Source organism: Nocardiopsis nanhaiensis, from assembly GCF_054778635.1.
Map to the genome: position 1 here is coordinate 57,672 of NZ_BAAGZJ010000014.1, position 54,954 is coordinate 112,625.

Consider the following 54,954-nt stretch of genomic DNA (forward strand, 5'->3'; position numbering starts at 1 on the left):
TCCTCCTCGATGTCGCCGGTGAGCAGCACCGACATCTCCGGGCCGTCGGCACGGATCACGACCGAAGTGTCGTTCAGCGAGCCGACGAACCCCGCGTCCGGCCAGAGCACGCGAAGCAGCCACGGTCCGACCCGGAACTCCTGGCCGCGTTCGGCGACCACCAGCCCCACACCCTCTGCGGCGAGCAGCCGACCCACCGAGCTCGTGTCGAACCCGGCCGGGGCCAGCGCGGCGGACACTGTCCGGTGCCGCAGGACCCCGGGGGTGCCGTCGACGTGGTCGGCGTGGTCGTGGCTCAGCACCAGCAGCGGGACCTCGGTGACTCCCAGCCGGTCCAGGCAGCTGTCCACCGGCCCGGGCTCGATCCCGGTGTCGAAGACCACGGCCTCACCGCGGTCCGAGGAGAGCACGAACGCGTCGCCCTGCCCCACGTCACAGGCGACCAGCGTCCAGCCGGACGGTGGCCAGCCGCCCGGTACACACCGTGCGGCCAGCCCCAGGACGAGCACCGCCACGGCCGCGGCGGCGATCACCCCGCGGGTCAGCCCACGGGTCAGGAGGAACACCACCACGAGACCGGCCAGCAGCAGCCCGCCCGCCACGTCCGACCGCCAGGGCACCGCCCCGTACGGCACCCGCGCCCCGGTCTCGGCGACCACCGCGAGCCAGGACACCCCGAGCCCGGGCAGGTGCACCAGGACCGCCGCCGCCCCCGGCCAGAGCGAGGCCAGCGCGGTCAGGACCGACCCCGCGACGGTCACCACGGCCACCACCGGTGCCGCCAGCACGTTGGCGGGGATCGCCACCCAGGACACCTCCCCGGACAGCAGCACCAGGACCGGCGAGACCGCCACGTGCGCCGCCACCGCCACCGCGAACGCCTCCGCCACCGGCCGGGGCCACCGCCGCGACCACGCCCGCGTCCAGCCGGGCACCAGCAGCAGGATCCCCGCGGTCGCCAGCACCGACAGCGCGAAACCGTAGGAGGCGGCCAGTCCCGGGGCCACGAACAGCACACCGACCACGGTCACGCACAGGGCGCCCATCCCCGCTTGCGGCCGCCCGGTCGCCAACGCCAGCAGCCCCACCGACCCCATGAACGCCGCCCGCACCACGCTCGGCTCCGGACGGCACACCAGGACGAACACCCAGATCATCAGCCCGCCGCCGAGTACCGTGCACCAGGTCGGTGCGCGCGTCCACCGCGCCACCCCCAGTACGAACCCGGTCAGAATCGCCAGGTTGGCCCCGGAGACCGTCAGCAGGTGCGTCATTCCGGTGGTCCGGAAGTCCTCGGCGGTCTCCTCGGGAATCCTCGACACGTCACCGACGATCAGCGCGGGCAGCAGCCCCCGCTCGGGCTGGGACAGCTCTGACGCCGCCTCGCGCAGACCGGTCCGCACGCCCCCGGCGAAGTCCTGCAGCCGACTGGGCTCGGCGACCTCTTCCGGCGGGCCCCGCACCGGTACCAGGGCCGCTGTCAACGGGTCGTCGTCGGTCTCCAGGAAGGCGCCGCGCCCCTGGAAGGACTGCCCTGGCAGCAGGTCGCCCCAGCCCTCTCCCGAGGCCAGCACCACCACCGGGACCTGCGAGACGTGCCGGTCGCCGTCCAACCGGACCCAGGCCGTCTGTGCGGGCACCACCCACTCGGCCCGTCCGGGGCGCGGCATCCCGGCCCTGGAGAGCGCGTCGGTGGACACCTCGGCCCGGAACTCCACCTCGCCACCGCGCTCCACAGCCGAGGCGGCCGCGCTCGACTCGGCCCGGTGCACGTGGGCGCCGGACACCGCCGCAACGGTTGCGCCGCAGACCAGCGTGGCCACCAGCGCCAAGGCGGGCGGCTCCAACGGCGGCCGCGCGGCCGCGAACACCGCCAGGGCCGCACATCCGGCAACCCCCGCGCCCAGCCACGCCAGCCACGGCGGGACCGCGAGCGCCCCCAGGGCGGCCAGCCAGGCAGCCGCGGCGGGGAGGAACAGCCGCAGGTCCGGTGGCCTTTCCATACCGTGCGCGTCGGTGCCCAACCAGGTCGTCACGGGCTCTCACCCCACCGTCACGTGCGGTTCGAGCGTCTGCAGCGACTTCTCCGCGATCCCGTCCACGCCCAGGAGGTCGTCCACATCGGCGAAGGAACCGCCGAGTGACTCCCTGTGGCTGAGGATCGCCTGGGCCTTGGCCTCCCCGATCCCGGGCAGGGTCTCCAGCTCGGCCTGGTCGGCCAGGTTGATGTTGACCGGCTGCCCTTCGCCACCGGCCCCGCCCCCGGCACCCGAAGGGCCGCCCCCCGAGCCCTCCGGTTGGGGCAGGCCCACGAGGAGGTGCTCGCCGTCGGTCAGCGGCCGGGCCAGGTTGAGCAGGTCCAGGTCCGCTTCCGGTAGGGGGCCGCCCGCCTCCTCCACGGCGTCGGCCACCCGTGAGCCGGCGGGCATCGTGTACAGCCCGGGATCGGACACCTCGCCTCCGACGTGCACCACCACGTCCGCGTCCGGCTCCGGATCTGCCTCCGCTGAGCCCCCGTCTGCGTCGCCCGCGCCGTCCCCGCCGTCCGCGGGAGCGCCGTCACCCTCCTCGTCGGCCGGGGCGGCCTGGGTGACCAGTTCGGGGTCGACCACGTCGTTGGGCCGTTCGCGGAGCAGCAGGACCGCGGCGGCTATCGCGAGCAGGCCCAGTACCGCCAGGGTCACCACCGACCGCCGGGACAGGGAGGTGTTGGCGCCCCACGAGTGCGCCACCCGGTCCAGGGCCGAAACGGGTTCCTCGGGGTCCAACTCCGTGTATCCGGAGGGCGGCCGGGCGGGGCGGCGCCGGTGCCGCCCGGCCGTGTCCACTTCTCCGCCCCCGTCCCCTTCCGCCGACGGGGACGCGTCCGAGGTCTTCGCTGGCTCTTCCGAAGCCTCCCAGGGCTCTTCCGGTGGCTGACGGTGGGACGAGCCGTCCCCCGGGCCGGCCGCCGGGCCGGTCGGGGAAGCGGAGCCCGTCGAACCCGTGCTCCGGGTAACCCGTTCCCGCCACGGTCCGCTCTCCGGGGCGCCGGTGGTCGTGGTGGGAAACCTGCTTGGCGAGGCTGTTGTACCCGGAGGGGGTTCGGCTCGGGGCGGTTCGGCCGGGCGCCGTCGTGCCGCGGGCGGGGTGAGGGTGTCTTCGGGGTCCCGCTCGGGCCAGGCCACGGTCCCGGACACGCGCCCCGCCACCCGCGTCCGGCCCTCGGTGTGCTCCTCCGGGCGCACGGTGCCCGACCAGAGTGCTCCAGGTCGACCTGCACGGCCCCGGCGTGCGGGTCCGGCAACCCGGGGCCGCTCGGGCCGGTAGGGGGTGGTGGCCTCTTCGACCGCGTAGGGGGCGCTGGGGACGGCCGCCCCGGGGTGCGGTTCGGCGCTCGGCCGCGGTTCGGTCGCGGTGAGAGCGCCGACGGCGGGGCGTGGGATCCGGGCGCGCAGTCGACGGGCTGCGGGGGAGCGGTCCAGGCCGAGCGCGCGGAGTCGTTCTTCGGGGGCAGACACGGGAGGGTGGCGCCGTGACCGGCGCGGAGCGGTCATGACATCAACGCTAGAGAGCGAGCAACGCTCTGTCACCGGGCGGTTGCGCGCCTGTGGATAACGTGCCGACGGGGTTGCCATCGCGGGCGCCGGTGGGGCCGGACCGGGGACAGCAAGAGGGCCCGGTCCCGAAACGGGAACGGACCCTCGAAAGCCCTTCCGCTTCCGGCCTCAGCCGGAGCGGGGTGCCGCCGCGCTCTGGTCTCAGGCGCTCTGCAGCTGGTCCAGGCGCTTGGCGATCGCGCTCTTGCGGTTCGCGGCCTGGTTCTTGTGGATGACGCCCTTGCTGCTGGCCTTGTCCAGGGCGCGAGCGGCCTCACGCTGTGCCACGGTGGCCTGCTCGACGTTCCCGGCGTCAGCGGCCACGCGGAAATTCCGGATGGCCGTCTTCAGCGAAGAGCGCACCGCCTGGTTGCGGACACGAGCCTTCTCGTTCTGCAGAATGCGCTTCTTCTGCGACTTGATGTTCGCCATGCGAAAACGTGCTCCAGTTACTTTGATCATCGCGCCGGTCGAACAGGCGGCTCAACTCATGGGCAGCCGATCCATGAGCGGCCTGCGTGGGCGCCGACGCAGGGTGTGTGTGAGTCCACAGGGCTCAAATTCGAACGTGGAAGTCCGAGACACGGACTCCCCAGTATGCCGTACCCAACGGACCACTCGGGACCCCGGCCCCGTGTTCCGCCGAGGAGTCGCACACCCGCGCCCCTACGGGGCCTGCCAGGCCGTCCGGTAGGCGGCCAGGTCGCCCTGCTCGGCCTCGTCCACGAGGTACAGGGACACACCCAGCGCCATCGTCTCCGGGGCCTCCGCCTGGGACATCCCCAGCCGTACGGCGGCGATCGCGGTCAGCGAGGTCTCGTTGCCCCGGTCCGGCCCCCACCGCTCACTGCTGTAGGCCGGGATCCCGAACCGGACCGTGACGTCGTCGCGGGTGCGCAGCGCCGACACTGACTCGGTCACCTGCCGCACCATGAAACCGCCGTACATCCCTGTAACGGGCATACCCGCGTCCACACCCGGAAGGACGACCTCGTCCGCGTTCTCGGTGACCCGCTCCAAGTATCCCTTGGACCAGTACTTCTCCTCGCCTCCGGCCACGAACGACGGCACCCGGCCGCCCGGCATCAGCTCCACGTGGTGCGCCTGCACCGACAGCACCGGGTCCTCGCCCAGCTCCTCCCGGAGCTCATCCACCAGCGCGGGCATCGACGGATCGTTCACCGTCACCGGGCGGACCTCCAGGTGCACCCCGTCGAAGCCGTCCGTGCCCACCTCCGCGACCTGCGGCACCAAGGTCGCACGCTCCTCGGACTCGAAACGGTCCCGGATCAGTGACGAACCCGACTCCTCGTGCCGCAGCCACGCGAGTGCGCGCACCTCGGGGAAGTCGGCCGCCAGCCACGACAGGAGCGCGTCGGTGTCCGGCTCCCGGTCCACGTTCCCGGCCGGGTCCACCTCGCCGGCGTACACGTACAGCGTGTCCACACCGCCGGTGCCCAGCAGCTCCTCCAGCGCGTCCGTGTCGTCCCACGAACCCACCCAGGCGGCGTCCGCCCCCTGCGAGGCCGCCCACTCCTCGGGGGTCCCCGAGTACTGGTAGGCCAGCAGGGCGCTCGCGCCCGCGAACACGAGCAGGACCGCAGCCACCCCGGCCAGCAAACGCTTCAGAAACCACTTCACCCGTACGCCACCCGTTCTCCGTCCGCTCCACGCACCGGCCGTTCCCGGTACCGGGTCGCATAATCTGGACACAAGTCCTACGCGTTGGCGCCCATACTGCCGTATCCGTACCGGCCTCAGCCGGTGAGGGCGGCGCTGGCGGCATGGGATGATGGACGATGCCGTGGGCCACGCCCCGGCGGGGCAGCGCCACCACAGGCGCACACGACCCGGACCCAACCCTGTGAACGGAGCACGGTGGCACAGCCGAACTGGACCGATCCCGCGCTGATCCGCAACTTCTGCATCATCGCGCACATCGACCATGGCAAGTCGACGCTGGCCGACCGGATGCTCCAGATCACCGGGGTCGTCGAGGACCGTCAGATGCGCGCCCAGTACCTGGACCGCATGGACATCGAGCGCGAGCGCGGCATCACGATCAAGTCGCAGGCGGTGCGGATCCCGTTCACCGCTCTGGACGACCGGTCGTACACGCTCGACCTCATCGACACCCCCGGCCACGTCGACTTCACGTACGAAGTCTCGCGGTCCCTGGCGGCCTGTGAGGGCGCGATCCTGCTGGTCGACGCGGCACAGGGCATCGAGGCCCAGACCCTCGCCAACCTGTACATGGCGCTGGAGAACGACCTCCACATCATCCCGGTGCTCAACAAGATCGACCTTCCCGCTGCCCAGCCCGAGAAGTACGCCGAGGAGCTCGCCGGGATCATCGGCTGTGAGCCCTCCGACGTGCTCAAGGTGAGCGCCAAGACCGGCGAGGGCGTAGAGGAGCTCCTCAACGAGATCGTCAACCAGATCCCGCCGCCGGTCGGCGAGGAGAACGCCCCGGCCCGCGCGATGATCTTCGACTCGGTCTACGACACCTACCGCGGCGTGGTCACCTACGTGCGGGTCGTGGACGGCAAGCTCAGCCCCCGCGAGCGCATCCAGATGATGTCCACCAAGGCCTCACACGAGATCCTGGAGATCGGGGTCAGCTCGCCGGAGCCGACCAAGAGCAAGGGTCTTGCCGTGGGCGAGGTCGGCTACATCATCACCGGTGTGAAGGACGTGCGCCAGTCCAAGGTCGGTGACACCATCACCACCCTGAACAAGTCCGCCAAGGAGATGCTCCCCGGGTACCAGGAACCCAAGCCCATGGTGTTCTCGGGCCTGTACCCGATCGACGGCACCGACTACCCGGTGCTCCGCGACGCCCTGGAGAAGCTCCAGCTCAACGACGCCTCCCTGGCGTTCGAGCCGGAGACCTCCGCGGCCCTGGGCTTCGGTTTCCGCTGCGGTTTCCTCGGCCTGCTCCACCTGGAGATCACCAGGGCACGCCTCGAGCGCGAATTCAACCTCGAGCTCATCTCGACCGCGCCCAACGTGATCTACCGCGTGGACATGGAGGACGGCGCCGAGCACGTGGTGACCAACCCCAGCGAGTTCCCCACCGGGAAGATCGACTCGATCCACGAACCGATGGTCAAGGCCACCCTGCTCAGCCCCGCCGACTACATCGGCCAGATCATGGAGCTGTGCCAGGACCGCCGCGGCGAGCTCCAGGGCATGGACTACCTGTCCGAGGACCGCGTGGAGATGCGGTACACGCTCCCCATGGCCGAGATCGTCTTCGACTTCTTCGACGCGCTCAAGTCCCGCACCAAGGGCTTCGCGTCCCTGGACTACGAGCCCATCGGTGAGCAGGAGGCGGACCTGGTCAAGGTCGACATCCTCCTGCAGGGCGAGCCCGTCGACGCCTTCTCCGCGATCGTCCACAAGGAGAAGGCGTACGCGTACGGCGTCGAGATGACCAAGAAGCTGCGTGAGCTCATCCCCAGGCAGCAGTTCGAGGTGCCGGTCCAGGCCGCCATCGGAGCCCGGATCATCGCCCGTGAGAACATCCGCGCGATCCGCAAGGACGTGCTCTCCAAGTGCTACGGCGGCGACATCAGCCGTAAGCGCAAGCTGCTCGAGAAGCAGAAGGAGGGCAAGAAGCGCATGAAGATGGTCGGCCGCGTCGAGGTGCCCCAGGAAGCCTTCATCTCCGCCCTGTCCACCGACGGCGGCAGCGCCGAGGACAAGAAGAAGAAGTAGTTCCGAGCCGGACCCCGGAACGGCCGAAGGAGGGGCGCTCCCGCACGGGAGCGCCCCTCCTTTGTTCCTCGGGCCCTGTCAGCCGCTAGCCCTTGACCGCCCCGGCGGTCAGGCCCTCGCTGATGTAGCGCTGGAGGAACCAGAACACGATCAGCGTGGGTAGGGAGAGCATCAGCGCACCCACCGCGAACATCCCGAAGTTGGCGTTGCGCTGCGAGTCCACCAGTTGGTACAGGCCCAGGCCCAGGGTCTGGGAACCGGTGTCCCGCAGGAACACGCTGGCCATCAGGAACTCGTTGATCGTGCTGATGAACACCAGCAGCGCCACGATCGCCAGCACCGGGGTGACCAGCGGCAGCATGATGCGGAAGAACACCTGCGCGTGCGTGGCCCCGTCCATCTGGGCCGACTCGTCGAGCTCCTTCGGCACCGTGTCGAAGAAGCCCTTCATCAACCAGGTGTTGATGCTCAGGGCCCCGCCGAGGTAGACGAGCAGAAGCCCCCACCGGGTGTCGAAACCGAGCGCCGGGTAGACGTCCCCGATGTTGGAGAACATCAGATAGATGGCGACGATCGCCAGGAACTGCGGGAACATCTGGATGACCAGGAGCCCGATCAGGCCCACCCTGCGCCCCTTGAAGCGCATCCGGCTGAACGCGTACGCCGCCAGTGCCGAGAGCAGCACGGTGACGGCCGCGTTGGTCAGGGCGAAGAACAGCGAGTTCGCGTACCAGGTGGTGAACGGGGTGTTCTGGAACAGGTTCCGGGCGTTGTCGAGGCTGGCCCCGGTGGGTATCAGCTGGGAACTGCTGAGCGTACCGACGGGGTTGATCGCCGCGGAGACGACGAACAGCACGGGGAAGACCGCGAAGGCCACGACGACCCACATGACCGCGTGCCGCCACCCCAGGCGGGTGAGCCACAGACTGGCCCTGAGCCCGCTGGAACGCTGGTAGACGGGCCTCACGGCGACGTCAGTACCGGTCATCGGTCCACCTCCTGCAGGGCTTTGGTCCGGCTCAGACTGACCACCGAGAGGACCGAGACGATGAGGAAGATCATCACGGACAGCGCCGCCGCGTACCCGTACTGGGCCGTGGCCTCACTGAACGCCAGCCGGTAGGTGTAGGTGATGAGCAGGTCGGTGGCGCCGCCGGCGCCGGTGCCCTCCGCACCGAACGGCCCGCCTCGGGTGAGGAGCCACACCGCGTTGAAGTTGTTGAAGTTGAACGCGAACGTGGCGATGAGGATCGGCGCCATCGCGACCATGAGCAGGGGCAGTGTGACGTACCGGAACGCCTGCCACGGTCCCGCGCCGTCCAGCTGCGCGGCCTGTCCGAGTTCGCGCGGGATGGCTTGGAGGGCACCCGTGGCGACCAGGAACATGTACGGATAGCCCAACCACACGTTGGCGAGGATCACCGCGGCGCGGGCCGCCCACACGTCCCCCAGCCAGTCGACCTGCAAGCCGAGCATCCGGTTGAACAGGCCGAAGTCCGCGTTGAACATGTCCCGCCACAACAGGTACATGGCCAGTGAGCTCATGGCGTACGGCAGGACCACCAGGATCCGGTACACCACCTTGCCGCGCATCTTCGGTACGTGCAGGGTGAGCGCGATCGCGAGGCCGAGCACGAACACCAGGAACGTGACCGAGGCGGCGAAGGCGATGTTCCAGACCAGGGTGCCGAAGAACGAGGCGGCGAAAGCCGGGTCGATCAGGAACCGCATGAAGTTGTCGAAGCCGACCCCGACCTGCCAGCCCTGGGGAAGGCGCTCGCCGTCCTCGTTGTAGAAGGCGCCGCGATCGTCGTCCGCGTAGTAGACCTCGCCGGTCTCGATGTCCTCCACACAGTCGCAGGCCTCGTCGTAGACGCGCTGCGCGTTGCCCTCGAAGGCGCTGGAGAGGCCGCTGGAGCGGATCCCCGCCCCGTCGTCCGTGGGCACGGCGAAGGCCTGGAGGTCATCGCTGCGGGCGTTGACCTCGTTGGGCGTGAGGATGGTGTAGCCGAAGGCGTCGGTGACCTTGCCCGCCTGGTCGACGTCGGCACCGGGGAGCTCGCTCACCCCGTCCTCGGTGCCCGCGTAGGCGTTGTCCTCGGAGTCGGTGAGCAGGAAGACCAGGTCGCCGGTCTCGGGGTCTCCGGTGGTGGCCACGGTGAGCACGTACTCGGGGGAGTCGTCGTCCCGGACCACCGAGTACGCCTCGATGGAGGCGATGGCCTGTTCCTTGGCGCCCCGGTGACCGTCGCTCATGTTGGTCATCGACGTGCTCATCGTGTAGAGCACCGGGAAGATCTGGAAGGCCATCAGGAACAGCACGCCGGGGACCAGGTACTTGGCCGGGACCGTGCGTTTCGACAGGTAGACCCAGTAGACGAGGGCCATCACGGCCACCGCCAGGCCGATTCCCCACCAGTTGCCCGCCATGTACAGGGGCAGGATCGCCCAGATGCCCAAACCGGTGAACAGCCCGAGGAGGCCGATCTTGACCAGCTGGCCGAGGAGGGAGCCGTTGCCGGAGAAACGTCCTCCCGGCAGTGATGGACGGGCGGACGCCCCCTTCTCGGGGGCGCCCGCGCCGTTTCGGTTGACTGCCACTACTCGGAGCCGATCCGCTCGGCGATGGTCTCGTGCGCGGTCTCCAGCGACTCGCGGGCGTCCGCGCCGCCGATGATCTGGGCCTGGGCCACGCCCAGCGGCTCCCAGGTCTCACCCATCTCGGGGATGTTCGGCATGGCGACGCCGGCCTCGGCGGTCTCGGCCATCACGGCGATGTTGGGGTCGTCTTCGGAGACGCTCTCCAGGGCCTCGACCTGAACGGGCGTGCGGGGGTCGGCCTCGTAGAGGTCCAGGACGAAGTCGGTGTCGGTGACGTGGTTGACCACGAACTCCTCGGCGAGGGCGCTGTTGGCGCTGCCCTCGGTGACGAAGAAGGACTGGTAGCCGATGTAGGGAGAGGCCGGGTCCATGCCTTCGAAGCCGGGGATGGCGCTGATCTCGTAGTCGATGTCGGAGGCGTTGATGTCACCGACGTTCCACGGTCCGGCCACGAAGAAGGGGGCCTCGCCGTCGGTGAAGAGCGCGGCCTCGTTCTCGACGGTGATGGTGCGGCGGAGTACGCCCTCGCCCTCCTCGCCGTACTCGGCGATCGTCTCCATCGCCTCGATAGTTTCGTCGCTGCCGACCCCGAGGTCCTCCGGGTCCCAGTCGCCTTCCCCGTCCTGTCCGAACAGGTAACCGCCGGCGGAGCTCATGAGGGCGTTCATCCGGAACGGGTCGCCCTCCTGGTCCACGGCCATGGCCAGGACCTCGTCGACCTCGCCGTCGTCCTGGAGCTCGGTGCCGACCTCGACGAGCTCCTCGAACGTCTCGGGGGCGTCGGGCGCCATCTCGGTGTTGCGCATCAGGAAGATGTTCTCCTGGGCGTAGGGCACACCCAGCAGCTGGCCCTCCAGCGACATCGCGTCGATGGCGGTCTCGTCCAGCGCTTCCGCGCGGTCGGCCGGGAGCTCTACGGGCTGGACGGCGCCGTTGCGCATGAGGTTGCCGGTCCAGTCGTGCGCACCGATGAAGATGTCGGGGGCGTTACCCGCCTGGTGGGCGTTGACCAGGTCGCCCTGGATGTCGTCGAAGGAGACGTTCTGTACGTCGACCTCGATGCCGTTGGCCTCTGCGAACTCGGTGGCCGAACCCTCGATGGCGTCGGCCCGTTCGGGGTCGGACCAGATGACGAGCGTGCCCTCGGCCGAGCCCTCGTCGCCTCCGTTGTCGCTGTCGCCGTTGCAGGCGGTCGCCATAAGCGCGATCGCGGCGATACCGGCGACCGCTGAAGCGCTGCGGGATCTCATGGTGTCTTCCTTCCGGGAGGCCTGTCGAAGGTCGTGCATGCGGTTCACCGGAGGACCCGGGTCCGTTGCGGGCATGCTTGGTGATGTGACGTTAGCAATAACTTGCAGCCTTTGAAAGGCTTTGCAGTCCCTGGGGATAAAGATGTGGAAACACCCTGGAAACGGATGGGTGATGCCTGCCCCAGGGTTCCAGGGCGACTACCCAACGCGAGAAAACCGTGTTCGTTCGGCCCTTGGCCCGGCCTTTGCCCTGGCGGCCGCCCTCGGCCTTGGTTCGGGCCTTGCCCGCCTCCCGGACGTACTGCCTGGGAGGCGGGGCCGGGGAACACCCGCTCCAGCGAGGCGGGCGGAGTTCAGTCGTCGAAGCCGTCGATGATCTGCCGCTCCGCCTCAGCCAGCGCTTGGGAGGGGTCGGTGCCGCCGACGATGTCCGCGGCGGCCTGGGAGAACGGGCTCCACACCGACTCCATCTCCGGGATCGCGGGCATCGGCAGACCACCCTCACCCGCCTGCTGGAACGCGTCCATGTCGGGGTCGTGATCGGCGACCACCTCCAGGGCGTCCGTCAGGGCGGGCACGCGGGGGTCGGCCTCGTGCAGGATCACCGACAGCTCGGGGTCGGAGACGAAGGACTCCGCGAAGTCCGCGGCGAGGTCCGGGTCCTCGGTGCCCGAGGCGATGAAGAAGGTCTGCACACCGAGCAGGGACCGCGCGGCGTCACCGTCGGCGAACGCCGGGATCGAGCTGACCTCGTACGACAGTTCCGCGTCCTGCGCCGCCGGTACGCTCCAAGGCCCGCTGACCAGGAACGGTGCCGCGCCGGAGGCGAACAGGTCGGTCGCGTTGTCGGGGTCCGTGCTGCGGGTGAGTACTCCCGAACCGTCCTCCCCGAGTTCGGCCAAGAGCTCGAAGGCCTCCACCGACTCCGCTGCCGCCACCCCGAGGTCCGTGGGGTCGGGGTCGCCGGAGGAGTCCTCGCCGAACAGGTATCCGCCGGCCGAGGTGAAGAACGGGTGGATGTGGTAGGCGTCGCCCTCGTCGCCCATCTGCAGGCTCAGGGCCTGGTCGACGGTGCCGGAGTCCACCAGGTCGGTACCGGCCTCCACGAGTTCCTCCACGGAGCCGGGCTCGTCCGCTACGAGGTCGGTGTTGCGGAACAGCGCCAGGTTCTCGGTGGCGTAGGGGACGCCGTACACCTCGCCGTCGTAGGTGACCGCCTCCAGGGCACCGGCGGCGAAGGCGTCGGCGTCGCCGTCGGACAGGCCGACCGGGGAGACGGCCTCGGCCAGCGCCAGCTCTCCGGTCCAGTCGTGCGGGCCCACGAGGATGTCCGGGCCGATGCCGCTGGCGTGCGTGGTCAGGAAGCTGGCGCGCAGCTCTTCGTGCTCCACCACGATCACCTCCACCTCGCGGTCGGAACCGCGGGTGAAGGCCTCGGCGAAGGTCTGCATAGCCAGGGCGCGGTCCTCGTCGGCCCAGATGGTGAGCGGTTCGGTGAAGCGCTTGTCCACGGGTTCGTCGGCGGTCGAGCAGGCGGTCAGGACGAGCACCAGCCCACCCGCGCACAGGGGAAGAAGGGACCTCACTAGGGTCTCCAAACGTGACTGGCGGGGCCCGAGAGCGGGGTGTGCCCCGCGGATGGCAGAGAGGTTCGGGGTCGGTGGGGGGCGGGGGTGGTGCACGGGCGCCGGGAATCGAGTCAGCCCGACGCCCGCGTCAGGGATGCGCGTTACGCCCGCAGCCACACCGCGGTCTCGGCGGGCAGGGACAGCGTGTCCGTGGTGAGCTCGGCTCCGGGGCCGCTCGCGACCAGAACCTCGCCGGAGGCGTTCGGTCCGGCGGCCAACTCCACCGGTGCCTCGGTCGTGTTCACCGCGACCCGCACACCCGGCTCACGCTCGAAGTACAGAACGCCTTCGGGCGAGTCGAGCCAGGTCATGGAGCCGTCGCCAAGGGCGTCGAGGTCACGGCGCAGGCCGAGCGCGGTGGTGTAGAGATCCAGGGTCGAACCCGCCACCCCGCGCTGAGCGGCGCGGGACAGGCCCGCCCACTCGTCGGGTACCGGAAGCCACGGCGTGCTGCCCTCGGGGCCGAACCCGAACGGGGCGGTCCGGCCCTCCCAGGGAAGCGGGACACGGCAGCCGTCGCGGCCGCGGTCGGTGTGGCCCGAGCGCTCCCAGGTGGGGTCCTGGAGTGTGTCCTCCGGCAGGTCGGTGACCTCGGGAAGGCCCAGCTCCTCGCCCTGGTAGAGGTAGACCGAACCGGGCAGGCCGAGCATGAGCAGCGTGGCGGCCCGCGCCCTGCGCAGCCCCTGCTCTCCGCCGCCGAAGCGGGTGACGTGCCGGGTGACGTCGTGGTTGGAGAGCACCCAGGTGGTGGCGGCGCCCACCGCACCGTTGGCCGCCAGGGAGCCGTCGATCACCGTGCGCAGGCGCGCCGCGTCCCATGGAGCGGTGAGGTACTCGAAGTTGAACGCCTGGTGCAGCTCGTCCGGGCGCAGGTAGCGCGCCACCCGCTCGGCGTCCTCCACCCAGGCCTCGGCCACCAGTGTCCGGTTGCCGGGGTAGCTCGCGGCAATGCCCGACCAGCGGCGGTAGATGTCGTGGACGCCGTCCTGGTCGAAGTAGGGCAGGGACGTGCTGCCGTCGAGCAGGTCGGCCTTGGCGCCGTCGTCGATGTCCGGCAGGGCCGGGTCCTTGACCATGCCGTGGGCGACGTCGATCCGGAACCCGTCGACGCCCCGGTCCAGCCAGAAGCGCAGGACGTCGTCGAACTCGTCGTGCACCTCCTGGTTGGTCCAGTCGAAGTCGGGCTGCTCGGGGTCGAACAGGTGCAGGTACCACTGCTCGGGTGTGCCTTCGGCGGTCTTGAGGCGGGTCCAGGCCGGGCCGCCGAAGATGGACTTCCAGTTGTTGGGCGGCTCGTCGCCGCCCGGGCCCTTGCCGTCCCGGAAGATGTAGCGGGAGCGGGCGTCGCTGCCCGGCTCGGCCGCCACGGCCTCGCGGAACCAGCGGTGCGCGGAGGAGGAGTGGTTGGGGACCACGTCGATGATCACGCGGATGCCCAGATCGTGGGCGGCGGCCAGGAGGGCGTCGAAGTCCTCGAGCGTGCCGAATCGCGGGTCCACGTCCCGGTAGTCGGCGACGTCGTAACCGCCGTCGGCAAGGGGCGAGACGTAGAAGGGCGTGAGCCAGATCGCGTCCACACCGAGTTCGGCGAGGTGGGGGAGGCGCTCGCGGATCCCCGTCAGGTCGCCCTCCCCGTCCCCGTTGGAGTCGGCGAAGCTACGCACGTAGATCTGGTAGATAGCGGCCTCACGCCACCAGTGCGACTCGTGCTTCATCAGCGGGGGTCCTTCCCTGTCGCGTCTGCAAGTTCTTGCGCAAGATTACCGCCAACTTTCGTCCGTGTGACGACGATCTCGACTAGAGTTGCCCTTATGGGTCCACGACTTGCCGATATCGCGCGGCACGCAGGCGTCAGCGAGGCGACCGTCTCGCGGGTGCTCAACGACAAACCCGGAGTCGGCAGCGACACCCGCAAAGCCGTCCTGACCGCCCTCGACGTGCTGGGATACGAACGCCCCGCCCGGTTGCGACAGCGCTCAGCGGGCCTGGTCGGCATGGTGATCCCCGAGCTGGACAACCCGGTCTTCCCGATGTTCGCCCAGGCCGCCGAGGGTGCGCTCGCCCAGCGCGGCTACACGCCGGTGCTCTGCACCCAGACCCCGGGCGGGATATCGGAGGACGAGTACGTCGAACTGCTGCTGGAGCGCAACGTCTCCGGCATCCTCTTCATCTCGGGCAAGCACGCCGACACCTCCGCCTCGCACGAGCGCTACCAGGCCCTGGTCTCCCGGCGCCTGCCGATCGTGCTGGTCAACGGCTACACGGAGTCGATCCCGGCCGCGTTCATCTCCGCAGACGACCGCGAGGCCGGGCGCCTGGCCGTCAACCACCTGGCGGCGCTCGGCCACACCCGCATCGGCTTCACCAGCGGGCCCGAGCGCTACGTCCCGGTCCGCCGCAAGCTCGACGGCTTCCACCAGGCCCTCACCGAGCACGGACTCGACGCCGACGGCCTCGTCGAACTCTCCCTGTTCGGTGTGGAGGGCGGACACGCCGCCGCCACGCGCCTCATCGAGCGCGGCGTCACCGCCATGGTCTGCGGGTCCGACATCATGGCCCTCGGCGCCATCCGAGCGGCCCGCCAGCGCGGCCTGCGCGTACCCCAGGACTTCTCCGTGGTCGGCTACGACGACTCCCAGCTCATCGCCTTCACCGATCCGCCGCTCACCACCGTCCGCCAGCCCATCACCCCGATGGCCATGGCCGCCGTGCGGGCCCTGTGCGATGAGATCGCCGGGCACCCCGTCTCGCACGCCGAGTACGTCTTCGACCCCGAGCTGGTCGTCCGGGGCTCGACCGCGGCTGTCCCGTCCGCAGCGGTGCCCGAGGCCCGACTCGACGCACCCTCCCCGCTGCGCCGAGACACGGAGAACGCCGCCCACGGGCTCTGACCCCGGCCCACCGGCTCTGATCCCCACCCATCGGCCAGACTCCCGAACACGGCCCTGCCCCCACCCTCTGCCCCCGCACACGCGAAGGGGGCGCGTGCCGCGCGCACGCGCCCCCGTTCCCCCTGCGGCCTCAGCGCAGGAAGGGGAACCTCTTCACCGGCGCCGTCGAGCCCCACCAGTGGCCCAGGCCCAGGGTGTCGCCGGAGCGCACCAGCGCCAGGCCCACCAAGACCAGGGCGTAGACGATGTGGTCGTCCATGAACGGGTTGTTGTCCAGGGGCAGCACCGCAGCCCACATCAGGATCATCATCAGCGCACCCGAGGCAGCGGCGATCCGTTCGCCGACACCGAGCATCAGGGCCGCGCCGATGGCCAGCAGTCCCACCATGAACAGCGGGTCCGCCCAGAACGTCCCGGCGATGGAGCCGAACGCCCCGGCGAAGGGTCCGGAGGCGTTGGCCAGGAAACCCTCCGTCGGGCTTGCGCCGTTGAGCCAGGAGGCCTCCGTCGGGGTGGCGAAGCCCAGCCCCAGCAGCTTGTCGAAGAAGGCCCACAGGAAGACCCAGCCGATGGAGAGGCGGGTGGCGGCGAAGACGTAGCGGGCCGCGGGCGAACCGATGAGCGTTCGGTTCTCGGCCGACGCGGCTCGGTGGGTGGTCGTATTGCCGGACATCGTGTGTCCTTTCGCCGGTGTGTAGTGGCCACATCCAGACAATCCTGGTGAGAGACCGGGAACGAGGTCCCGTGGTACCGCTCCCAGGAGGCCGAAAGACCCTTCCTCCAGGGAACTTCGGCGAAGGGCCAGCTCAGCGCCGCACTCCGCGGTCCTGGCCCGGGCACGTGTGTCGCAACTCTCGGGGGCGGGAGCCCCGGGACACACTGGCTCCTCCTCAGCCGCTCCCACCCAGCTCCCAGGCTCACCGCCGTGCCGGGCACGCCGCCGTGTCGGCGACACTGGAGGTATGCCATCCGTAGCCCTCGACGGCGAACCCGTGCCCCGGACCGGGGACCTTCCCGCAGCCTCGCTCACCCAGCTCGGTGAGCGCCCGCTCGGGTTCTACGTACACGTGCCCTTCTGCGTCACCCGGTGCGGCTACTGCGACTTCAACACCTACACCGCCGACGAGCTCGTCTCCCGGGACGGCACCGCCACGGCCTCCCGCCAGACCTACGCGGGCCAGGCGGCCGCCGAGGTCGAGCTGGCCGACCGGGTGCTGGCCGGGGACCGGCCGCCCGTCAGTACCGTGTTCGTCGGCGGCGGCACACCCACCCTCCTGTCGGCGGAGGACCTCGGCCGACTCATCACCGCGATCCGCGAGCGCTTCGGCTTCACCGACGACGCCGAGATCACCACGGAGGCCAACCCCGAGACGGTCGACCCCGACTACCTGCGCCGTCTGCGCGCGGCCGGGTTCACCCGGGTGTCCTTCGGCATGCAGAGCGCGCAGCCCCACGTCCTGCGGATCTTGGAGCGAGGGCACACCCCGGGCCGCCCCGAACAGTGCGTGGCCTGGGCCCGAGACGCGGGTTTCGAGCACGTCAACCTCGACCTCATCTACGGCACCCCCGGGGAGAGCGACGAGGACTGGGCGGCCTCCCTCGAGGCCGCGATCGGGGCAGGCCCGGACCACCTGTCCGCCTACTCACTGATCGTCGAGGAGGGAACCCGGCTGGCCGCCCGGGTCCGGCGGGGCGAACTCACCGAGCCGGACGACGACGCCATGGCCGACCGCTACCTCATGGCCGACGAGGCCTTGGCCAAGGCCGGTTACACGCCGTATGAGGTGTCCAACTGGGCGCGCACCGCGGAGGGCCGCAGCGCGCACAACTCTCTCTACTGGACCGGCGGCCACTGGTGGGGCATCGGACCGGGCGCGCACAGCCACGTCGGCGGAACCCGCTGGTGGAACGTCAAGCACCCCGCCGCGTACGCGGCTCGCCTGGCCGGCGGCGACAGCCCGGCCCAGGCCCGCGAGGTCCTCACCGGCGCCGAGCGCAGGTTCGAACGGATCCTGCTCGAAGTGCGCGTGGAAGAGGGCTGCCCCCTGGAGTTGCTGGACGCTCAGGGACTGGCGGCCGCCCGGCGCCTGGTGGGGGAGGGTCTTCTGGACCAGCGGGCGCACGCCGAGGGGCGCGCCGCGCTGACCCGGCGGGGCCGCCTGCTCGCGGACGCGGTGGTCCGCGACCTCACCTGAGGGCGGAACGGCCGGGCCCCGAACACGGAGTGGGGCCCGGCGCTGCCGGGCCCCAGAGGTGGTACAGACGGGTCTACTTGACCCAGCCGACATTCACCGGGTAGCGGTACCACTCGCCGCGGTTGCTGGCCATGCCGGCCAAGATGCCGAACACGATCGCGCACACCCACAGCGCGAAGCTCAGGATCGAGCCGATGAAGATGAGCGTCAGCGGGATCGCGATGACGTAGCCGATCAGCAGCAGGAGCTGGAAGTTCAGCGCCTGGGCCGCCTGGTCCCGGAGGAAGGGCGACTCGTCCTTCTTGATCAGGTACATGACCAGCGGGACGACGAAGCCCAGGATGATGCCGCTCAGGTGGGTGAGCAGCGCGAAGGTCCGCTCCTCCTGGTTGGCCTGGCCGGTGACGGCCGAGGAGTCGCCGTAGCCCGGGGGCGGCGCGTACCCGCCCTGCTGGCCGGGGTAGCCACCCGGGCCGGGCGGAGGGTAGCCGCCGGGCGGCGGGTAACCGCCCTGGTGCGGGCCTCCTTGGGGCGGGTATCCGCCTTGCTGGGGGTACCCCTGTGGCGGGTAACCGCCCTGCTGCGGGTCACCGGGCGGCGGGTAACCGCCGGTACCGGGCGGCGGATAGCCGGGCTGCTGCCCCCCGTCGTACGGGCCGGGCTGGGACGGGTAACCGCCGGAGCCGCCCTGGCCGGGGTACTGGCCGCCCTGGCCGTAGGGGTCCTCCGGAGGCGGGGTGTTCGGATAGGACATGAGAGTTCCTTGGTGTGCGGGAGCTTGTTCTACTTCAGGAGTCGGATGCTCACCGGGTAGCGGTACCAAGCACCCTTGTTGGCGCCGGAGGCTCCCATGACCCCGAAGACGATCGCGACGATCCACACTAGTGCGATGAGCAGGTATCCGATCCAGATCAGGTTCGGGAAGACGATACCCAGACCGACGAAGGTGATGCCAGCCAGAACGTACGGGATCAGCAGCGTGATCTGGAAGTTGGCCGCTTCGGAGGCGTGGTGGCGGATGAACGGCGACTGGTTGCGCTTGGCGAAGTAGACCGCCAGCGGCGGGAGCCACCCCAGGAAAGCGATGACGAACCCGGACAGGTGGGCGAGCATCGCGACGAGGATGTCGTTGGCACCGTCCTGAGCGGGCTGCTGGGCCTGCGGCTGCCCGTAGGCGCCGGGCTGGGCGTAGCCGGGGGGCTGCTGCTCCGCGACCTGGTAATGGGGCTGCTGAGGCTGTCCGTAGGGCTGCTGCGGCGGTGCCTGCTGCGGGGGCTGTTGCGGGTAGCCGGGCTGACCGCCGGAAGGCTGGGCGTAACCGGGCTGACCGTACTGCTGTCCGTAGGGCTGCTGTGGCGCCTGGCCACCGGACGGCTGCCCCCATCCGGGCTGACCGCCGGAGGGCTGCCCATAGGGTTGTTGGGGTTGTCCCTGCGGTGCCTGCTGCGGGGGCTGTTGCGGGGGCTGCTGCGGCGGCGCCTGGTACGGGGGCTGCTGCGGGTGCCCCTGTTGGCCACCGGACGGCTGGGCGTAGCCGGGCTGACCGTATCCCTGCTGCTCGTACTGCTGGCCGTAGGGCGGCTGGCCGTACTGCTGCTGTTCGGGCGGCGGAGACTGCGGCGGCTGCTGCTCGGGGTGGGGCGGCGGGCTCGGCGGCTGGTGCCCCTGCGGGTCGTCCGGGGACGGAGGGTTCGACGGGGTCTCGCTCATGCTCTTCCTAAGCTCCGCTGTTGAGGGACGCTTGTTCTGTTTCCCGGGCTACCAGGCTGTACCGATGACCACGAATGCCCGAAGCGTCGTCAGACGACGTGGTGGGGTAATCCTAGTCTTCCGCGGGGTGCGGTCCCGTGACGAAGTCGATGAGCTCCTCGACGCGCCCCAGCAGCGAGGGTTCGAGGTCCCCGTAGCCGCGGACCGAACCCAGGATCCGGCGCCAGGCCTCACCCGTCTCCAGCCGCCACCCCAGGGCGTCGACGACCCCCTCCTTCCACGGGAGGCCCCGCGGGACCTCGGGCCACGCCCGGATCCCCACCGCGTCCGGCCGCACGGCCTGCCACACGTCCACATAGGGGTGTCCGACCACGAGTACGTCGTCGCCCCGGACCCGCTCCGCGATCCTGCTCTCCTTGGAACCGGGCACCAGGTGGTCCACCAGCACCCCCAGTCTGCGCCCCGGGCCGGGGGAGAACTCCGCCACCACCGATGGAAGGTCGTCGATCCCCTCCAGGAACTCGACGGCCACCCCTTCCACCCGCAGGTCGTGGCCCCAGACCTTCTCGACCAGTTCGGCGTCGTGGGCGCCCTCCACGTAGATCCGGCTCTCCCGGGCGGTGCGCGCCCGCGCGTCGGCCACGGCGATCGATCCGGAGGCGCTGCGCATCGGGCCTTGGGGAACGGCGGTCGGGCGCACCAGCGTCACCGGCTTCCCGTCCTCCAGGAACGCGGCGGGGCCGAGGTCGAACACCCTCTTGCGGCCGCTCCGGTCCTCCAGGGTCACAGTGGCCTTGTCCCAGGACACCACGGCACCGCAGAAGGTCTCGTCGGCGTCCTCGACGACGAGGTCGCGACTGAGGGGTATCTCGCGTACAGCGCCCTTCTTCGGTCGTCGCCAGTCTCCAGCCAGAACGTCGCGGCCGTAGCGGCCGGTTCCCTTGGTAGCCACGGTGGTGCAGTCTACTGGTGGTGTGTCCGGGAGCGCCGCCGGCAGGTGGCGCACGTCGCCGATCGCGCGGGAAGAAACCGGAGCCCAGGGCTTGTTACTACCCGCGGGTAGCCGTGTGGGTTTGCGGCCGGGCATAGAATTAGCACCAAGGACCATGGAGCGCCAGGAGGTGGCGAGTTGCTGGATGAGCGCAAGCTCGCGGTCCTGCGTGCCGTCGTCGAGGACTTCGTCAACACCAACGAACCGGTCGGTTCCAGGGCCTTGGCGGACCGGCACCCCCTCGGTGTCTCCTCAGCGACCATCCGCAACGAGATGGTCGCCTTGGAGGAGGACGGGTACATCGCCCAGCCGCACACCAGTGCGGGGCGGGTGCCCACCGACAAGGGCTACCGGCTCTTCGTCGACCGGCTCTCCTCGGTCAAGCCCCTCTCCGCCGCTGAACGGCGCGCCATCGAGTCCTTCCTCGGCGGTGCGGTGGACCTCGACGAGATCGTCGCCCGCACGGTGCGGCTGCTCGCGCAGCTCACCCGGCAGGTAGCGATCGTTCAGTACCCGTCGCTCACCCGGTCTTCTGTCCAGCACGTGGAACTCGTTCCGCTTGGCGGCCAGCGCATCATGATGGTCGTCATCACCAACACCGGACGGGTCGAACAGCGCGTCATCGACGGGCTGGGCTCCGTCAGCGAAACCGTGGTCAACGACCTGCGCACCATGCTCAATCGGGCCATAGCCGGACGGCACCTCGGCGACGTGCCGGACGCGGTGGAAGACCTGCCCGCCCACGTCGCGCCGGAGGACCGCCCGGTCGCAGTCGCGGTCCTCTCGGTTCTGCTGGAGAGCCTCGTCGAACGGCACGAGGAGAAGATCGTCCTGGCGGGCACCGCCAACCTCGCGGCCGTCGACTTCGCAGCCAGCCTGCGCGAGGTGCTAGAAGCACTGGAAGAGAACATGGTCCTCATCCGTTTGCTCGGTGAGGCGAAGGACCCCTCGATGCTCACCGTGCGCATCGGCGCGGAGAACTTCCACGAGGGCCTTCGGTCCACTTCCATCGTGTCGGCCGACTACGGTGTGGGAAACCAGTCGCTGGCCAAGATCGGTGTGGTGGGACCCACCCGTATGGACTACCCAGGGACAATGGGCGCCGTCCGTGCGGTGGCTCGGTATGTCGGACAGATTTTGGCAGGACAGTAACTCAGTGGCCAGAGACTATTACCAGGTTCTCGGGGTGCGTCGCGACGCGTCCAAGGACGAGATCAAGAAGGCGTACCGGCGGCTCGCGCGCGAGCTGCATCCGGACATCAACCCGGACCCCGCCACCCAGGATCGCTTCAAGGAAGTGACCCAGGCTTACGAGGTCCTCTCCGACGAGAACAAGCGTCGGATGTTCGATATGGGCCACGACCCCTTCGCCCCTGGCGGAGGCGGTGGCGGCGCCGGTGGGTTCGGCGGCGCGGGCGGGTTCGCCTTCGACGACATCATGAACGCCTTCTTCGGCGGGGGCCAGCCCGGCGGCCGCGGGCCGCGGGAGCGGGTTCGGCGCGGACGCAGCATCAAGATCCGCATCGAGCTCGACCTCGTCGAGACCGCGTTCGGTGTGAGCAAGGAGATCACCTTCCCCACGGCTGTCCTGTGCGACACCTGTCAGGGCGAGGGCACGGCGGCCGGTTCGCACCGCAGCACCTGTGACATGTGCCACGGCCAGGGAGAGGTCTCCCAGGTCACGCGCTCCTTCCTCGGCCAGGTCATGACCTCGCGCCCCTGCCCGCAGTGCTCGGGGCAGGGTGCGGTCATCACCAACCCCTGCGGCGACTGCGCGGGCGAGGGCCGGGTGCGGGAGAAGGTGACCCGGACCGTCAAGATCCCCGCCGGTGTCGACGACGGCACCCGCATCCAGCTCGCGGGCGAGGGCGAGGTCGGACCCAACGGCGGGCCGCGCGGCGACATCATCCTCGAGGTCGTGCAGAAGGCACACCCGACGTTCGAGCGCCGCGGTGACGACCTGCACTGCACCATCACCGTCCCGATGACGGCGGCGGCCCTGGGCGCTTCCTTCGCCTTCGACACACTCGACGGCACCGAGAACATCGACCTGCGTCCGGGCACCAACTCGGGCCACGTCATCAACCTGCCGGGCAAGGGCGTTACCCACCTGGACGGCGGCGGCCGCGGCGACCTGCGCATCCGCGTCGACGTGGAGACCCCGGGCAAGCTGGACGAGGAGCAGGAGGCCCTGCTGCGCAAGTTCGCGGAGCTGCGCGGGGAGGACCAGAACCCGGGCCGTTTCAGTCCCGGGCACGGCGGGTTCTTCTCCAAGATCCGTGACGCCTTCGGCGCCAAGTGACCCCACCGGTCTTCCTGGTCGAGACCGCCGTCCTGGCGGGTGACCCGATCCGACTCGACGGGCCGGAAGGGCGGCACGCCGCCGCGGTCCGTCGAGTCCGGGTCGGCGAGACCGTCGACCTCTGCGACGGTCTCGGCCAGCGTGTGCGCTGCGGGGTAGCCGAGGTCGTCGGCAAGGACACCCTGGTCTGCCGGGTGGTGGAGCGCTGGACCGAGCCGGAGCCGAATCCCCGGATCACCGTCGTTCAGGCTCTGCCCAAGCGGGACCGGGGAGAACTCGCGGTGGAGATGATGACCGAGGCGGGGGTCGATGTCCTCGTCCCCTGGTCCGCCGAGCGCTGCGTCACCCAGTGGCGCGGCGACCGCGGGGCCAAGGCGCTGCTCAAGTGGCGGTCCGGTGCCCGGGAAGCGGCCAAGCAGGCCCGCCGTGCGCGGATTCCCGAAGTCACCGAGCCGCTCGGCCGCAAGGGTGTGGCGGCACTGCTCGCCGAGGCGGACCTGGCCGTGGTGCTCCACGAGCAGGGGGCCCAGCGTCTGTCAGAGGTGCCCCTGCCCTCGGCCGACGGCGCGGACATCGTCCTGGTGGTGGGCCCCGAGGGCGGCGTCTCCGACGCCGAGTTGGCGGCCTTCGACGGTGCCGGGGCGGTCAGGGGCCTGCTGGGGCCGTCGGTCCTGCGCACCTCCACCGCCGGGATGGCCGCTCTGTCGGTGCTCCAGTCCAGAACCGGGCGCTGGTAGGGACAGGCCACCCGGCTAAGCCGCTTGGGCTGACAGGATGGAACGTCGAAAGGGGCCCGCGCCGGAGATCGCGCAGGCCCCTCTTCACGTTCCTCGGAGCAGGATCACTCGGTGCTGGCGCCGTTCTCATCGCCGCCGTTGCCGCCCGAACCGCCGCCGTTGCCGTCACCGGGATCGTCATTGCCGTCACCGGGGTCATCATTGCCGTTACCGGGATCGTCACCGTTTCCGGGGTCGTCGCCGTTGCCGTCGGTGGGCTCGTCGGTCGGTTCCTCTGCGGGGTCGCAGTCCGCGGCCTCGGTGTCGGTGGACTCCCGCTCGTCCTCGTCGTTCTCGTTCGGCCCTCGGGTCCCCGTGGGCGTGACGTCGTCCTCGGGCGGGCACGAGCCGGCGGATTCGACACCCTCGTCCTCTGAGGCGTCGTCCTCGTCGTAGGTGGGTGAGCTCTCAGGGTCCGGCTCTGCGTGCTCTTCCTCCGGCACGGAGGTGCCGCTGGCCGAGTCGGTGGTGGGGGTGGGGGCCGCCACGTCGCTGTCCGCGCCCTGGTCTGCCTGCGGAGGTGCTTCCTCGCGGTCAGCGCCAGCCGGGACGATGTCCATCACCTGGTCGCGTACCTGCGGGCTCGACATGATCACTGAGGCGGCGATCAGGACCGCTGCCGCCACGGCTGTCGCGGGACGTAGCCACGGCAACCCGAACCAGGCCGAGCCGCGATGGCGCTCGGTACGCTCCCGGATGAGGTTGAGTCCCTCAGCGGAAGGCGACACATCGTCGGCCTCCGTCTTGAGTATCTGGCGGAGCTGGCTCTCGAACTCGAGATCGTTTCGGTCGTTGGGGCTGCTCATGACTTGTGCTCCAGTACAGAGCGGAGGGCGGTGATGCCACGCGATGTGTGGCTCTTGACTGCGCCTCGGCTAATGCCCATGGCGTCCGCGATCTGTGCTTCGGACAGGTCGCCGTAGTACCGGAGCACGATGGCCTCTCGCTGACGGGTGGGTAGCTTACGCAGGGCCCCGATGACGGCCTCGCGTTCCAGAAGGTTCATGGCGCCGTGTTCGGCGCTGGGCGCGTCGGGCAGGGCCTTCGGCGCGTGCTTCTCCACGACCGCGCGGTGGCGCAGCACCGACCTGGCCTTGTTCACTACCGCCTGCCGGAGGTAGGACAGTGCCTTGTTCGGATCCCTGAGTCGGCGCCAGGCCCCGTGCATGGCCACGAAGGCGTCCTGGACGACTTCCTCCGCGGTCGCGTGGTCCCGGACGAGCAGGGCGGCAAGCCGAACGAGCGGACGGTAGTGCTCCCGATAGAGCTCCGTCACGGCGTGGTCAGCGTCCCACTCGACCGAGAGTGGCGCCGTGGTGGCCCCGGCCACCAAGGTTTCTGTCGTCACATCAGTTCGACGCACACCCTTGTCGCGGGGTTTACGAAAGGGCATACCTCTTCTTTTCCAGGTAGACGTGTCTTTCAATCCGAACACGCCGGATCTGGCCAAGCAGCGGACGCCGCCGATGGTCTGACGCGCACGGATGAAAAGCCTATCGTGCCTGGCCTTCCAGGCGGTGGGGAACCCGGATCGGATCCGTTGCGGAAAAGTTGAGGATTCATATCTTCTCTCTGCGCCCTCTGGGGACACCCGCGGCACCACGGTCCCCGTCTCCCTCTGCGGCCACCTGCGGCATCATGGTCCCCGACATGCCCAGAGCGGTTCCGCTGCGCCGCGAGACGGAAGGTGAGCGATGGTCGATCCCGACTGCCTTTTCTGCAAGATCGTCAAGCGGGAGGTGCCCGCGGAGATCGTCCGCGAGGGGGAGCGCACGGTCGCCTTCCGCGATATTAATCCCCAGGCGCCCACGCACGTCCTGGTCATCCCGCGCGACCACCACCCCGACGCCGCGTCGGCGGCCGCCGACGACAGCGGGCTCATGGACACCGTGGTCAGGGAGGCCCACGAGGTGGCCAAGTCCGAGGGCCTGGCGGACTCCGGGTACCGGTTGGTCTTCAACACCGGCGCCAGCGCCGGACAGACCGTCTTCCACCTCCACGCGCACGTGCTCGGCGGACGCGGGCTGAACTGGCCCCCCGGCTGACAGCGGCTCCCGTACTCCGGCTGTCGCTTGGAGGACGGTCGGCGGACAGCGGCTGCCGCCCCGAGCCGGTGAAGGCCCGGCGAATAACGAATCGAGTTCGCCGGGCCCGCGTTGGTAGACTCGCTGACGGGCCCCACCGGCAACTTCGAGTGCCCCACGCACCCGTGGAGACCCGCCGGGCACGGTGTGCGGCCCGTCCGCGAGGAGCCCCGCGCACCGGAGCCGGGGACGTGACCGAAGGGTAGGGACAGCGGCCGCAAGGCCACACCATGGCCGAGTCAACTCACACGCACCCGGACCCGGACAGCCAGGTCAAGGTCGTGGTGCCGGACGACCACACGATGATCAGCCTGCTGGGCTCGGGGGACGAGCTCCTCAGGGCGCTGGAGCGGTCCTTCAAGAGCGACATCCACGTCCGAGGCAACGAGTTCACCATCAGCGGCACCCCTGAGGAGACGGCCGTCGTGGTCCGCCTCGTGGAGGAGCTGATCGAACTCGCCAAGAGCGGCACTCACGTCACCCCGGACACCATCGAACGCATGGTCCACATGCTGAGCGCGCCCGAGGGCGAACGCCCCGCCGACGTGCTGACCACCAACATCCTGTCCAACCGGGGCAGGACGATCCGCCCCAAGACGGTGAACCAGAAGCGGTACGTCGACATCATCGACCGGCGCACCGTGGTCTTCGGCATCGGCCCGGCCGGTACCGGCAAGACGTACCTGGCCATGGCCAAGGCGGTCAAGGCACTGCAGGACAAGGAAGTCAACCGGATCATCCTCACCCGCCCCGCGGTCGAGGCCGGTGAGCGGCTGGGCTTCCTTCCCGGCAGCCTCTACGACAAGATCGACCCCTACCTGCGCCCCCTCTACGACGCCCTGCACGACATGCTCGACCCGGACTCCATCCCCAAGCTGATGGCCGCCGGGACCATCGAGGTGGCGCCCCTGGCGTATATGCGGGGCCGGACCATTAATGACTCCTTTATCATCCTGGACGAGGCGCAGAACACCTCGCCCGAGCAGATGAAGATGTTCCTCACCAGGCTCGGCTTCGGGTCGAAGATCGTGGTCACCGGGGACGTCACCCAGGTGGACCTGCCCGGAGGGACGACCAGCGGACTCCGCACGATCGAGAGCATCCTGGGTGATATCGACGACATCGCCTTCTGCCGGCTGACCAGTGACGACGTGGTCCGGCACAAGCTGGTGGGGCAGATCGTCGACGCCTACGGCCGCTACGACGCCGCTCAGGGCGATCGGAGCAACGGGGACGGCGTGCGCCCGCGGCCCCGGAAGGGACGCCGCCGCGGCGACGACACCCCGAAGGGCGGCGGTGGCGGCGCCGACGGCCCCGAACAGCGGGCAGACTGAGAAGCAGTACGTAGTGACACCGACAGCGGTGGGTCCGCCTCGTGCGGGCCCACCGCTGTCGGTACGGCCATCCGGCCCCGTTCGGGTGCCCGGCGCCGGCGACACCGCCGACCACCACCGATCCAAGTGAGGCATCCGCAACCGATGAGTATCGACGTCGCCAACGAGTCCGGCGTCTCCACCGTGGACGAAGAGCGGCTCTCCCGACTGGCCCGGCACGTGCTCGACGCCATGCGCGTGCACCCGTTGGCCGAGCTGTCCGTCGTGTTGGTGGACGAAGGACCCATGACCGACCTCCACGTGCGCTGGATGGACGAACCCGGACCCACTGACGTGCTGTCGTTTCCCATGGACGAGCTTCGCCCGGGAGGTCCCGGCCGCACCAGCGACCCGGGTGTGCTCGGCGACGTGATCATCTGCCCGCAGGTGGCCGAGCGCCAGGGCGACAAGGCCGGTCACGGGACCGAGGCCGAGATCGACCTGCTGTGCACGCACGGCATCCTGCACCTGCTCGGTTACGACCACGCCGAGCCCGACGAGCACAAGGAGATGTTCGGTCTCCAAGGTGAGATCCTCACCGCTTGGCGCGAGCGGGACGCCCCCGGTGCGGACACGGCCGAAGGGGACGAGAGCGCCTGATGAGCGCGTCGCTCTGGCCCGACCTCGCCCCGCTGACCACGGGGCAGCCTGTCGAATGGGCGGTATCCTTCCTGGTCGCTCTCGGTCTCACCGCCGTGGCCGGGTTCCTGGTGGCTGCCGAGGTCGCCGTCACCCGCGTGCTGTCGTTGGGGATGGAAGCCACCAACGGGAAGCGGGCCGCCAAGGCCAGTGCGGCTTGGGACCGGGTCGCCGCCGATCCCACGCCCCACCTGAACATGCTGCTGTTCCTCCGTGTGGTGTGCGAGGTCTGCGCGGTCCTGGCCGCGGCCGTCGGCATGGTCTTCCTGCTCGGGCTGGGTTGGCCCGCGCTGCTGCTGACCGCGGCGGCGATGATCGTGGTGGAGTGCGTCCTGATCGCCGTCACGCCGCGGATCCTCGGCCGCCAGTTCGCCGGTCCGATCGCCCGGGCCAGCTCCAGGACGGTGTATCCGGTCCAGGTGGTGCTGGGCCCCGCCGCGCGACTGCTCGTCGGCGCGGGGCGGGCGCTCACCCCGCGGGGGAAGGGCGACCGGGAAGGGCCGTTCAGCACCGAGGTGGAGCTGCGCCAGCTCGTGGACCTGGCCGAGCAGGGGGACGTGATCGACTCCGAGGAGCGCGAGATGATCCACTCGGTGTTCAAGCTCGACGACACCTCCGTGCGCGAGGTGATGGTGCCCCGGCCCGACATCGTCTTCACCAGCCGTGACGCGGACGCCGACGAGGTGTTCACGATCGCTATGGGTAGCGGGTACTCGCGTATCCCGGTGACCGGCGAGGACGAGGACGACGTGGTCGGCATCGTCTACCTCAAGGACCTGGTGGAGCGGCTGCGCGACCGCTGGGCGGCGACCGCTGGGGGAGCTGAGAACGTACCGCTGACCGCGGGCGGTGTGATGCGCCCGGCCACCTATGTGCCGGACACCAAGCCGATCGACGAGCTACTGCGCGAGATGCAGAAGCAGCGCAACCACGTGGCGGTGGCGATCGACGAGTACGGCGGCACCGCGGGCCTGGTCACGCTGGAGGACATCGTGGAGGAGATCGTCGGTGAGATCACCGACGAGTACGACCACGAGATCGCGCCGGTGGACTGGCTGGACTCGGAGCGGGTGCGGGTGACCGCGCGGCTGCCGCTGAACGAGCTCGCCGAGCTCTTCCCGGACCGCGACCTCGAGGTGTCCGACGTGGAGACCGTGGGTGGTCTGGTGGCGTACGTCCTGGGGCGGGTCCCCGCCGGGGGTGCCCAGGCGGAATACGCTGGACTCAGGCTCACCCTGGAGGGCAAGAGCAGCCGCCGCAACCGGATGACGACGGTGCTGGTGGAGCGACTGCCCGCCGAACCGGAGGACCAGGGTTCGGACAAGCACGTAAGGAGCACGGACCAGTGACGGACACGACGGGGCTCGGCCCCGAGGACGGCAAGCTCATCACGCTCGCGCGGGCCTCCCGGGCCCGGAACGCGACCGCTGAGGGGGCCGCGGTGCGCGACGAGACCGGGCGCACGTACGTCGCCACCACGGTGTCGCTGCCCTCGCTCCGCCTCACCGCGCTCCAGGCCGCCGTGGCCGCGGCGGTCTCCAGCGAGGCCGCGGCCTTGGAGGCGGCGGTGGTCGTCACCGAGGCCAAGGAGCTGACCGAGGACGACCGCGCGGTGGCGGACGACCTGAAGACCCAGGTGGTGGTGATCGCCGCCCCCGATGGGGTGCCCGCGAGCATCACCCGGCGCTAAGAAGGATCCATGAACGACCTCGACCTCGAGAAGCTCCGCGTCCCGCTGCAGATGCCCTCCTACCCGGAGGGCTTCCGGAGCGGTTTCGCGTGCTTCGTGGGCCGCCCGAACGTGGGCAAGTCCACCCTGATGAACGCGTTGGTCGGGCAGAAGGTGGCGATCACCAGCAACCGGCCCCAGACCACGCGGCGGACGGTGCGCGGGATCGTGCACCGCCCGGAGGCGCAGCTGATCATCGTGGACACGCCCGGTCTGCACAAGCCGCGCACCCTGCTGGGCGAGCGGCTGGACTCGCTGGTCCGGTCCACGTTGGTCGAGGTGGACGTGATCGCGTTCTGTCTGCCCGCCAACGAGCCGATCGGACGCGGTGACACCTACATCGCCCAAGAGCTCGCCGAGCAGACGAGCACGCCCGTGGTCGCCCTGGTGACCAAGACCGACCTGGTGGACAAGGCGGCCGTCGGCGAGCACCTGATGGCCGTGAACGAGCTGGGCGACTGGGCCGACATCGTGCCGGTGTCCGCGCGCGGCGAGTACCAGCTGGACACGGTCGGCGAGGTGCTCAGCTCCCACCTGCCCGAGGGGCCGCCGCTCTACCCGGACGGCGACCTCACCGACGAGCCCGACGAGATGCTCGTGGCCGAGCTGGTGCGCGAGGCCGCCTTGGAGGGTGTCCGGGACGAGCTCCCGCACTCCATCGCCGTGGTGGTGGACGAGATGTACGAACGCGAGAACACCAAGCCCGGCAAGGAGCTGGTGGATATCTACGCCTCGCTGTACGTGGAGCGCCCCAGCCAGAAGGCGATCGTGATCGGTTCCAAGGGTTCGCGCCTGCGCGACGTGGGTTCGCGGGCCCGCAAGCAGATCGAGGGCCTGCTGGGTCAGCGGGTCTTCCTGGACCTGCGGGTGCGGGTGGCCAACAACTGGCAGCGCGACCCCAAGCAGCTGCGCAAGCTCGGCTTCGACCAGCAGACCTGATGATCAGGTCTGAGACGGGTGGGCCTGGTAGGCAGACCTGACGGGCGTAACGAACGAGGGGCCGTGATCGCCACGGCCCCTCGTTCGTCCTCTGGCGCCCTCAGCTCTGGTTGTTGAGGTCGGTGGCGAGGACGTTGGCGCACTTTTGGACGATAGGCGCGGCCCGGTCCACGAAGTCCCAGCTCACTCGGGCCTCCGGGCCGGAGACCGATACGGCCATGCCCGAGGGGGCGCCCTTGACCGGGACGGCGACGCAGCGCACCCCGATCTCCTGTTCGCCGTCGTCGATGGCGTAGCCGGTCTCGCGGATGCGCCGGAGCTCCGCGAGGAAGGTCTCGGGGTCGGTGATGGTGCGCTCCGTGGCGGCGGGCATACCGGTGCGGCCCACGGCCGCGAGCGCCTCCTCGTCGTTGAGCTGGGACAGCAGGGCCTTGCCCACCCCGGCGGAGTGCGGCAGGACGCGGCGGCCGACCTCGGTGAACATGCGCATGGCGTGCGGCGAGGGGACCTGCGCGACGTAGATGACCTTGTCACCGTCGAGCATCGCGAGATTGGCGGTCTCACCCAGGTCTTCCACGAGCTGGGCCAGGTGGGGGCGCGCCCAGGTACCCAGCATCTGCGCGGCCTTGTCCCCGAGCCCGATCAGCCGCGGTCCGAGGGCGTAGCGTCTGGAGGGCAGCTGACGTACGTACCCGTTGCCGACCAGGGTGCGGATGATGCGGTGGATGGTGGGTAGGGGCAGCCCGGAGGAATCGGCGAGTTGGCTCAGGGACGCCTCGCCGCCGGCCTCGGCCATGATCTCCAGCAGAGAGAAGGCGCGGTCGAGGGACTGCACGCCACCGGAGCGCCGGGCCGCCTCCTCTGGAGGGCTGAGCTGGTCCGTGCGGGGGGTCTGTGAGGCAGGCAAAGGTCGTGCTCCCATGATGAGGGCCGCTAGGTCACGCACTCATTCTGCAATACGAAAGCCGCTTTTCGCTCTCAGCCGTCGAACGAGTGTTACCGATCTGGGTCACTCAGCCCTGGGAACTCTTGTTCTTCCGAATCGTAGAAGTTAGTATCCGCATGTAGAAATTAGTGTCGGGGTTATCCGTTGCTGGACCCGGCACCGACGACGGAGGAGGACACCACACGTGGCGAGGGACAACCTGCGCGGCCTGACCGATCTGGTCACCCAACTCGACGCCCGGCTCGCCGAGGCCGACGCACGCCTGGACCGGGAGTACCCCGGGGGGAGCGGGGGCCGGCAGCCGGTCCACAGCGTCTACGTGCCCGCGAACCGGATCCACGCCGGCTTCGCGGCGGCCTGGGGCGGGCAGGCCCTCGAAGCGCTCGACGAGTACGCGCCCAAGGCCGCGGAGCTCGCCGAGGCCACCGGGCTGGGCGAAGCCGCAGTCGCCGACGCGCTCCCCTTGGTCCGGGCCAAGCTCGCCCGCGAGCCCATCGAGGACCTGCGCGCCGACCTCGAGGACGGCTACGGTGCGCCCGGGGACGACGCCGAGGACACCGACGTGGTCTCCACCGCGAAGGCGTTCGCCTCGGACCTGGAGCAGGGGACGGCCACGCCCTACTTCGGCATCCGGATGAAGGGCATGGAAGCGGCCGGGCGCCACCGCGGCGTCCGCAGCCTCACCCTCTTCCTAGAGACCCTCTTGGAGGGCCACGGCTCCCTGCCCGACAACCTCGTACTCACCCTGCCCAAGATCACCTCGGTCGAGCAGGTCGAGGCCATGGTCTGGGTCAGCGAGAAGCTGGAGGAGCGCTTCGGCCTGCCCGCCGGCCGGCTCCGGTTCGAGCTCCAGATCGAGACACCCCAGTCCATCCTGCTCACCGACGGCACCGTCGCGGTGTCCCGGATGATCCAGGCCGGCCAGGGCCGGGTCACCGCACTGCACTACGGCACCTACGACTACAGCGCCGCCTGCGGGATCACCGCGGCCCACCAGAGCCTGGCCCACCCGGTCGCAGACCACGCCAAGTCGGTCATGCAGGTGGCTGCGGCCGGTACGGGCGTGTGGCTCTCCGACGGCGGGAGCAACATCCTGCCGACCGGGACCCCCGAGGACGTGCGGTCCGCATGGCGGCTGCACGCCGACCTGATCCGCCGCTCCCTCGAGCGCGGCTTCTACCAGGGCTGGGACCTGCACCCCAACCAGCTTCCCATCCGCTACCTGGCCACCTACGCCTTCTACCGGGAGGCCTTCGCTCCCGCCGCCGATCGGCTGAAGGCCTACCTCGGTGAGGCCTCGGGCAACGTCATGGACGAGCCCGCCACAGCCCAGGCCCTGGCCTCCGTCCTGGCCAGCGGCCTGCGCTGCGGTGCGCTGGAGGAGTCCGAGGTGGTCGAAGCCGCCGGGGCCGACGCCGATACCATCGTCGGTCTGGCCACCCGCCGTGTCGGACAGGAGCAGTGAGTTGACCGAACACGCACTCGTCGTCCGGGCCCGCCGTGCGCTCACCCCCGAGGGAGAGCGCACTGTCAGCGTGGCCGTGGACGACGGACGGATCACCGATGTCGTCGAGGGGTTCGACGCCCCGATCGCCGCCCGGAGTGAACTGCGCTTGGCCGAGGACGAGGTCCTGCTCCCCGGACTGGTCGACAGCCACGTGCACGTCAACGAGCCCGGCCGGACCGAGTGGGAGGGCTTCGCCAGCGCCACCCGCGCCGCCGCACTGGGCGGGGTCACCACCCTGGTGGACATGCCCCTGAACAGCGTGCCGCCCACAACCACCGTCGACGGCCTCAAGGCCAAGCGTGCGGTGGCCGAGGGCAAGCTCGCCGTCGACGTCGGCTTCTGGGGCGGCGCCGTCCCAGAGAACACCGGCCCCAGCACCACGGGAGCCCTGGCGGACCTGTGGGCAGAAGGGGTGTTCGGTTTCAAGGCCTTCCTCTCACCGTCCGGTGTGGAAGAGTTCGGACACCTGTCCCCGGACGAACTGAACACCGCGGCGACTGCCATCCACGCCTTCGGTGGAACCCTCATCGTGCACGCCGAAGACCCCGGTGTGCTCGATTCGGCGCCCGAGGCCTCCGGCCGCGACTACGCGGACTTCCTCGCCTCGCGTCCCGATGCCGCTGAGCACGCGGCCATCTCCCTGGTGATCGACACCGCCCGCCGCACCGGCGTGCGCGCGCACATCCTCCACCTGTCCAGCGCCTCGGCCCTGCCGCTCATCGCGCAGGCCAAGGAGGACGGCGTCCCCCTCACGGTGGAGAGCTGCCCGCACTACCTCACCCTGGCCGCGGAGGAGATCCCCGAGGGGGAGACCAGCTACAAGTGCTGCCCTCCCATCCGGGACCGCGCCAACCGCGACCTGCTGTGGCGGGCGCTGGGCGACGGCTTGATCGACTGCGTCGTCAGCGACCACTCGCCCAGCACCCCCGACCTCAAGGACCTCGACACCGGTGACTTCGGCACCGCCTGGGGCGGGGTGGCCGGTCTCCAGGTGGGGCTGTCGGCCATGTGGACCGAGGCCCGGGAGCGCGGGGTGCCGCTCGCGGAGGTCGTGCGCTGGATGTCGGCCGCGCCCGCCCGGGTGGCGGGTGTGCGCGGTAAGGGGTCCATGGCCCCGGGCATGGCCGCGGACCTTGCCGTCTTCGCCCCGGAGGAGAGCGTTCGGGTGGAGGCTGCGTCCTTGGCGCACCGCAACCCGGTGAGCGCCTACGACGGCGCTGAGTTGTTCGGGCGCGTGCGCAGCACGGTTCTGCGGGGCACCGAGGTCGGGCCGGACAGCACCGAAGGCCGGATGATCACCCGGGACTGACCGGGACCGGCCGGGATTGGCCGGCTGAAACATGGTCAGGTCCGGGACCGGCTAACGGGGGCGGGCGCCTCCGCTGGTGACGATCCTGTGGCGGTCGCCCCGCCGGCGGTGTCGACGGTAGGGCGACCGCCCCCCCGTGACCCTTGGGGCCCGTAGCACTTGGGAGCTCGGCACGTGGTTGCCTCGACGGTTCCCCGCTGGTGGGGGTGCTGTTGGTATGTGGATCCGCGTGGGCGGGGGTTTGCTGCTAGTGCGGGTTTCCCCGTTTCCTGCCGCCCGAGTGTGGCCGTCTCCGCTGCGCGCCTCAAGGTCGTCGCCATCGAGCGCTTCGCGCGTCAACGGCGCTCCACCTTGACCCGCTCCGCTACGACGGCGGGTCGGCGGCTATCACGAAACGGGGAAACCCGCACCCCACAGGCATCCTGCACCGACGAAGCACCTCGAAAGAGGACTGTCTCCAGGAACCCCAACTCAGCAGCGCCCCGGGGCGTCCCCACCCATGAGGCTCGTCCACCACCCACTGGCTCAGGCCCGTTCACCAACCACTAGGGCTGCTTGCCCATCTTGGCTGCCCTCCACGTGGTCTGGGCGGCTACTGCTTCGACCACACCGCGCAACGCCTCGAAGGTGTGTGCGGGCAACAGGGCGTCGCAGTAGGGCAGGGCCGTCGACATCCCACCCGTCGAAGGCTCGAACCCGGGCGCCGCCGCTCTCGGGTTGGCCCAGACCACTCGGTGGGCGCGTCGTCGCAGGCGCGCCATCGCCGCGGCCATCGCCTCGGGCGGGTCGCTGTCCCAGCCGTCTGAGGCCACGACCACCACCGCGCCGCGCAGCGATGCCCCGTTCCGGGACGCGAGCAACTCCCGCAGGCTCGCCGCGATGCGGGTTCCGCCGAACCGGTCGTCCACGGCACCGGTGGCACGGACGACGGCGCCCTCCGCGGTTCCGTCGCGCAGGAGCGGGGTCAGCCGGGTCAACCGGGTGCCGAACGCGAACGCCTCAGTGTCCACCGCCACCGCGAAGGCGCGCATGAGATGGACGTAAGCGGCGGCCTGGGCCCGCATCGAACCACTCACGTCGCACAGCACCACCACCCGGCGGGGCCGTGGCACGGGGCGGCTCCGGACCAGCTCCACCGGCTCCCATCCGGTACGCCGGGCGCGTGCCAGAGTAGCCCGCACTGCCACCTTCCCCCCGGAGTGTCCCGGCCGCTGACGCCGCCCGCGGCGCCGCGGCAGCCGGGGCCGCAGCTCCGCCAGCCACGCCCCGAGCCGGGCGACCTCGGTTTCGGAGAGCTGCTCGAAGGGTTCGTCCGCGAGGGCCTCGACGGCGCTGGGAGCCAGCTGGGGGAGGGAGTTCGGCGGATCCTGCTCCTCCGGGCCGCCGACGTCCGGCGGAAGGGTCACCCACGGCAGTCCGGCACCGGCCGAACCCTCCTGCTCGGGTCCGGTCCCCGGGTCGGGTGCGCCATCCGACCTGGACCGGAGCCGGGGCAGCGCCGACGTGTCCTCGTCGCCCGGTACGGAGCCCTCGAACACGGCGGCGAACACGGAGTCGAAGGGGGCGAGGTCACCGCGGCGCCGTACCAGGCACACCCGCGCGGTCCAGTACAGGCGGTCGAGCGAGTCCGGCGGTTCGACGGCCAGTGCACGGGCGAGGGTGCTCGCGGAGTCCAGGTCGACCCGGACACCGTGGGCGCGCAGCCGTTCGGTGAAGGCGACGGTGAAGGCCGCCCGGTCCACCCCGGGCAGCGGAGAGGGCCCGTGCGAGCCCTCGCGCGTTCTCCCGACCGGGCCTCCGGACGCCTCGGCCCCCGGCCGGTCAGCCGAAGAGGGCATAGCCGATCAGTATCCCCGCCACGACGACCACTACTGCCAGCATGGGCCACAGCCGTTGGAGGACGGCGCCGCGGGAGGCCCTGCCCAGGTCCAGCGGCTCGGCCTCCGCGCCGTGGATCTCCCGGCGGGCGGCGGGTTGCTCGGACGGCGCGCTCTCGGTGTTCTCGCCGCTCTCGGAGCCTTCGCCTCCGGTACCGTCCGGTCCGTCCGTCTCCCGGTCCGGCTGGCTGTTCAGCCGACCGCTCCCCGCCATGTGCGCCCCGCCCGCCATGTGGTCGCCACCGGCCATGTGCCCGCCGCCCGTCATGTGGCCCCCGCCGGCCATGTGGGTCCCGCCGTCCTTGGGCTCTTCGCGCTGCCCGTTCCTGCTGTGCGCCATTTCAGCCGTCCCCCGCTCGGTATCGGCTTCCATGGTGCCGGATTCGGTCCCCGCATCGGCGGGCGCGGCGGCGAGTTTGCCCTCCAAGCACTCCACGAACTGCCCCAACAGCCGCTCGGACACGTCCTTGATCATCCCGCCGCCCAGCTGGGCGAGCTTGCCGGTGATCTTCAGGTCGGTGCCCACGGAGACCGCCGTGCCGCCGTCCTCCTCCCGGAGCTGGAGCGTCACGGACGCTGACGCGTTGCCCGCTCCTCGGCTGGCCTTGCCCGAGGCCTGGATGACCGCGCGCCGCTCCGCGGCGTCCTGTTCGGTGAACTGCGCGGTGCCGTCGTAGGCGGCCACGACCGGGCCCACCTTGACCTTCACCTTCCCCGAATAGACGTCGCCCTCCACCCCGGTGAGCTGCGCCCCCGGCATACACGGGGCGATCGCCTCGACGTCGGTGAACAGTTCCCACACCCGGTCCACGGGTGCGTCCACGGTGAACTCGTTGTCGATTCTCACGATGACTCCGCTCGGGCCCCTGGGGAGTACTCAGACCCCGGCGGGCCATAGCCGAGGCCGGTCAGTGCCGAGACCACGGTGTCGTGGTCGTCGGGTGTCTTGGTCAGCGCGGACAGGGTCCGCACGATGTCGTCGCGGACTAGTTCGGTCACACCCAGTGCACCCAGTGCCGCAACCCAATCGATGGTTTCGGCCATCCCGGGGGCCTTGTCCATTTCCAGGTCCCGCACCCGGCCCACGAACTCCGTCGCCGAACCCACCAGCGCCTCACCCGCCTCCGGGACGCGGCGGCGCAGGATCTCGGCGGCCCGCTCCGCTGCGGGGAAGGCGATCCAGTGGTAAAGGCAGCGGCGGCGCAGCGCGTCGTGCAGGTCGCGGCTGCGGTTGGACGTGAGCACCACCAGCGGCGGCCGCTTGGCCGTGAAGGTGCCCAGCTCGGGGACGGTCACCGAAGCCTCTCCCAGGAATTCCAGCAGCAGCGCCTCGAACTCGTCGTCGGCCCGGTCGACCTCGTCGATCAGCAGCACGGGCGGCACGTGCCCCTCCTGCCGGACCGCCCGGAGGATCGGCCGGTCCAGGAGGAACTCCTCGGTGAACAGGTCGCCGTCCACGAGCCGCTCGCCCCGCGACTCCGCCACCCGGATCGCCAGCAGTTGGCGCTGGTGGTTCCACTCGTACAGGGACTCGCCCGCGGTCAGCCCTTCGTAGCACTGCAACCGGATCAGCGGCGCCGCCAGGACGTCGGCCAGCGCTTTGGCCGCCGCCGTCTTGCCCACGCCCGGCTCGCCCTCCAGCAGCAGCGGGCGGCCCAGAGCCAGCGCCAGGTACAGCGCGGTGGCCGTGCCCTCGTCCACCAGGTAGTCCTGTGCGTCCAGCCGCCGCCGAACCTCCTCGGAGTCCAGCACCCGCTACCCCTCGGCCCGGTAGTGGTCACGGCAGCCGGGGGCACAGAACCAGATATCGCGCCCGTCGATCTCCCGGTGCGGAGTTGTGGGCCCCACGGTCACTGTCATGCCGCAGACCGGGTCCACCGCGGTCCCCGGTGACGGGGACCCGGTTCGGGGCCCGGGCGGTGCGTGCTGCGCGGCGGCCGCGGTGTCCGGGACAGACGAGGAGGCCGGGACAGGCGATGCGGAGGGAGCGGTGAGGCCCTCCTGCCTGATGGCTTGGGTGACCTCCGCCAGGATCGACAGCGCGATCTCCGGGGCCGTACGCGCCCCGATGTCCAACCCGACCGGGGTGTGTACCCGTCCCCGTTCGCAGTGGCTCAGCTCCATGGCGTCCAGGACCGCGGCGCCGCGCCGCCGGGAGGCGACCAGCCCCACGAAACCCACACCGGCGTCCAGGGCGGCGCGGATCACCGAGGCCTCGTCGCCACCGTGGCTGGCCACGATCACGGCGGTCGCGCCCCCCACCACCTTCGGGCCGGCGCCGGGCTCCACGACGAACCCGAGCGGCGGAGCCAGCTCGCCCAGAGCCTCGACGATCGGTGACTCGCCCACCACCCCGAGCACCGGGTCCGGCAGGCGCGGCTGGAGGAAGATCTCCAGCGCGCCCCCGGACAGGCACGGATTGACCACCACGTGCGCCCCCGGTGCTTCAGGGAAGTCTTCGCCCGCGCCGGGGAGCACCCTGAGCAGTACGCTGTCGCCGTTGCGGATCGCCTCCAGCGCCACCTCGCGCACCGAGCCCTGGGCGCACTGGCCCCCGACGAAGCCCTCGATGGACCCGTCGGAGAGGACGATCGCGGTGTCCCCCGGCCGGGCGGACGACGGTACCTGCGCCCGCACCACGGTCGCCTCGACGAACGGCACCTTGTCGGCGAGCAGCTCGCGGCTGCGGTCCGAAAGGTCAACGGTGGCCACCATGGGTCCACCCCTTCTCTGCTTCTGCGTTGCCTACTGCGTCCGGCTGATGCTGTGCCCGGTCGGCGCCGACCAGCTCAGAACGACGGTGTGGCCTGGCCGCGCATGGCGTCCCACACCCGGGAGGGCGTGAGCGGCATGTCGGCGTGGCGGATCCCGAACGGCTTCAGTGCGTCCACGACCGCGTTCACCACGGCCGGGGGAGAGCCGACCGTGGCCGACTCGCCCACACCCTTGGCGCCGATCGGGTGGTGCGGCGACGGGGTCACCGTGTGCCCGGTCTCCCAGTCGGGGACCTCCAGAGCCGTGGGCAACAGGTAGTCCATGAGCGAGCCGCCCAGGCAGTTGCCGTCCTCGTCGAACGAGATCATCTCCATGAGCGCCATCCCGACCCCGTCCGCCAGGCCTCCGTGAACCTGCCCCTCGATGATCATCGGGTTGATCCGGGTGCCGCAGTCGTCCACCGCCACGAACCGGCGCACCTTCACCTGCGCCGTGCCCGGGTCCACGTCCACCACGCAGATGTAGGCCCCGTGCGGGTAGGTGAGGTTCTCCGGGTTGTAGCAGACCTGTGCCTCCAGGCCGCCCTCGATGCCTTCCGGCAGGTCGCCCGCCCCGTGGGCGCGCAGGGCGATCTCCTGGATGGTCACCGACCGCTCGGGGTCGCCCACGACCGAGTAGGCCCCCTTGGTCCACTCCAGGTCGGAGACCGACACCTCCAGCATCCCCGAGGCGATGATCCGCGCCTTGTCGCGCACCTTGCGCGCCACCATGGCGGCGGCCGCGCCCGATACCGGCGTGGACCGGCTGCCGTAGGTGCCCAGTCCGAAGGGGGTGTTGTCGGTGTCGCCGTGCACGACGTCGATGTCGTCCGGCGCGATGCCGATCTCCTCCGCCACGATCTGCGCGAAGGTCGTCTCGTGCCCCTGCCCTTGGGTCTGTACCGACAGCCGCACGACCGCTTTCCCGGTGGGGTGGATGCGCAGCTCACAGCCGTCCGCCATCCCCAGGCCCAGGATGTCCATGTTCTTGCGCGGGCCTGCGCCGACCGCCTCGGTGAAGAACGAGACGCCGATGCCCATCAGCTCACCGCGGGCGCGCTTCTCCGCCTGCTCCTTGCGGAGCTCCTCGTAACCGGAGATGCGCAGGGCCTCCTGCATGGTGGGCCGGTAGTCGCCCGAGTCGTACACCCACCCGGTCTTGCTGGTGTACGGGAACTGTTCGGGCCGGAGCAGGTTGCGCATGCGCAACTCGACCGGGTCCACCTCCAGCTCGTAGGCCAGGCAGTCCACGATCCGCTCGACCAGGTACACGGCCTCGGTGATCCGGAAGGAGCACGCGTAGGCCACCCCGCCAGGGGCCTTGTTGGTGTAGACGGCGTTCATCTTGGCGTAGGCCGCCTCGATGTCGTAGCTGCCGGTGAAGACCCCGAAGAACCCCGCCGGGTACTTGCTGGGCGCCGCCTGGGCGTTGAACGCTCCGTGGTCGGCGAGCACGTTGGTGCGGATGCCCAGGATGCGGCCGTCCTTGGTGGCGGCGATCTCGCCGCGCATCACGTAGTCGCGGGCGAACCCGGTGCTGATGAGGTTCTCCGAGCGGTCCTCCATCCACTTGACGGGCTTCCCGGTGACCAGCGAGGCCACGATCGAGCACACGTAGCCGGGGTAGATGGGCACCTTGTTGCCGAAGCCGCCGCCGATGTCGGGGGAGATCACCCGGATCTTGTGCTCGGGCAGGCCAGCGACCATCGCGTAGAGGGTGCGGTGGGCGTGGGGCGCCTGGGTGGTCGACCACAGGGTCAGGCGGCCCTCGACCGGGTCGAAGTCGGCGACCGAGCCGCAGGTCTCCAAGGGCGCCGGGTGCACACGCGGGTAGACGATGTCCTCGGTGACCACCACGTCGGCCTTGGCGAACACCGCTTCCGTCGCCGCCTCGTCCCCGGTCTCCCAGTCGAAGATGTGGTTGTCGGTCTTGCCCTCCAGGTCGTCGCGGACCACAGGGGCGTCCGCGGCCAGGGCGGTACGGGCGTCCGCGACCGGGTCGAGCATGTCGTAATCGACGTCGATGAGCTCCAAGGCGTCACGTGCCGAGTAGTGGTCCTCAGCCACCACGAACGCGACCTCCTGGCCCTGGAAGCGCACCTTGTCGGTGGCCAGGACCGCCTGCACGTCGTTGGACAGGGTCGGCATCCACGCCAGGCCCTGCTCGGCCAGCGCGGCTCCGGTCACCACGGCCTTGACCTTAGGGTGCGCCTCGGCGGCGCTGGTGTCGATGGAGACGATCCGCGCGTGCGCCATCGGGGCGCGCAGGATCGCCAGGTGCAGCATCCCGGTCAGCTGGACGTCGTCCACGTACTTGCCGCGCCCGCGCACGAACCGGGGGTCCTCCTTGCGGAGCATCCGTCCGTGGCCGACGGGCTTGTCCTCGTTCACCGCGGTCACTGGACTTCCTCCTTGGCCTGCTCCGTCGCCTGGTCAGGGGCGAGACGGGGTTCCGGTGGCGTCTGGACCGCCCGCTCAGCAGCCTCGTGCTCGGCCGCCCAGCGCACCGAACGCACGATGGTGGAGTAGCCGGTACAGCGGCAGATCTGCCCGGTGATGGCCTCGCGCACCTCGTCCTCGGAGGGGTCGGGGTTGCGGTCCAGCAGGGCTCGGGCGGTCATCATCATTCCGGGGGTACAGAAGCCGCACTGGAGGCCGTGGCACTCCATGAAGCCCTGCTGCACGGGGTCGAGTTCGCCGTTCTCAGCCAGGCCTTCGACGGTGCGGACCTCCTTGCCGTCGGCCATCGCGGCGAGCACGGTGCAGGACTTGACGGGTTCGCGGTCCATCCAGAGCACGCACGTGCCGCAGTTGCTGGTGTCGCACCCCCAGTGGGTGCCGGTGAGGCCCAGGTGGTCCCGGACGAAGTGCACCAGGAGAAGACGGCTCTCGATCTCCTTGGTGACCTCTTCGCCGTTGACGGTCATGGTCACGCGCATGGTCAGGCCTTCCCGGTTCGGGCGACGGCGCGGCGCAGCGTCCGTCGGGTGAGTTCCTTGGCGAGGTGGCGCTTGTACTCGGCGCTCCCGCGGGTGTCGGTGCTGGGGTCACAGCTCTCAGCGGCGATCTCGCCCGCCCTCGTGTACAGCTCCTCCGTGGGGCGCTCACCGTGCAGGACGTCGGCGATGCCGTCGACCCGGACGGTGCCGGGGCCCACCGCGGCCAGTCCGACCCGGGCGTCGGCGACGGTGCCGCCGTCCAGCCACACCGCTGCGGCGGTGGAGGCCACGGCCCAGTCGCCCGCGCGCCGCTCGACCTTCTCGAAGGCGCTCGAACCCCCGGGCTTCACGGGGAAGCGGATCTCGACGAGCATCTCTCCGGGGCCGACCGCGGTCTCGTAGGGGCCGCGGTGGAATTCGTCCATCGGGACCAGCCGGTCACCCTCAGGGCCGCGGATCACGCACACGGCACCGAGGGCACCGCACACGGCCGACAGGTCTTCCGAGGGGTCGGCCTGGCAGAGCGAGCCGCCCAGGGTGCCGCGGTTGCGCACGACGGGGTCTGCGATCACCCGCTCGGCGTCACGGAAGACGGGGAAGACCTCCGCGAGCTCCGCGGACTCCAGGAGTTCCCGGTGCCGGGTCATGGCCCCGATCCGCACCTCGTCCGCGCCGACACGCACGTATCCGAGCTCCCCGTGGAGCTCGTTGATGTCGATCAGGTACTCGAGGTCGGTGAGCCGGAGCTTCATCATCGGCAGCAGACTGTGGCCGCCCGCGACCAACCGCGCGGACTCACCCAAGCGGTCCAACAGACCGATCGCGTGGTCGACGCTGGTCGCTCGTTCGTACTCGAACGGTGCTGGGACCTGCATGTACGCCTCCTAGCAATGCGTGTGATGCATTACACAGCGGAGGGTCGAGGGGGTCAACGACGACATAAGGGGTCGCTTAATGGCCCAGCGAGCACGGGGGGTGGCGTGGTCGGGACCCTAAGCTGTCGGCATGCTCGACCGGCCCCTGTTCGACAGCGCCCGTGCCTACGCCGGGCGCCTCGGCGACACGGATTTCTGGCTTCCGTACGCGCGGGAGGCGCTGTCCCGGTGTGGACTGAGCGACCCGTGCCTGGCCAGCGGGTTCGAGGGCACCTATCCGACCCTCGTCGGTCGGCGCTGGGTCGTGAAGCTCTTCGGCCACTTCGGTGACTGGCGTCGGTCGGTGGAAGCGGAATCCGCCGCTCACCGGGCCCTCCAAGGGGGAGGTGTGGACCTTGCGCCGGGTGTCGTGGCCAGCGGTGACCTGTTTCCCGGCGAGCGCGATCCCTGGCCGTTCCTGATCTCCGAGCGGCTCAGCGGGCAGGCGTGGCGCGACGCCGACCTACCCCGCGATGTGCGCCATGCCGTCGCGGCCGAACTGGGCACACGGATCCGGGAGGTGCACCGGTGCCGTGTCCCGGAAGGACTCCGGGTGCGGGACGACTGGCTCGCCGGGAGCGGGGCCGGCGCCGCCGAACGCCACCGGGCGTGGGGAACGCTGCCACCGCACCTGGTCGAGGAGGTCCCCGGCTATCTAACCGGCTACCGCCCGGCGCCGGTGCGCCTCGTGCACGGCGACCTCACCGAGGATCACGTCTTCGTCGATCGAGACAGCCTGACGGGAGTCATCGACTGGGGCGACGCGATGGTCACGGACCCGTTCTACGAACTCGCGCCGCTGCACATGAGCACCTTCGGCGCCGATCCTGAGCTGTTGCGGAGCTTCCTCGACGGGTACGGATGGCGCATCGGCGCGCGGTTGCGCACGCACGCCATGCAGGTGGTGCTGATGCACGAGTTCGACCTGTTCGCCGAGGCGGACGTGCCCTTCGCCCGGTACCGATCGCTCGACGCGCTCGCGGAGGAGATCTGGCCGCTCCCCGAGTCGGGCGCCTGACCGGGGTGAAAACCTGTTGCCGGACGGTGGATGCGCGGCGACACTGCGCGGTATGTATTCGGACGACGACGCCGCTGCCCTCTACGACGTGCTCAACCCCTGGGCGCCCTCAGACGACTTCTACCTGGCCCACGTCATGGCCGCTGAGGCGGTGCTGGACGTGGGGTGCGGGACCGGGATGCTGCTGCACAGGGCCAGGCGGGAGGGGCACACGGGGAGGCTGTGCGGGATCGACCCCGACACCGCCGCGCTGCGGCGGGCGCGCGCCCGTACGGACGTGGAGTGGGTCGAGGGCAGGGCCGTGGACATCGCTTGGAAGGGCGAATTCGACCTGGCCCTCATGGCGAGCAACGCCTTCCAGGTGTTCGTGACCGACGCGGAGCTCCGGGACTCCCTCGCCGCGATCCGTTCCGCTCTGCGGGTCGGCGGGCGGTTCGTGTTCGGTACGCGAAACCCGGCCGCCCGCGGTTGGGAGCGCTGGGCCCCGGAGAACGCCGCCGAGGTCGTGGACCACGCAGGACGGGAACTGCGCTGCGAACACCGGGTGGAGTCGGTGGCGGACGGGGTGGTCGCCTTCACCGAGACCACCGCCACCCGTGACGGTGGGCCGCTCAGGGTGGACCGCGCCGTCCTGCGCTTTCTGGACGCGCCGGGTATCGACCTGTTCCTGGTCGGAGCCGGGTTCGAGGTGGCCGAACGCTATGGGGACTGGCACCGTGGGCCGCTGACCGACGCGAGCCGCGAGATCGTTACCGTCGCCCGCGCCGTGTGAACGCCTACCGTTCCGGCCCGGATTCGGTCTCCGGGGTTTCCCCGCCGGTGCCTTCCTCCTCGGCGGGCGCCTCGGGAGAGGCCTCTTCGGCTGTCGCCTCGGAAGGGGCCTCCTCGGAGCCCTCCGGCCCCCAGCCGGTCGGGTACTTCCTGCCGTCGGGCTCCTCTTCCCAGTACTCGGGTGAACGGACGGCGTCCTCCGCCTGGCGCTGGACGACCCTGAAGACGCCCAGCACCAGGAAGATGATCGCGATGGGTACGGCGACGGCGAGCAGCGGGCCGAACGTGGGCAGTTCGAACACGGGCCTCACCTCCTGGCCCTGAGCCTCCCCGTTCACCTGGGGGTTCACCCGTGCTCGGCCGGGTCAGCGGATGGGCAGGCCGGTGATGCTGCGGCCGATGATGAGCTTCTGGATCTCGCTGGCGCCCTCGAAGATCGTGTAGATGGTGGCGTCGCGGTGCCAGCGCTCCACGGGGTACTCGCGGGTGTAGCCGTTGCCGCCCAGGATGCGCAGGGCGTTCTGGGTGACGAAGGTGGCGGTCTCCGAAGCGTAGAGCTTGCTCATCGACCCCTCGGCGTTGGCGAACTCCTTGTCGTTGCGGGCCATCCAGGCGGCGCGCCACACCAGCAGACGGGAGGCGTCGATGCGGGTGGCCATGTCGGCCAGCTGGAAGGCCACGCCCTGGTTGTCGCCGATCGGCTTGCCGAACTGTTCGCGCTGGACCGAGTAGTCGCGGGCGTACTCGTAGGCGGCGCGGGCGGTGCCCACCGCCATCGCGCCCACGGTGGGCCGGGTGGCCTCGAAGGTCTTCATGGCGGCCTGGCCCTTGGAGCGCTTGCCCTCGCGGGCGCGGGCGATCCGTGCGTCGAGCTTCTCCTTGCCGCCGAGGAGGCAGGAGCCGGGGACGCGGACGTCGTCGAGGACGACCTCGGCGGTGTGCGAGGCGCGGATGCCGTGCTTGCTGAACTTCTGGCCCTGAGAGAGGCCGGGGGTGTTCGGCGGGACGATGAAGGAGGCCTGCCCTCGGGAGCCGAGGTCGGGGTGCACGCTGGCCACCACCACGTGGACGTCGGCGATGCCTCCGTTGGTGGCCCAGGTCTTGACGCCGTTGAGCACCCACTCGTCCTTGGCCTGGTCGTAGACGGCGCGGGTCTTGATCGCGGACACGTCGGAGCCGGCGTTCGGCTCGGAGGCGCAGAAGGCGGCCAGCTTGATGTCGCCGGGGGTGCCGAACATCTGCGGCGCCCACTCGCCGACCTGCTCGGGGGTGCCGGTCGCGCTCAGCGAAGCTGCGGCAAGGCCGGTGCCCATGATGGACAGCGCGATGCCCGGGTCGCCCCAGAAGAGCTCCTCGAGGGCGACCGGGATACCGATCCCCGACTCGTCGAACGACTGGGTGGCGAGGAAGTCCAGGGAGTACAGCCCGATCTTGGCGGCCTCCTCGATGACCGGCCAGGGGGTCTCCTCTCGCTCGTCCCACTCGGCGGCGGCGGGGCGCATGACGTCCTTGGCGAAGCCGTGGCACCACTCCTGGACGGCCAGGAGGTCGTCGGAGAGCTGGAGGGAGAAGTCGGACATGGGGATGGCTCCTTGGGGGTCGGCCAGTGGGTGTTACCGCCGGTTACCCGTCGGTGTTACCCATGAGTAGCATCCAGGTTTCCGAACTGTCCAGGCTGCGGGCCTCCCGTGCGGGGTGGTCGCGGCGTAGGGTCGGAAAACGTCGGGTGCCCGCCCGGGGAAAAGGACGATGGTGCATTTATTCCCCGAATTCACCCGCAGAAAGCGCGCATTCCTCAGGGGAGGCTCTGGATGAGACGGGACGTCTACGACGCCGAACACGAAGCGTTTCGGGAGGCCGCGCGGGTCTTCCTGGAACGCGAGGTCCTACCCCACCGGGAGCGCTGGGAGGAGGCCGGGGTCGTGGACCGCGGCGCCTGGCTGGCCGCGGGGCACCAAGGGCTCCTCGGCATGGCGGTCCCCGAGGAGTACGGCGGCGGGGGAGAGCCCGACTTCCGCTACAGCGCGGTCCTGGCCGAGGAGTTCGCCGAGGCCGGCTCCACCGGCCTGGCCCTGAGTCTGCACAACGACGTCGTCGGCCCCTACCTCACCGATCTGGCCACCAAGGAGCAGAAGGACCGGTGGCTGCCCGGGTTCTGCTCCGGCGAGCTGATCACCGCCGTCGCCATGACCGAACCCGGTACCGGTTCCGACCTGCAGGGCATCCGGACCCGCGCCGAGGACCAGGGCGACCACTTCCTGCTCGACGGCGCCAAGACCTTCATCTCCAACGGCCACCTCGCCGACCTGGTCATCGTGGTCGCCCGCACCGGTAGGGAAGGCGGCGCCAACGGGCTCAGCCTCCTGGCCGTCGAGCGCGGCATGCCCGGCTTCGAGCGCGGCCGCAACCTCGACAAGATCGGCCAGCACGCTCAGGACACCGCCGAACTCTTCTTCGAGGGCGTGCGCGTGCCAAGGGAGAACCTCCTCGGTGACCTGGACGGGGGCTTCGGCCACCTCATGTCCCACCTGCCCCAGGAACGCCTGGCGATCGCGGTCAGCTCCGCCCGGGGCGCCGAGCGCCTGGTGGACCTGACCACGGAGTACGTGAAGGACCGGGAGGCCTTCGGCCGACCGCTCGCCAAGCTCCAGCACGTGCGCTTCGAGATCGCGGAGATGGCCGCCGAGTGCGCGCTCGTGCGCAGCTTCGTGGACCAGTGCCTGCGAGCGCACGTGCGGGGCGAACTCGACACCGCGCACGCCTCCATCGCCAAGTGGCAGGCCACCGAACTCCAGAAGCGCGTGGCCGACCGGTGCCTCCAGCTCCACGGCGGCTACGGCTACATGCGCGAGTACCCGGTGGCCCGGGCCTTCGTCGACGGCCGCGTGCAGACCATCTACGGGGGAACCACCGAGATCATGAAGGAAATCGTGGGGCGCGCGTGGCTGGCGTGACCGTTCCGGGGAGTTTATCGCGGGCGTGTCGGCAAGGGGCCGGAGAGTTTCTGCCAGCGCATCACAAAGCGGACTGATATTCGCAGAAAAGGGAAAATGCTAGGCTCCGGTGTGTCCTAAGTCACACCCGAGGAAGCTGCCCAGGAGTACACATGACCTCCGTTCCCGGCACCGCGGACGACCCCACGAACCGCACCCTTCCCGAACTCCTCCTGCACAACGCGCGCAACTACCCCGACCACCCCGCCCTCTCCTGGCGTGAACCCGGGGCCACCGACTGGACCACCCTCACCTGGGCCGAGACCCGCGACCGGGTCGCCGAGCTCGCTGAGGGCTACGCAGCCTTGGGCGTGCGGCCCGGCGACCACGTCCTGCTGATGATGGGAAACCGGCCCGAACACCTGCTCTCCGACATGGCCATGGTCCACATCGGCGCCGTGCCCACCACCGTCTACTCCACCGCCGCCCCCGAACAGATCACCTACATCTCCCGGCACTGCCGTGCGCGCCTCGCCGTCGTGGAGGACGCCGCCGTGGCCGCCCACTGGGAGAAGCTGCTGACAGACCCCGAGACACCCCTCGACGAACTCGTCGTCGTCGACGCACCCGAACCCGAGCGCGGCCACACCCCCTACACCGCGCTGACCGACCAGGGCCTGACCGGTGCCGCACCCACCGAAGCCTTCGCCCGGTGGCACGACCTCACCCCCGACCACCTCGTCACCGTCGTCTACACCTCCGGCACCACCGGAGACCCCAAGGGCGTCGCCATCACCCACCGGCAGGTCCTCGCGCAGGCCACCTCCCTCGACGCGGCCGTGGACCTGCCCGACCACCCCAGCCACGTCTGCTACCTCCCGCTGGCCCACATCGCCGAACGGCTGCTCTCCCTCTACCTGCCGCTGTTCCGCGCCTCGCACGTGTGGATGTGCGCCGACCCCACCGCCCTGGCCGGAGTACTGCCCGAGGTCCGTCCGCCGCACTTCGTCGGGGTGCCGCGTGTCTGGGAGAAGCTCGCCACGGCCGTGCGCGCCTCGCTCGCCGCCCTGCCCGAGGAGATCGGCGCCGCGGTCGACGACGCCCGGGGGGTGGCCAGCGAGTACGCCGCGTACCGCGAACGCGGGGAGGAGGTCCCCGCCGAACTGGCGGAGCGCTACCAGGGCGTCCGGGACGCCGTCCTGGAGCCGCTGCTCGCCAAGCTCGGCCTGGACCGGGTCGTCCTGCCCTCCAGCGCCTCGGCGCCCATGCCCATGGAAGTGCTGCGCTTCTGGGCCTCGCTCGGGATCGAGATCATGGACGTGTGGGGGCTCACCGAGTCCGTGGGCGTGGCCACCCTGAACAACCCCGCCGAGGGCCGGTTCCGGCTCGGATCGGTGGGACGGCCCGTCGACGGCGTCCAGATGCGGGTGGCCGAGGACGGCGAGGTGTTCCTGCGCGGCCCCTCGATGTTCCAGGGCTACCTTCAGCCGGACGGCTCGACGGACGCGGCCGTGGACGGCGGCGGCTGGCTCGCCACAGGCGACGTGGGCCGGGTCGACGAGGACGGCTTCCTGTGGATCACCGACCGCAAGAAGGAGATCATCGTGACGTCGGGCGGCAAGAACGTGTCGCCTGCCCTGGTGGAGAATACCCTCAAGGAGCACCCGCTCGTCGGGCAGGCCATCGCACACGGCGACGACCGCCCCTACCTGGTGGCGCTGGTCGTCCTCGACCCCGAGATGGCCCCGGTCTGGGCGCGTTCCCAAGGGATCGACGCCGAGGGGGACGCCCTGGCCGACCACCCCGAGGTCGTGGCCGAGATCGAACGCGCGGTGACCGCGGCCAACGGCCGCCTCAACCGCGCCGAGCAGGTCAAGCGACACCGGCTCCTCACGGGGGAGTGGGGGCCGGACACGGGTGAGCTCACCCCGTCGCTCAAGCTCCGCCGCCGCGTGGTCGTGGACCGCTACGCCAAGGAACTGGAGGCCCTCTACCAGGACTGACCCGCCGGGAGGCCAGGTCAGCCGGTGAGCTCGGGGGCCAGCCGCGCGAGGCTGCCGAGCAGACCGCACTCTCCCGCCAGGGGCTGGGCCACGACGTGGTCCGCGCCCGCGTCCAGGTGCGCGCGCAGCGCGGCGGCCACGTTCCGCGGGCTGCCCTGCGCCACCACGGCGTCGATCAGCGCGTCGCTGCCGCCGTCGGCGAAGTCGGACGGGGTGAAGCCCAGCCGCTCCAGGTTGGCCCGGTAGTTGCGGATGTCCAGGTAGAACGACATCCCCTGCCGGGCCGCACTCCGGGTCCGTTCCGCGTCTTCGCCCAGGACCAGTTTGTGCTCGGGGGCCAGTAGCGGCCCGTCGCCCAGCACCCCGCGCGCCGTCCGGGTGTGGGCCGGGTTGACCAGGTACGGGTGTGCGCCCGCGGCGCGTTCGGCGCTCAGCCGGAGCACCTTCGGGCCCAGCGCCGCCAGAACCCTCCGGTTCACCGGTACGCCCTCGTCGTCCAGGAGGTCCAGGTACGCGCGCATCCCCGCCATCGGTCGGACCGCCCCGGCGCCGTCGACCTCGCGGTGCCCGGCCCCGACCCCCAGCAGGAACCGGCCGGGGTAGGCCGACTCCAGGCGGCGGTAGGCGTCGGCGACCTCCACCGCGGGTGCCGTCCAGATGTTGACGATCCCGGTGGCGACCGCGAGCCGCGACGTCGCCGCGAGCGCCGTGGCCACCGGCTCCAGGTCGGCCGTGGGGGAGCCGCCGATCCACAGCGTCCCGTACCCCAGGCGTTCGATCTCCGCGGCGACGTCCTCGTTGACGTCGTGCTGCGGGAGCCACACCCCGTAGGCTCCGAGACCGACCGGTGTCGCGTCCAGACTCATGGGTCCCTCCCTCGCTTCCCCGGGGATCCTGTCGGCCCCCTCGGTTCCCACCCCTCCGTCCCCAACCTAGAGCGGCCGGGAGCGCGGTGACAGGAGCGCCTCGCCCCCAGGACGGGAAACCGTGCCCTGGTTTGGAACCGCGGCCCGTGCAGGGCTGCGTTCTGCCCGGACCCCTGTCCAACCGGGAGCCACGAAGTATCCTGCGAGGGCAGCCCTAGTCCCCCCGAGGGTTCCCCCTCGTCCCCCTGGAGACGTCGCATGTGCGCGTATTTCCTTCCGTCCGAAGAGCCCGACCAGGTCGTCACGGTCCAACAGGACTACGAGAGCGACACCCCCATGGACACGCACCACCTGGAACCGGGCCAGTCCCGGATCTTCGGCCGCGGTGGCCAGAACCGCGACGTGGACGTGCGGGTGGCCGTCGGGGACCGGGCCGTGTCCAGGCTGGCCGGGGACATCGTGTCGTACGGCGACCACTGGCGGATCAGCAACCGCAGCAAGAGCAAGTCCTACATCGTGGAGAACACCGAGCGCCTCGCCGGGTTCCTCCAGGTCCCGCCGAGCACCTACGGCATGCTGGTGCCCTTCGAGACCTCCAGGGTGCTCATCCCCGGCTCCGAGGGTGAGCACAGCTTCCTGGTGATGGCCCCCGCCGCCTGCAACGGCGTCATCGTCCCCGGCATCGACCAGACGATTCCGGGCACCGACCCGGGCGACCCCGAAAGCGAGCACACCGACGCCGCCAGCTTCCGGATCGACCGGTGGCACACCTACTACCGGGTGCTGGTCGCCTTCTGCGAGCCCCGCCTCCGCGCCGCCCGCCACGGGGCCGCCGTCTCCGGATCCGCGGTCGACCCGACCCAGCAGCAGGTGGCCGACCGGGTGGGCCTGAAGAAGTCGGCCGTCAACGCCCACGTCGACTACCTGCTCAAGACCAAGTTCCAGATCGAACCCGAAGAGGTCCGCCAGGGGAGGGACTGGCGCTCACAGCTGCTCATCGACAAGGCGCTCCAGTTCGGGGTGGTCACCAAGGACGACCTCTCCCTCCTGGCCGAGGGGAAAGGCAGTCCTTAGGTTGCGGTCCTCGGGCTTGGGCGGCGCGCCGGCCCGTCCACGCCGTGGCCGCTCCGGGCCGAGTCGCATGGGGTTCCTCCGTGTCGAAGACGTGCGGGACGCCCTGCCTCAAGTAGGTCGAACCGCTTTTACAACGTGGGAAATTCGACTGAGACAGATGACAGTACGAACTCCCGACCTTGTCCAGAGCCCGAAGGGAAACTTGTTCACCTCAGGCTGATGTGGGGGTTGCTGGCCTGTAGGCCGAGCTGGCTTGTCAGTACGGCTGGGCAGACGGCGCTCTCGTGCTGTATAACGATGGAAAGTACGGCGGCCCTGGGCATGATCCGGCGGCCCAGGGAGGGGGAACGAGTGGTCATCAGCCTCAAGGACGTCGCGCAGCGAGCGGGGGTGTCGGTCAAGACGGTGTCGAACGTCGTCAACGGCTACCGGCACGTCACCCCCGAAACCCGCCAGCGTGTCCAGCGGGTCATCGACGAACTCGGATACCGTCCCAACCTCACCGCCCGACACCTGCGCAAGGGCCGGACCGGGATGATCGCCCTCGCCCTGCCCGAACTCGGCAACCCGTACTTCGCCGAGCTCGCCGACGCCGTCATCGAGTACGCAGGCGGCCTCGACTACATCGTCCTGCTCGACCACACCGGCGGCCGCCGGGACCAAGAGGTCCTCTTCGCCCAAGGCTTCCGTGCCCGGGTGATCGACGGGCTCATCCTCAGCCCCATCGAGCTGGAGAACGAGGACCTCCTCGCCCGAGGCAGCGACGCCCCCTTGGTCCTGCTGGGGGAGAGGGAGTACGAAGCCCCCTACGACCACATCGCCATAGACAACGTCGCCGCCGCCCGCACCGCAGCCGCCCACCTCGTGGAGCTGGGTCGGGAGCGCGTCGCCTTCCTCGGTGCCCGCCACGGCCGGGCCCGCCAGACCGCCCACCTGCGCCTACAGGGTTGGCGCGAGGTCATGACCGAGAACGGCCGCCCCACCAGCGAGGAGTTCGTCGCCGTCACGGACGGCTACACCCGCGAGGACGGCGCCCAGGCCATGGCCCGCCTCCTCGACTCAGGCGTCCGCCCGGACGCGGTGTTCTGCTACAACGACCTCGTCGCCATCGGTGCCATGCGCACTCTCACCGAACGCGGCCTGCGCATCCCCGACGACGTCGCGGTCGTCGGCTTCGACGACATCGAGGACGGCCGCTACTGCGCCACCACCCTCACCACCATCGCCCCCCACAAAAGGGCCATCGCCCGGGCCGCGACCGATGCCCTTCTGGAAAGGTTGGCCGCCGGGGACGACAAGGCCTTCGAACCGAGGAGGCTGCAGCCCGGGTTCGCACTGGTGGCGAGAGAGAGTACTGTGGGAAGGCCCTACCCGAGCTGATTGAACTCCCCAGGTCTGCGCCGATTGTTGGGGCGTTGATTCCGGTCGTGGTGTTCTTGTTGGGATGGGTTTGTTCTTGGTGTGGAGACCCCTTGTTGAGTCGGGGTTTTCCTTCCGGGTTGGGGTTCCCTCCTTTCCCGCCGCGTGATTGTGGCCGTCTCCGCTGCGCGCCTCAAGGTCGTCGCCGTCGAGCGCTTCGCGCGTCAACGGCGCTCCACCTTGACCCGCTCCGCTACGACGGCGGGTTGGCGGCTATCGGGAAAGGGGGACGCGTGGTCGAGGTCCGAGCGGGACCAACACGGCCTTCGGCCGAACCCCTCGGGCTTCGCCCGACCCCTCGGCCTGGCGGCCGATGCCTGCCCCTGCGCCGGAGCGTTGCCGCCTGAGGGTGTCGCGGCCGGTCACTGTGGGCAGCGAACCCCGAACAGCGAACGGCACGGCCTGCGGCCGGTGGTCCACTGCGCCGGAGCGTTGACGGGTCGGGTGTCGCGGCTGGTCAATGTGCGCGGCGAACCCCTCCCGACGGGCCTTTTCCCGATGATCTTGCCACCAGTAGCAATTTCGGCGCCGAGATTGTTACTGGTAGCAAGATCATTCCCATTCGGGTGTGCATATGTCCGCTTTGCCTAAGAATGCGAACAGGGGTGGCCGCGTCCCTTTTCCTGGGATTATTTCTTCGGGGGACGGAAAGGCGGGTCGGGGTGGCCTGGTAAGGGTATTACCACTCCCGGGATAGGTCCTTTCTGAGCCTTTCTTGATATCCTGGTGGTATGACTTCTTTCGGGCAGTTCGGGAATGCGGCGGGAAACACCCCCGCCGTGGCCGCCATGGGTGCTGCCCGGGGAAAGATCGCTTCGGAAATGGCGGAGGTGCCCCCGACGGGTGCGGCCGGTGAGGTCCTGGATGTGATTTCTCAGGTGTTCGAGGACTTCGATCGGGCCCAGCTTTCGATGCTGCTGCGGCTGGCGCAGCTGGAGGCGGCCGGGACGTTGTTGGGGGCGGGTGGGCAGCGGTCGGTGCAGAACTGGCTGATCCACTCGGTGGGTATGGCCCCCGTTGAGGCCAACGGGCGCGCCGAGCTGGCCCGCCGGCTCTTTGCTCAGGAGTTGCCCGCCACCCGCGAAGGCCTGGACTCTGGGTTGCTGTCCATCGGTGAAGCGGTGGCGGTGTGCAAGGCCGCCGATAAGGCGGTGGGGGCGCGCAACACCGGCCGCTACCCGGATGCTGGCCTCTTCCGGCGGATGATGGAGGCCGGGATTTTGGCTTCCAAGGCCAGGGAGCCGTCGATGTCGACCTCCGACATCGCCCGGCTGGGCCGGGAGCTGCTGGCCCAGTACAACCCGGCGGTGGTGGAGGAGCAGTACCAGGCCGCCTTCGACGCCCGTGGTGCGCGTGTGGTGCGCACCTTTGATGGCACTCACCTGTTCGAGGCCTGGGGTCCGGGTGAGCACGCCGAGGAGTTCCAGTGCGTGCTCAAGGCCCACGAGGTGGAGTATGACCCTGAGAGGCTGCACGTGTCGGCTTCGGAGCGGATGTATGACGCGTTCATGAACCTGGTCCGGTCCGCCCAGAACCCCACCGAGAGCGCCGGGGGTGCCGAGGGGCAGGCCGAAGACGGCAAGGGCGGCAAGGGCGGTCAGGGTCGCAAGCGTGCTGCGGTGGCGATGATCAACATCATGGTGCCCCTGCCCACCTTCCTCGGCCTCCAGGGCGAAGACGGCCCGGCTACGGGTGCGGGGCCTGCGGTGACGCAGGATGGGCAGGTGGTCTCCATGGCCGCGGTCCGTGCCCTGGCCCCCAACAGTGTGCTGCGTCGGATGATCACCTCCCCCAAGGGTGACCGGGTGTTGGACGTGGGCCGTACCCAGCGCGATGCCACGGGTGCTCTGCGGGATGCGGGGATGTTCGGTCACACCACCTGCGCCTGGTACCAGGGCTGCAACTTCCCGGCCAGCGGGTCGGAGGCCGACCACAAGATCAGCTTCTCGGCCGGAGGGTCCACCAGCGCGGACAACATTCAGCCACTCTGCTCGGACCACAACCGGCTCAAGTACCGGAGGGAGACCAACCCGGAGGCCTCCATCTGGCAGGGTCGTCCCTCCCACCGCAACCGCAACAACAAGGGGGAGGCCCCGGACGGGGACCCGGAGCCAGCCCAACCCCCTTCCTGGAGTCACGGTCACCCTCGTTTTTGACTCCAACTAGGGGGTTCACCACACACCGGTACCACTCGAGACCGCCCCGGTGTTTCGCGCTGC

At 70.2% G+C, this 54,954-nt stretch carries 47 protein-coding genes (1 of these 47 cut by a window edge); 21 read left to right on the forward strand and 26 right to left on the reverse strand.

The window, feature by feature from the left end; translation table 11 throughout:
* The 4 genes from ACYVD1_RS09290 to ACYVD1_RS09305 form a co-directional block, all read right to left on the reverse strand.
* A protein-coding gene (locus ACYVD1_RS09290) for a ComEC/Rec2 family competence protein (RefSeq protein WP_460770334.1) crosses the window boundary here: on the reverse strand, positions 1–2,036 show its 5' portion. The gene continues 301 nt to the left of window position 1, outside the view; the window shows 2,036 of its 2,337 coding nt (coding positions 1–2,036); its start codon is at positions 2,034–2,036; its stop codon lies beyond the left edge, outside the window.
* A gap of 6 nt (positions 2,037–2,042) precedes the next feature.
* A complete protein-coding gene (locus ACYVD1_RS09295; RefSeq protein ID WP_460770336.1) occupies positions 2,043–3,536 on the reverse strand; it encodes a helix-hairpin-helix domain-containing protein in 1,494 nt (497 codons plus the stop codon).
* A gap of 204 nt (positions 3,537–3,740) precedes the next feature.
* Entirely contained in the window at positions 3,741–4,010 is a 270-nt protein-coding gene (gene rpsT, locus ACYVD1_RS09300) for a 30S ribosomal protein S20 (protein WP_460770339.1), read from the reverse strand.
* Between the two features lie 234 nt (positions 4,011–4,244).
* Positions 4,245–5,219 (reverse strand): hypothetical protein, encoded by a 975-nt coding sequence (locus ACYVD1_RS09305; protein WP_460770342.1) that lies wholly within the window; start codon positions 5,217–5,219, stop codon positions 4,245–4,247.
* A 237-nt stretch (positions 5,220–5,456) separates the two neighbouring features.
* Here ACYVD1_RS09305 and lepA point away from each other — a divergent pair, with 237 nt between their 5' ends.
* Positions 5,457–7,298: a translation elongation factor 4 gene (lepA, locus tag ACYVD1_RS09310; RefSeq protein WP_460770345.1), complete on the forward strand. Its 1,842-nt coding sequence runs from the start codon at positions 5,457–5,459 to the stop codon at positions 7,296–7,298.
* A gap of 85 nt (positions 7,299–7,383) precedes the next feature.
* Here the strand turns inward: lepA and ACYVD1_RS09315 are convergent, their stop codons facing one another.
* The 5 genes from ACYVD1_RS09315 to ACYVD1_RS09335 form a co-directional block, all read right to left on the reverse strand.
* A complete protein-coding gene (locus ACYVD1_RS09315) occupies positions 7,384–8,286 on the reverse strand; it encodes a sugar ABC transporter permease (protein WP_460770348.1) in 903 nt (300 codons plus the stop codon).
* On the reverse strand, positions 8,283–9,899 hold the full coding sequence (locus tag ACYVD1_RS09320; protein WP_460770350.1) for an ABC transporter permease subunit: 1,617 nt from the start codon (positions 9,897–9,899) through the stop codon (positions 8,283–8,285). Before ACYVD1_RS09320 ends, ACYVD1_RS09315 begins: the two co-directional genes overlap by 4 nt.
* Positions 9,899–11,149 carry a sugar ABC transporter substrate-binding protein gene (locus ACYVD1_RS09325; RefSeq protein ID WP_460770354.1) on the reverse strand — a complete coding sequence of 417 codons (1,251 nt, stop codon included), beginning with the start codon at positions 11,147–11,149 and terminating at the stop codon, positions 9,899–9,901. Before ACYVD1_RS09325 ends, ACYVD1_RS09320 begins: the two co-directional genes overlap by 1 nt.
* 353 nt (positions 11,150–11,502) lie before the next feature.
* The gene (locus tag ACYVD1_RS09330) at positions 11,503–12,699 is read right to left on the reverse strand and encodes a sugar ABC transporter substrate-binding protein (RefSeq protein ID WP_460770356.1); all 1,197 of its coding nucleotides are present in this window, start codon (positions 12,697–12,699) and stop codon (positions 11,503–11,505) included.
* 179 nt (positions 12,700–12,878) lie between these two features.
* Positions 12,879–14,492, reverse strand: a complete 1,614-nt coding sequence (locus tag ACYVD1_RS09335) for a glycoside hydrolase family 13 protein (protein WP_460770359.1) — start codon at positions 14,490–14,492, stop codon at positions 12,879–12,881.
* 96 nt (positions 14,493–14,588) lie between these two features.
* Between ACYVD1_RS09335 and ACYVD1_RS09340 the strand changes: the two genes are divergently transcribed.
* Positions 14,589–15,668: a LacI family DNA-binding transcriptional regulator gene (locus ACYVD1_RS09340; protein ID WP_460770362.1), complete on the forward strand. Its 1,080-nt coding sequence runs from the start codon at positions 14,589–14,591 to the stop codon at positions 15,666–15,668.
* Positions 15,669–15,798: 130 nt separating this feature from the next.
* Here ACYVD1_RS09340 and ACYVD1_RS09345 read toward each other — a convergent pair whose 3' ends face one another.
* The gene (locus ACYVD1_RS09345) at positions 15,799–16,341 is read right to left on the reverse strand and encodes a hypothetical protein (protein ID WP_460770364.1); all 543 of its coding nucleotides are present in this window, start codon (positions 16,339–16,341) and stop codon (positions 15,799–15,801) included.
* Positions 16,342–16,630: 289 nt separating this feature from the next.
* Between ACYVD1_RS09345 and hemW the strand changes: the two genes are divergently transcribed.
* On the forward strand, positions 16,631–17,863 hold the full coding sequence (gene hemW, locus ACYVD1_RS09350) for a radical SAM family heme chaperone HemW (RefSeq protein WP_460770366.1): 1,233 nt from the start codon (positions 16,631–16,633) through the stop codon (positions 17,861–17,863).
* 73 nt (positions 17,864–17,936) lie between these two features.
* Here the strand turns inward: hemW and ACYVD1_RS09355 are convergent, their stop codons facing one another.
* The 3 genes from ACYVD1_RS09355 to ACYVD1_RS09365 form a co-directional block, all read right to left on the reverse strand.
* Entirely contained in the window at positions 17,937–18,617 is a 681-nt protein-coding gene (locus tag ACYVD1_RS09355; protein ID WP_460770368.1) for a DUF4870 domain-containing protein, read from the reverse strand.
* Between the two features lie 29 nt (positions 18,618–18,646).
* Positions 18,647–18,976, reverse strand: coding sequence for a DUF4870 domain-containing protein (locus tag ACYVD1_RS09360; protein ID WP_460770445.1), 330 nt, complete (start codon positions 18,974–18,976; stop codon positions 18,647–18,649).
* A gap of 709 nt (positions 18,977–19,685) precedes the next feature.
* Complete coding sequence (locus ACYVD1_RS09365) at positions 19,686–20,525, reverse strand: DUF3097 domain-containing protein (protein ID WP_460770370.1); 840 nt, start codon at positions 20,523–20,525, stop codon at positions 19,686–19,688.
* Positions 20,526–20,702: 177 nt separating this feature from the next.
* Between ACYVD1_RS09365 and hrcA the strand changes: the two genes are divergently transcribed.
* The 3 genes from hrcA to ACYVD1_RS09380 are packed head-to-tail and all read left to right on the forward strand — an operon-like array spanning position 20,703 to position 23,603.
* Positions 20,703–21,716, forward strand: coding sequence for a heat-inducible transcriptional repressor HrcA (gene hrcA / locus ACYVD1_RS09370; RefSeq protein WP_460770372.1), 1,014 nt, complete (start codon positions 20,703–20,705; stop codon positions 21,714–21,716).
* A gap of 4 nt (positions 21,717–21,720) precedes the next feature.
* Positions 21,721–22,866 carry a molecular chaperone DnaJ gene (dnaJ, locus tag ACYVD1_RS09375; RefSeq protein WP_460770374.1) on the forward strand — a complete coding sequence of 382 codons (1,146 nt, stop codon included), beginning with the start codon at positions 21,721–21,723 and terminating at the stop codon, positions 22,864–22,866.
* Complete coding sequence (locus ACYVD1_RS09380) at positions 22,863–23,603, forward strand: 16S rRNA (uracil(1498)-N(3))-methyltransferase (protein ID WP_460770376.1); 741 nt, start codon at positions 22,863–22,865, stop codon at positions 23,601–23,603. Before dnaJ ends, ACYVD1_RS09380 begins: the two co-directional genes overlap by 4 nt.
* Positions 23,604–23,707: 104 nt before the next feature.
* On the opposite strand, the gene ACYVD1_RS09385 is transcribed toward ACYVD1_RS09380, so the two are convergent.
* Together ACYVD1_RS09385 and ACYVD1_RS09390 are read right to left on the reverse strand one after the other, a co-directional pair.
* Positions 23,708–24,448: a hypothetical protein gene (locus ACYVD1_RS09385; protein ID WP_460770378.1), complete on the reverse strand. Its 741-nt coding sequence runs from the start codon at positions 24,446–24,448 to the stop codon at positions 23,708–23,710.
* Complete coding sequence (locus ACYVD1_RS09390) at positions 24,445–24,975, reverse strand: SigE family RNA polymerase sigma factor (protein ID WP_460757207.1); 531 nt, start codon at positions 24,973–24,975, stop codon at positions 24,445–24,447. Before ACYVD1_RS09390 ends, ACYVD1_RS09385 begins: the two co-directional genes overlap by 4 nt.
* A 361-nt stretch (positions 24,976–25,336) precedes the next feature.
* Between ACYVD1_RS09390 and ACYVD1_RS09395 the strand changes: the two genes are divergently transcribed.
* From ACYVD1_RS09395 to era, 6 genes are all read left to right on the forward strand, one after another.
* Positions 25,337–25,687, forward strand: coding sequence for a histidine triad nucleotide-binding protein (locus tag ACYVD1_RS09395; RefSeq protein WP_460770381.1), 351 nt, complete (start codon positions 25,337–25,339; stop codon positions 25,685–25,687).
* Between the two features lie 269 nt (positions 25,688–25,956).
* Positions 25,957–27,060, forward strand: coding sequence for a PhoH family protein (locus tag ACYVD1_RS09400; protein ID WP_460770384.1), 1,104 nt, complete (start codon positions 25,957–25,959; stop codon positions 27,058–27,060).
* Between the two features lie 144 nt (positions 27,061–27,204).
* Complete coding sequence (gene ybeY / locus ACYVD1_RS09405; RefSeq protein WP_460770386.1) at positions 27,205–27,699, forward strand: rRNA maturation RNase YbeY; 495 nt, start codon at positions 27,205–27,207, stop codon at positions 27,697–27,699.
* A complete protein-coding gene (locus tag ACYVD1_RS09410; protein WP_460770389.1) occupies positions 27,699–29,087 on the forward strand; it encodes a hemolysin family protein in 1,389 nt (462 codons plus the stop codon). Before ybeY ends, ACYVD1_RS09410 begins: the two co-directional genes overlap by 1 nt.
* The gene (locus tag ACYVD1_RS09415; RefSeq protein ID WP_460757176.1) at positions 29,084–29,428 is read left to right on the forward strand and encodes a cytidine deaminase; all 345 of its coding nucleotides are present in this window, start codon (positions 29,084–29,086) and stop codon (positions 29,426–29,428) included. The genes ACYVD1_RS09410 and ACYVD1_RS09415 overlap by 4 nt, the downstream gene beginning before the upstream one ends.
* Before the next feature lie 9 nt (positions 29,429–29,437).
* Entirely contained in the window at positions 29,438–30,406 is a 969-nt protein-coding gene (era, locus tag ACYVD1_RS09420) for a GTPase Era (protein ID WP_460770391.1), read from the forward strand.
* Between the two features lie 100 nt (positions 30,407–30,506).
* On the opposite strand, the gene ACYVD1_RS09425 is transcribed toward era, so the two are convergent.
* A complete protein-coding gene (locus ACYVD1_RS09425) occupies positions 30,507–31,241 on the reverse strand; it encodes an IclR family transcriptional regulator (protein WP_460770447.1) in 735 nt (244 codons plus the stop codon).
* A gap of 295 nt (positions 31,242–31,536) precedes the next feature.
* Here ACYVD1_RS09425 and ACYVD1_RS09430 point away from each other — a divergent pair, with 295 nt between their 5' ends.
* On the forward strand, positions 31,537–32,817 hold the full coding sequence (locus tag ACYVD1_RS09430; protein ID WP_460770394.1) for a DUF6986 family protein: 1,281 nt from the start codon (positions 31,537–31,539) through the stop codon (positions 32,815–32,817).
* 1 nt (position 32,818) lies between these two features.
* Positions 32,819–34,168: an allantoinase AllB gene (gene allB / locus ACYVD1_RS09435; protein WP_460770396.1), complete on the forward strand. Its 1,350-nt coding sequence runs from the start codon at positions 32,819–32,821 to the stop codon at positions 34,166–34,168.
* A gap of 545 nt (positions 34,169–34,713) precedes the next feature.
* Here the strand turns inward: allB and ACYVD1_RS09440 are convergent.
* The 7 genes from ACYVD1_RS09440 to ACYVD1_RS09470 form a co-directional block, all read right to left on the reverse strand.
* Entirely contained in the window at positions 34,714–36,006 is a 1,293-nt protein-coding gene (locus tag ACYVD1_RS09440; RefSeq protein WP_460770398.1) for a vWA domain-containing protein, read from the reverse strand.
* Positions 35,990–36,892, reverse strand: a complete 903-nt coding sequence (locus ACYVD1_RS09445) for an SRPBCC family protein (RefSeq protein ID WP_460770400.1) — start codon at positions 36,890–36,892, stop codon at positions 35,990–35,992. The genes ACYVD1_RS09440 and ACYVD1_RS09445 overlap by 17 nt, the downstream gene beginning before the upstream one ends.
* Positions 36,889–37,797 carry an AAA family ATPase gene (locus ACYVD1_RS09450; protein WP_460770403.1) on the reverse strand — a complete coding sequence of 303 codons (909 nt, stop codon included), beginning with the start codon at positions 37,795–37,797 and terminating at the stop codon, positions 36,889–36,891. Before ACYVD1_RS09450 ends, ACYVD1_RS09445 begins: the two co-directional genes overlap by 4 nt.
* 3 nt (positions 37,798–37,800) lie before the next feature.
* Complete coding sequence (locus ACYVD1_RS09455; protein WP_460770405.1) at positions 37,801–38,760, reverse strand: XdhC family protein; 960 nt, start codon at positions 38,758–38,760, stop codon at positions 37,801–37,803.
* A 74-nt stretch (positions 38,761–38,834) separates the two neighbouring features.
* On the reverse strand, positions 38,835–41,198 hold the full coding sequence (locus ACYVD1_RS09460; protein ID WP_460770407.1) for an aerobic carbon-monoxide dehydrogenase large subunit: 2,364 nt from the start codon (positions 41,196–41,198) through the stop codon (positions 38,835–38,837).
* Positions 41,195–41,737, reverse strand: a complete 543-nt coding sequence (locus tag ACYVD1_RS09465) for a (2Fe-2S)-binding protein (protein ID WP_460770409.1) — start codon at positions 41,735–41,737, stop codon at positions 41,195–41,197. The genes ACYVD1_RS09460 and ACYVD1_RS09465 overlap by 4 nt, the downstream gene beginning before the upstream one ends.
* 2 nt (positions 41,738–41,739) lie before the next feature.
* Positions 41,740–42,612 (reverse strand): FAD binding domain-containing protein, encoded by an 873-nt coding sequence (locus ACYVD1_RS09470; RefSeq protein ID WP_460770411.1) that lies wholly within the window; start codon positions 42,610–42,612, stop codon positions 41,740–41,742.
* Positions 42,613–42,742: 130 nt separating this feature from the next.
* On the opposite strand from ACYVD1_RS09470, the gene ACYVD1_RS09475 reads away from it, so the two are divergent.
* Together ACYVD1_RS09475 and ACYVD1_RS09480 are read left to right on the forward strand one after the other, a co-directional pair.
* Entirely contained in the window at positions 42,743–43,669 is a 927-nt protein-coding gene (locus ACYVD1_RS09475; RefSeq protein WP_460770413.1) for a phosphotransferase family protein, read from the forward strand.
* A 52-nt stretch (positions 43,670–43,721) separates the two neighbouring features.
* Entirely contained in the window at positions 43,722–44,441 is a 720-nt protein-coding gene (locus ACYVD1_RS09480) for a methyltransferase domain-containing protein (RefSeq protein ID WP_460770415.1), read from the forward strand.
* A 4-nt stretch (positions 44,442–44,445) separates the two neighbouring features.
* On the opposite strand, the gene ACYVD1_RS09485 is transcribed toward ACYVD1_RS09480, so the two are convergent.
* Both ACYVD1_RS09485 and ACYVD1_RS09490 read right to left on the reverse strand, forming a co-directional pair.
* Positions 44,446–44,742 (reverse strand): hypothetical protein, encoded by a 297-nt coding sequence (locus ACYVD1_RS09485; protein WP_460770417.1) that lies wholly within the window; start codon positions 44,740–44,742, stop codon positions 44,446–44,448.
* 63 nt (positions 44,743–44,805) lie between these two features.
* On the reverse strand, positions 44,806–46,020 hold the full coding sequence (locus tag ACYVD1_RS09490; RefSeq protein WP_460770419.1) for an acyl-CoA dehydrogenase family protein: 1,215 nt from the start codon (positions 46,018–46,020) through the stop codon (positions 44,806–44,808).
* 231 nt (positions 46,021–46,251) lie between these two features.
* Between ACYVD1_RS09490 and ACYVD1_RS09495 the strand changes: the two genes are divergently transcribed.
* Both ACYVD1_RS09495 and ACYVD1_RS09500 read left to right on the forward strand, forming a co-directional pair.
* On the forward strand, positions 46,252–47,394 hold the full coding sequence (locus ACYVD1_RS09495) for an acyl-CoA dehydrogenase family protein (RefSeq protein ID WP_460770421.1): 1,143 nt from the start codon (positions 46,252–46,254) through the stop codon (positions 47,392–47,394).
* Between the two features lie 152 nt (positions 47,395–47,546).
* Positions 47,547–49,376 (forward strand): AMP-dependent synthetase/ligase, encoded by a 1,830-nt coding sequence (locus ACYVD1_RS09500; RefSeq protein ID WP_460770424.1) that lies wholly within the window; start codon positions 47,547–47,549, stop codon positions 49,374–49,376.
* A gap of 17 nt (positions 49,377–49,393) precedes the next feature.
* Here ACYVD1_RS09500 and ACYVD1_RS09505 read toward each other — a convergent pair whose 3' ends face one another.
* Positions 49,394–50,242 (reverse strand): LLM class F420-dependent oxidoreductase, encoded by an 849-nt coding sequence (locus tag ACYVD1_RS09505; protein WP_460770428.1) that lies wholly within the window; start codon positions 50,240–50,242, stop codon positions 49,394–49,396.
* A 258-nt stretch (positions 50,243–50,500) separates the two neighbouring features.
* Here ACYVD1_RS09505 and ACYVD1_RS09510 point away from each other — a divergent pair, with 258 nt between their 5' ends.
* The 3 genes from ACYVD1_RS09510 (at position 50,501) to ACYVD1_RS09520 (ending at position 54,891) form a co-directional block, all read left to right on the forward strand.
* Positions 50,501–51,316 (forward strand): winged helix-turn-helix domain-containing protein, encoded by an 816-nt coding sequence (locus tag ACYVD1_RS09510; RefSeq protein ID WP_460770431.1) that lies wholly within the window; start codon positions 50,501–50,503, stop codon positions 51,314–51,316.
* Between the two features lie 297 nt (positions 51,317–51,613).
* A complete protein-coding gene (locus tag ACYVD1_RS09515) occupies positions 51,614–52,696 on the forward strand; it encodes a LacI family DNA-binding transcriptional regulator (RefSeq protein ID WP_460770434.1) in 1,083 nt (360 codons plus the stop codon).
* A 770-nt stretch (positions 52,697–53,466) separates the two neighbouring features.
* Complete coding sequence (locus tag ACYVD1_RS09520; RefSeq protein ID WP_460770437.1) at positions 53,467–54,891, forward strand: HNH endonuclease signature motif containing protein; 1,425 nt, start codon at positions 53,467–53,469, stop codon at positions 54,889–54,891.
* The last annotated feature ends 63 nt before the right edge of the window (positions 54,892–54,954 follow it).

What these genes read in the sequence shown, in the direction of transcription:
- ACYVD1_RS09340 (WP_460770362.1), top strand. Translation starts at nt 14,589, where the DNA reads ATGGGTCCACGACTTGCCGATATCGCGCGGCACGCAGGCGTCAGCGAG.
- ACYVD1_RS09480 (WP_460770415.1), top strand. Translation starts at nt 43,722, where the DNA reads ATGTATTCGGACGACGACGCCGCTGCCCTCTACGACGTGCTCAACCCC.
- ACYVD1_RS09360 (WP_460770445.1), bottom strand. Translation starts at nt 18,976, where the DNA reads ATGCTCGCCCACCTGTCCGGGTTCGTCATCGCTTTCCTGGGGTGGCTC.
- era (WP_460770391.1), top strand. Translation starts at nt 29,438, where the DNA reads ATGAACGACCTCGACCTCGAGAAGCTCCGCGTCCCGCTGCAGATGCCC.
- ACYVD1_RS09470 (WP_460770411.1), bottom strand. Translation starts at nt 42,612, where the DNA reads ATGCAGGTCCCAGCACCGTTCGAGTACGAACGAGCGACCAGCGTCGAC.
- ACYVD1_RS09295 (WP_460770336.1), bottom strand. Translation starts at nt 3,536, where the DNA reads ATGACCGCTCCGCGCCGGTCACGGCGCCACCCTCCCGTGTCTGCCCCC.
- ACYVD1_RS09315 (WP_460770348.1), bottom strand. Translation starts at nt 8,286, where the DNA reads ATGACCGGTACTGACGTCGCCGTGAGGCCCGTCTACCAGCGTTCCAGC.
- ACYVD1_RS09515 (WP_460770434.1), top strand. Translation starts at nt 51,614, where the DNA reads ATGGAAAGTACGGCGGCCCTGGGCATGATCCGGCGGCCCAGGGAGGGG.
- ACYVD1_RS09325 (WP_460770354.1), bottom strand. Translation starts at nt 11,149, where the DNA reads ATGAGATCCCGCAGCGCTTCAGCGGTCGCCGGTATCGCCGCGATCGCG.
- ACYVD1_RS09345 (WP_460770364.1), bottom strand. Translation starts at nt 16,341, where the DNA reads ATGTCCGGCAATACGACCACCCACCGAGCCGCGTCGGCCGAGAACCGA.
- hemW (WP_460770366.1), top strand. Translation starts at nt 16,631, where the DNA reads ATGCCATCCGTAGCCCTCGACGGCGAACCCGTGCCCCGGACCGGGGAC.
- ACYVD1_RS09400 (WP_460770384.1), top strand. Translation starts at nt 25,957, where the DNA reads ATGGCCGAGTCAACTCACACGCACCCGGACCCGGACAGCCAGGTCAAG.
- ACYVD1_RS09440 (WP_460770398.1), bottom strand. Translation starts at nt 36,006, where the DNA reads ATGCCCTCTTCGGCTGACCGGCCGGGGGCCGAGGCGTCCGGAGGCCCG.
- ACYVD1_RS09475 (WP_460770413.1), top strand. Translation starts at nt 42,743, where the DNA reads ATGCTCGACCGGCCCCTGTTCGACAGCGCCCGTGCCTACGCCGGGCGC.
- rpsT (WP_460770339.1), bottom strand. Translation starts at nt 4,010, where the DNA reads ATGGCGAACATCAAGTCGCAGAAGAAGCGCATTCTGCAGAACGAGAAG.
- ACYVD1_RS09455 (WP_460770405.1), bottom strand. Translation starts at nt 38,760, where the DNA reads ATGGTGGCCACCGTTGACCTTTCGGACCGCAGCCGCGAGCTGCTCGCC.
- ACYVD1_RS09465 (WP_460770409.1), bottom strand. Translation starts at nt 41,737, where the DNA reads ATGCGCGTGACCATGACCGTCAACGGCGAAGAGGTCACCAAGGAGATC.
- ACYVD1_RS09520 (WP_460770437.1), top strand. Translation starts at nt 53,467, where the DNA reads ATGACTTCTTTCGGGCAGTTCGGGAATGCGGCGGGAAACACCCCCGCC.
- ACYVD1_RS09410 (WP_460770389.1), top strand. Translation starts at nt 27,699, where the DNA reads ATGAGCGCGTCGCTCTGGCCCGACCTCGCCCCGCTGACCACGGGGCAG.
- ybeY (WP_460770386.1), top strand. Translation starts at nt 27,205, where the DNA reads ATGAGTATCGACGTCGCCAACGAGTCCGGCGTCTCCACCGTGGACGAA.
- ACYVD1_RS09505 (WP_460770428.1), bottom strand. Translation starts at nt 50,242, where the DNA reads ATGAGTCTGGACGCGACACCGGTCGGTCTCGGAGCCTACGGGGTGTGG.
- ACYVD1_RS09510 (WP_460770431.1), top strand. Translation starts at nt 50,501, where the DNA reads ATGTGCGCGTATTTCCTTCCGTCCGAAGAGCCCGACCAGGTCGTCACG.
- ACYVD1_RS09490 (WP_460770419.1), bottom strand. Translation starts at nt 46,020, where the DNA reads ATGTCCGACTTCTCCCTCCAGCTCTCCGACGACCTCCTGGCCGTCCAG.
- ACYVD1_RS09335 (WP_460770359.1), bottom strand. Translation starts at nt 14,492, where the DNA reads ATGAAGCACGAGTCGCACTGGTGGCGTGAGGCCGCTATCTACCAGATC.
- ACYVD1_RS09500 (WP_460770424.1), top strand. Translation starts at nt 47,547, where the DNA reads ATGACCTCCGTTCCCGGCACCGCGGACGACCCCACGAACCGCACCCTT.
- ACYVD1_RS09385 (WP_460770378.1), bottom strand. Translation starts at nt 24,448, where the DNA reads ATGAGCAGCCCCAACGACCGAAACGATCTCGAGTTCGAGAGCCAGCTC.
- ACYVD1_RS09395 (WP_460770381.1), top strand. Translation starts at nt 25,337, where the DNA reads ATGGTCGATCCCGACTGCCTTTTCTGCAAGATCGTCAAGCGGGAGGTG.
- ACYVD1_RS09355 (WP_460770368.1), bottom strand. Translation starts at nt 18,617, where the DNA reads ATGTCCTATCCGAACACCCCGCCTCCGGAGGACCCCTACGGCCAGGGC.
- ACYVD1_RS09495 (WP_460770421.1), top strand. Translation starts at nt 46,252, where the DNA reads ATGAGACGGGACGTCTACGACGCCGAACACGAAGCGTTTCGGGAGGCC.